Consider the following 57,671-nt stretch of genomic DNA (forward strand, 5'->3'; position numbering starts at 1 on the left):
ATTGAACCGATATTTTTAACAACTCCGGCAACTGATAATCCATCATAAACAGTTTTGTAGTTTAAACCGAAGTCAACTGCGTAACCGTTTGCTTCATCAACGAATATTCCTTCGTAAATATATTTTGCAGTGACACCAAAACTCAACTCATCTAAAATGTTAAAACCGGTTGAAAGACTTGCAAAGAAAAAATTTGCATTAAATTTTGATAATGGCTCACCGGGTATTTGTCTTACCTCAATATCATTAACAGTCGAAACATTTAATCCTATTGCTAAAGGTATTCCCGCAATATCGGATCGTACACCAAGCACCTCACTTCTTACATCCTGGATCCATTCATTATGCATAAAAAGTATTTCATTGCCTGTTTGATTTGCAAGTCTGGCAGGATTATAAAACAGCGAAGTCACATCATTTGATACTGATGCACCTGCATCACCCATTGCAATATTTCTTGCACCAAATCCGAACTTCAAAAATGATAATCCGCTTTTACCCGCGGTCTGTGCTTGTGATTCTGCAATCAGTGATACGAGTATCAATAATGCTGCAAATTTTATATAAGTAATTTTCATTTTCTGATTAAAATATTTCATTAAAAATTTATATTGATTCCAACTACATGTCTGTCAGATGATGAATACTGTTCAACCATAAAGGCATAATCAATTCCGAAAGTCATATCACCAAACATTTTATAATATGAAAATCCAAGCGATGGTTTCATTGGTACATCTGCATTTGAAATATTAAACTGATCAACACCGCCTCGCAAATAAAATTGTTCATAAACATTATACTCAAGTCCTGCACGAAGAATATTTGACTCGGCATTACTGTTTTGAAATTCAACTGCAGCAAGCAATCCTTGTTCAGAATTCCTGTAACTTATACCAAACTTTCTGAGGTTAGGAAATTTATCTTCGGTGTTTCTTCCTTCCTGACCAAAAATCGGTGATGTATCCCATTTATATTTTGAATTAATATCACAGATAACAACCGCAAAATTAAAATATTCATTTATTTTATAGAGCATTCCTAAATCAAGTCCAAACCCTGATGAACTTACTTCTTCATACAGTTTGTAATAAAAAATTTTTACTGCAATACCTAGCGCAAATCTTTCAGAAAACCTGTTCGAGAGTCCGACAAAAAACTGATTTTCTGAAGTTGACAGCTCTTCGGTTTTGAATCCCTGGTTATCCCTGCCATCAATATTACTCACTCCGGAATTAATTACACCGAGACTTATCCCGGCACTTGATCTTGGCTTTCTTGGAATTTGAAGAGAATCCTTCGCAGAAAAAAAATCGAATCTTCTTGTAAAATTTAAAAAGTTTAAAGACCTGTCTAAAGATAAAAACGTATATGAAGTTTGAACCGAGTTATTTTCCTGGAATGATGAAACAGCAGGATTATAATATGATACAAGATTCCCTTCAGTCACTGCTGACATCGCATTTCCCATCCCTATTCCACGGGCGCCGAACCCCATTCTGCTGAATGCGCCGGGCATCGAACTGATCTTGCTGAACTGAGGTTGTGCAATCACAATCTGGGATACAAGAAAAACTAAAATCAGAAAGTACTTCTTCAAATAAACCTCTTACTGTAATACAAGTATTTTTCCGTAAACCGGTTCGTCTGAACCGACTTCCACTCTGTAAAAATAAACACCGTTGGGTACAAAATTTCCGGATGCATCTTTTCCATCCCAGAAATCAATTACGCCTTCATCGGCACTTTGCAATCCGTCGACTGCGTGGATGTTATTTCCTCTTTCAGCGTTCTGTATAACCGTTGAAACATAATTCATCCCGAAGTCAAATACTCTTATTGTTACGTTATCTCTCTTACCACCTGTACTGTATTTTATTTTCAATTGTTCGAGTCTTGGAGTAAATGGATTCGGATAAGCATAAGTCTCATTCTTTGAAGACAACTTTTGCGACGCAAAAAATATTTTCCAGTCACCCGACCACATACCGGAAGTCTCTTCGAGTTTCGCAAGTCCGTCATCACTTCCAAGCCAGATTGAATTTCCTTCTGAAGCGGCTGAATAAAATATAGTTGTGTTTAAAGACAGATTTGAGTTTGCGTCAATAATGGTTCCGGGTAATATCCAGCTGCTGCCATTATCAGGCGAACGCAATGCGCCATTATCGGTAACTGTAATAACATCATTACCTTTAAATCCAAAATTATGCGGACGTTCACCATCAAGGTAAGTCAGCCAATCCTCACCGCCATTTGTACTTGAGCTTACTCCGTAAAATTCCGTCGTACCTTCAGCACGCCAGGTAGCACCCCAAACCGTTGAGGTGGAATCGCTATAACCTAATGCAACAATAAAATTTCCGCTGATTGGATTTAACTGATTCAGCCGGTTAAATTTTTGCCAGCTTATACCATTATCGGTTGATTTATTGATTCCGCCGGCAGAGCCTACGTATAAAGTTGTGCTGTCCGAAGAGATCACGGAGAATAACCTGTGGTTCAGATTATTATCAGGACCGAATGCACCTGCAACAGCTTGTAATGCAAATCTTACTGTATCAGTTGGTGAAAGAGAATTTTTAGCATCTGAAGGAAGAAGTACTCTTTCCCAGGTTTGACCATTGTTTGTGCTCTTTCTAAGTCCGCCTGCAAATGAAGAAATCCATACAGTACCGGGAGTGAATGCAATATCATACGTAAGATTTTGAACTGTTACTGTCACAGGCAATGCTCTTACTTTAGGAAGATTTACACCATCGTTAATTCCATAAATAAGAAGTGAATCACCCGGTGCGTCAACAGGTTGGGGAATACTTATCCAGGTTTGTCCAAGATCGGTTGTATATCTGAGTCCCTGTCCTCCTGGTAAGGTTGAACCTCCTGTTACTTCAACAGACTTTGCGGTTGCGGCCCAGAATGAACCATCATACTTATTATATCCTATTGCCGAAATGCTTACGTCACCGAATGCTGCTGAGCCATAAAAATTTTTCCAGGTGATTCCTCTGTCAGTTGAAAGACTCACTCCCCTGCTAGTTCCTAACCAGACTGTGTCCCCGACAGTGATGATATCACTTATACTATTACTTGAAGGAGTTTCATCTGTTAGTTTGTATGATTTATTTTCATCCTGAAGATAATAAGAATTTGGTTTGAACTGTCCGAATACAACAGCCGTGGAAAAAATGGTCAGTGAAAGAACTAATAATTTAAATTTCATTTAACTACAAGAAAGTGGATCAATCTGTTGCTTAGTTTATTGCTTTTGTCACGTGCTTCAAATTCAAACCGCCACGAACCGAGTTGTGCAGTATTTGAAAAAGAATTCCTGTAAGAATATCTGCCATCCCCTGCTGTTTCATCTCCCCACACAGCAAGGTCACCATCATCATGCATAATAAATTTATTATCCGGATTAATTTCTACCTGACTACCATCAGGTCTGAAAAGTTCAAAATATACTATTTCAACATCATTCAAGCCGTTAGAATCCGAAGTAAAAACACTAAAGACAAAAGACTGATTTCTATTTACCGAATCAGGAATCTGAAGATTAGACAATAGCGGAGCTATTTTACTTTTCCCGTTATCGTATGTGAATGTTTGAACTGCAGCAAGTGAAGTTTCATTATTATTATCCACAATAAAATACTTAATGCTGTATCTGCCGTTGGGATAATTAATACTCAGAACAAAATTGTTAGAGAAGATAAAATCGCCGGCGGTTGTATCTCCGTTTGAAATATTTCCATTATCTAATAAGGAGATTGCTGACGCATTTAATTTTTTATCTTCAGAAGAATAAACATCACAGTACATATTGCTGAATGATGATGATGAATCAATCTTAATGAATAATGTTATTGTGGAATCTGTATCCGTATAATCAAACTTGTCGAATGAGCTTGTTTGAATAATCCTGTACGTCATATTCTGCGGCTGAATGCTTCCATCAAAATCTTTTTCACAGCCGAAAAACAAAACCGGTAAAAGTATTAATAAGTATTTTTTCATATTCAAATTTGAATTACTCACATTCATTCAACAAGGTAAAAAATTATATACCCAAACTTAAGATAAATGGACTTGGAGAAAAAGAAATAATTAGTATAAAATAGCTTATGTAGCCAAGAATTTTCCTTCCGGTATTTAATTCAGTATCGTCATATATCGGTGGGTGTTGAATTTTAATAAAGTAATAAAGTATCATCCCCCAAATAAGCCATCCAATCCAACCTATTTGCAAGTCTATTTTAAAAGCTAATTCAAATGCTCCAAGTAAACCAAGTAAAATCAAAATTATAAATGACACCGATGCTATAGCATCATGTTTTTTCTGTCCGAACATTGTATAGCCGATGTGTCCGCCATCAAGTTGTCCAACCGGGATCATATTCATTGCGGTTACGAACATACCAAAGTATCCTGCACATAAATAAGGAGAATGATATACTTCGCTCATTGGAGGAAAGAACTCAGATGGTCCAACAAATAAACCTTTTAGTGTCTCAAATAGTATTGTGCTTCCAAAACTAAGTTGACCAGCACTGTTCCTGAATTCGTCAGAGTAATAGTTTGGATGGATTTCGAGGATATGCTCAAAACCAGGTACGTTATTAAACCCGATGATTAGGACTATTAATGTTGCAATGAACCCAGCCAGAGGTCCTGCAACTCCAATATCGAACATAGCCTTGTTTGTCCGAATAGGTGATTTCGTTTTTATAACAGCTCCCATCGTACCAAAGTTCAAAAAAAAAGGAATTGGTGGAAGTGGAACATAAAATGGAAGTGTTGCTTTTACTTTATGATGTCTTGCCGCAAAGTAATGACCGAATTCATGACAAGTAATAATGAACATAATCGAAATCGAATAAGGAAGCCCTTCCCATAAGTATGAAATATCATAGGGACCACTTCGACCAGTGACCCAAAACGCACCAGCTAAAGTTGAAGTTAAAAAGGTTAGAATAAACAATCCTATATGCAGAAGATAACGTTCATTATCTTTTTTTTGAACCGTGACTAAAGGCGGACTTTCAAATTGTTCGTAATAATCTGTCATTTTATAAATCGAAGTTAAATCCTATTGATGAATATTTTTCACTCAAGTCAAACAACTCACCGTGAATACTTTTGCCTGAGAAATATGAAACAATAATACTGAAGCCTTTTGAATCATAGTTCCCGAATTTTATTCCCGCTGCGATTATATGATTCGCAATATGTTTTTCTATTTTGGAAATTTTAAAATCATAAGCGATAAATGGATTTATTTTTTCAGAGTTGAATAAACATGGGTAGTAATCAAATCCTAATTGATAAATTCCCTTCCCTATTTCTTCAGGAATAACATGAAACAAATAAGAGACTCCCGCATAAACTCTTAATCTTTCCCACGAATAAAAAGGGAAAAATTCTACAAACTCTTTACTGAATACAAATGGTTTTCGGTTCTCACGCCACTGCTGCTGGCTTTCATCATACATACCATCAACAAGATGCGCACTTATATGGCTCAACCGGAAACGGAATCCGTACGTCCTGTTTCCATTAATTATTTTGTAACCGGCGTTAAGTCCGAAAAGGTAATCAACTGTCTCAACAGGAAATTTAAAATCATTCTGACTTCTTAATCTTGTATATGTAAAAACATCAGCGCCGATAGAAATTACTTTGTCATTTTCTATGATGTGTAATATGTCGGTTGAAGTTCCGATATCAAGCTGAACCTTATCAATGTCAGGCATAAAATGAAACCCGGCTTTAGGTTCAATAAAATTTGCTTTGAATGGTTGAATGTTAAAATCTTTCGGGAACCATACCTGCCTGCTTTGCGGAAATATGTTTGCACAAAAAATTATGCTAAGAAATGATAAAAGAACAACCCGCATTAATTTGAATCCGAATTCTGAAAAAGTTTTTTCTTTATTTTCTGTTTGATGAGTTTGTTATACCCGTACTTAAATTTGCTTGTAAGACTTGCAAATCCATATAGGTTAGTTGGAAAAGCAAATGAAGGTTCAAAGTAACAATTAACCGTGCAGCCCTGGCAAAAATCAAATCGACCTTCATTCTTTATAAAATATTTTATGCGCTCTGAATTTCTAATTTCTTTCAAAGGTTTATCGATTTTTATTTTTTCATTTGAAAAATGATAACAAGGAAGAATTATTTCATTGTAAGGCGATATCACTATCACACGCGAAACAGCTTTACAACTCGGATCGTTTATGTCATTGCCGCCATCTTTTCTTAGCTTAAGAAACGCCTTGTTAAGATAGATATCCATTTTGCCGTCAATATATTCTTCTACATAATTGATAGCTTCGTCATTCAAACCGGGATTTCCGAAATATGAAAAAACGGGATTGACTAACAGAACAAGATCATTCTGTTTTGCTATCTCATGCATTCGCGGAAGTTTTTTGTAAGTATCATTCGTAACTGTAAATAGTATATCCGGAAATTCTCCGATTGATTTTGCGATCCTAATACTCTCAAAAACATGGTTGTAACAATTCACACCGCGGATTTTATTATGTTCTTCCTCATCGGGAGAATCAAGAGAAAAGTGAAGAAGATTAATTTTCCCCGCAAGTTTATCAGCAAACTTAGGATACAACAAAGCGTTTGATGTTATACTTGTCTGCATCTTAAAACTTTTAGCGTACTCAGCCATTAAGTGAATATCTTTATGAAGAAGCGGCTCTCCTCCTGTAAGATCAATAAACCTTACACCAAGCTCGGCTAATTGTTTTACATTTGATTTAAAGTCTTCAAGTTGAGCGAACGGAGTTCCTTTAAAATTAGTGTGATCACCAAAGTGGCAGAATTCACAAAACGCATTGCAACGGTATGTTAAATAGTAGTTACAGAGGAGAAGCATTAATATTCCCTGTTTTTCCAGACAACTTTTCTGTCAAATAAAAGTATGAAGGGCAAAGCAATAACATAAAGCGTAAAATAAATTTCGAAGCTTAAAAAATATTTCAGGTTTTTCTTTATCCCCAGTTTTTCATGAACAGGAAAGAGAAGAAAAAAATCTGTCGCCAGTTTGAAGGCGGACAAATATAACCATACCCCTGAGAAAAATAAAGGTGTAAGTATAATACCGATGTTAGCCGCAAATCCCGATGCCATCACAAAGTAACCGCGTAACGGGACATCTATTCCTCCAACAGCCCAGCGTTTTTTTTGTCTGAATAATTCTTTAAACGTTGAACATGCTTTTGATGTAACCATTCCGTTTACATCAACTGGATAAGTGATCTTATATTTTTTTAGTCTTGAGATTGCCAGCAATAAATTCGAATCTTCCGTAACACTGAATGGGAGAGATTCATATCCACCGACATCCTCATAAGCTTTTTTTCTGTACGACATATTATTACCGATGCAGCTTATCGGGTAACCAAGATTTATGGTTCCTGATGCGACTAACAAAAGATAAATAAAATCGAGTGCCTGCATTCCTGAAAACTGGTTGACTGCGTCCTGGTTTGTGAATCCGCAGACAACACCAACATCCTTTGTATAGTATGATGCAATTGTCTTAACCCAATTTGGATTTACTTCGCAGTCGGCATCGGTTGTTAAAATAATTTCACCTGATGAAATCTTAATAGCATTTGCAAGCGCGTTTGTTTTCCCTTTCAGTTCACCGATAGTTTCCTGAGTTTCAATTTTCTTAAACCTGTTTTTACCGGATATGAATTCGTCAATGATCTCACCTGTTTTGTCAGTTGACCGGTCATTAACAATTATTATTTCAAGTTTATTTTCAGGATAGATAAGAGTATCAAGAGATATTAAACAACGAAGAATGTTTAGTTCTTCATTCCTTGCAGCAACTATAACTGTCGCTGTTGGAAGTTCATCGCCAGTAAGCTGCTTAAATTTTTTAGAAGCCCCTATTATGAATAAGACTGACTGAATAAAATAAATACAGATGAAAACAAAAAATATCAGTTCAAACATTCTTCTGTATCTCCAAAAGCTAATCCACGGTTATTCACTTCATCAGCTATGAATAATATACTGTCGCGGATTATATCTTTTGATTTGTTGCTGTCGTGCAGAACGATGATTGAATCAGATTTAAGAAATCTATGAACTGAATTATTCACAAGGCTAAGATTGTATTGAAAATCATACGTGAGAAGCGACCACATAACATTTTTCATTTTCACTTCTTTCATTAAAGAAGAAGTGTTAAGCCGGAACTTACCATGCGGCGGACGAAAATATTTTATTTGATAACTGAGTTTATCTACAACAACATTGTTCATACTTTTAATTTCTGTTAGCACATCTTCCTGCCTTATCTTAGAAATTATCTTATGATTAAATGTATGGTTCCCGATTGAATGACCAGCAGATAGAATATCTTTTGCAAGTGAGGTGTATTTATCAACATTGTTCCCTACGCAAAAGAACAATCCCTTGATATTCATTTGTTCAAGTGTTGTTAAAATTATTTCAGTTGAGTTTGGATTTGGTCCGTCATCAAAAGTTAAAAGTACTTTGTCGTTTTTAGTATTCCAGATAAAATCTGGGAATAACATTTTCACAATTGACGGCGGGTTATAATATGGTTTAATCAATATCAGCCTTTAATAACACCGATTGGTTTTATGCGAGCAACTTTTTTTGTTATACCTTCGTTGTGTATAACATCAACAACATCAGATACATCTTTATATGCGTCAGACATTTCCTCTGCGATTGTTGACCAGCCTTTTGCCTGGATGGTCACACCTCTTTGTTTCAGTTCTTCAACAAGATTTTTTCCTTTCGCATTCATCATAGCTTTTTTTCTGCTTAGATTTCTTCCGGCACCGTGACATGAACTTCCGAAAGTTTCCATCATTGCTTTTTCAGTACCAACAGCAACATACGAATATCTTCCCATATCACCCGGAATTAAAACAGGCTGACCGATTGATCTGTATTTTACAGGTATCATTTCACTGCCCGGTGCAAATGCCCTCGTAGCACCTTTACGATGAACACAAACTTTTTTCTTTTCTCCATTAATGATATGATCTTCAACTTTTGCAATGTTGTGACAAACATCATAAACAAGATTCCAGTCAAGTTCAGATTCGGACATTTTAAAAGTATCCTGGAAACATTTTTTTGCGATGAACATTATCACCTGCCTGTTGTTCCATGCAAAGTTTGCTGCTGCCTGCATAGCTGATAAATAATTTTTTCCTTCACTTGAATTTAAAGGAGCACAGGCGAGTTGTTTGTCAGGTAGTTTAATTCCGAAATCTTTATTCGCTTTTAAAAGAATTTTCAGATAGTCATCACAAACCTGGTAACCGAATCCGCGTGAGCCTGTGTGAATCTGAACCACAATTTGTCCGGGAAACATTCCCATCACATCCGCTGCGTTAGCATCATAGATTTCTTCAACAACATCAACTTCGAGAAAGTGATTACCGGAACCAAGCGTTCCAACCTGGTCAAAGCCACGTTCAAACGCACGTTCGCTGACAACATCTGAATCAGCATGTTTTAAGAATCCCTGTTCTTCAGTGTGTTCAATATCCTCACTTCTTCCTAATCCGTTTTCTATTGACCATGCTACACCCTGTGTCATTAATCTTTTCAGATCTGTCTTAGCCAACTTTTTTATCGCGCCGCTTGCGCCAACCCCAGTAGGAACCCTGTTAAAAAGATTTTTTATCAGTGAATCAATCCTGGGCTGAACAAAATCAATATGAAGTGATGTTGTTGCCAACCTTACGCCGCAATTAATATCATAACCAACACCACCGGGAGAAATCACACCATCATGAAAATCAGTAGCAGCAACACCACCGATAGGAAATCCATATCCCCAATGTATGTCAGGCATCGCGAGGCTGAACTTTTGAATTCCCGGAAGATGCGCGACATTTTGTACCTGCTTAAGTGCGTCTTCATTTTTCATATCCCGTTCTAACATTCGCTCAGAGATATAAATCCTGCCGGGGACTTTCATATTCTCATCCTGAGGGATTTCCCACAGGTTTTTTGTTATACGTTTTAGTTCTATTCCGTTGATGATCATTTAAATATCAAAAATAATTCTTGTCTTAAATTGTCCGTTCAATTTTTCTATTTCCATCTGATGATATGTGACTGCTTTTACTTCTGCTTTAAGTTTAATATCTGAAAGGTTGAATGTGCTTCCGATGATATTTGCTGCAAGGTAAAACTCATCATCCATTTCGGATATTTTTATTTCTTCAATGTTTGTCATCAGACAGTATTTTTTTTGGAATAAAAAATTCAATTCACTAATGAAAGTAACCAATAATGTCTCAATAGAAAATGAAGTTAGTTCTATTTTCATTGAACCCGATTCAGGTAAATCAACTAACTCACAAACTACTTCCTTCCAGGCAGAAGCTGATAAAGTGAAAAGTTCCTCCAGAGATGAAGTTGCAATATCAACCGCAATATCTGCAGTATGATCAACAAAAGTATAACCCGAAGTCAAATTGTTTCCGTTATTTTATTATGTAATTTAACACTCAATTTTTTCAAATTCATTAAACAGGATTTATAAGTTTTGACTGATCATAAAAAATCATAACGATCAGTTCAATCAGCGTACCATTGAATTATGCATAACTTATCAGAACATCAAAAAGGATTTATCGCTGTCTTTATAACCGCAATATTGTGGAGTTCAGGCGGTTTATTTATCAAACTTATTTCGCTTGATGCGATGGAACTTTCTTTCTTCAGATGTTTAATTGCAGCGATTGTTTTTGCTTTGCTGTTCGGGAAAAAATTGCTTGTTGTAAACAGGTTCACATTTGTTAATGCGGGCTTCTATGCTATTGTACTTACGACATTTGTTATAGCGACAAAAACCACAACTGCGGCAAATGCAATATTTCTTCAATCAACGGCTCCGATTTATGTTCTGATCTTTGAACCCCTCATTAATAAAACTTCTTACGAACGTATAAACATTATTACAGTAGCAGTATGTTTTATCGGGATGATATTTTTCTTTCTCGGTGAAATATCGCCAGGACATCTTGAGGGAAATCTTGTCGCGCTTTTATCAGGAGTGATGTTCGCTGCTTTATTTTTAGGACTTCGAAAGAACGGGAAAGAATATCAACAGAGTTCAATTTTTTACGGCAATATAATTGTAACGCTTATTTGTATTCCATTTATACTTGATTTAAAACCACTTTCATTCAATGATGTATGGATGGTATCTTTTCTTGGAGTTTTTCAGATAGCATTTGCTTACGCGTTTTTCAGCTACGGTTTGAAAAGAATAATTGCCGTTGAAGCCTCAATAATCGGTATGCTTGAACCGGTGCTGAATCCTATCTGGGTTTTTATTGGTTACGGTGAATCGCCAAGCGGCTGGGCGATTGTTGGCGGGGTTATAATTATCAGTGCAATAGTGGTTAAAACTTTAGTCGGTAGTTCCGGATTTTTGAAGAGGAAGTTTAAATTCTGATAGAACGATATTTTATTAACTTGCCTTTAAGCGATATTGAAGTAGACTATTTTAAAGACTATATTTAGGTCAAAGAAAAATCGGAGATATTATGAAATACAGTGAGGCAGTCAAGCCTATAAGTTATTTAAAAAGCCACGCATCCGAGGTAGTTAGAGATGTTTCAGAAAACCAGAAAACTATGATCATTACTCATAATGGTGAGGCAAAAGTTGTATTGCAGGACATTAAAATTTATGAGCAAATGCAAGAAGCTATTTCGCTTTTAAAGATTCTTGCATTAAGTAGTAAAGACCTTCAGAACAAAAACTATAAAACGATAGGCAGTAGTTTTAAAGATCTAAAGAAAAGGATAAACACTTTCAAGCTGGAACAAAGTGAATTACAGAGTTAATCTCCTTAAGAATGCTGAAGATGATCTTTTTGAGATTTACAAGTATGTTTTTTTTAACGACTCTGAGGAGAATGCTGAAAACCTGTTTGCCAAACTTTATAAAAAATGTTCACAGCTAAGAGAGCATCCAAACCGTGGTTATGTTCCACCTGAACTCGTCTTGTTGGAAATAAATGAGTTCCTAGAAATTCATTACAAATCATATAGAATAATTTATCAGATAATAAAAAATGAAGTGTTCGTACATTGTGTCCTTGACGGAAGGCGAGATATACAAAAAATTTTACAGGAGAGATTGCTTAGATAGTTTTTTATTCAACTGCTATGGCGATAGTCTATAAATCTTCCAAACACTTTCCTTAACTTCATAACATATCCTGTCATGAAGCCTGTTCTCTCTTCCCTGCCAGAATTCGAAATAATCGGGAATAACTTTGTAACCTCCCCAGTTTGGCGAGAGCGGAATGTTTCCATCAGAAAATTTTTGTTTATAGAATTCAAATTTTTCTTCAAGATATTTTCGGTCAACAATCTTACTGCTTTGTGCCGATGCCCACGCTCCAATCCTGCTGTCAAGAGGTCTGCTTTCAAAATATTTTTTTGATTCCTCTTCAGAAACTTTTATAACACTTCCATTAATTCTTACTTGTCGTTCTAATTCCTTCCACAAAAATAAAAGTGATACGTTTGGATTTACCATTATGTCTTTTGCTTTTTTGCTTTCATAATTTGTGAAGAAAGTAAATCCGGTTTTATCAAATCCCTTTAACAGTACTGTTCTTGCAGTTGGTTTAGAGTCAGATGAAACAGTTGCCAAAATCATTGCGTTCGCTTCTAAAATTTCTGAACTGACTGCTTCATTAAACCAAAGCTCGAATTGAATAAAAGGGTCCGGGTTTACTGTGGATTCATCCAGTTCTTTTAAAGAATAATTTCTTCTCATTGCAGCAAGCTCAGAATTATTTTTCATAATTAATTTTTTCCAGGCAAAATAGTTCAGGGTTTAAGCAGTGTCTAATTTCACTTTAAGATTAAAATTACAAATAGTCATTCTGTCCGCCGCGGCGGATTATTTCAGAATCTCTTCAATTTAACAGATCCCGAAACAAGTTCGGGATGACTGATTGTGAAATTAAGACACCACTCAGGTTTAATCGGAATATCATTTTTATTGATTGATCTTATCGTCATCTTATTATGAATTTTTTAATTTCTTTTATAATTTAAGCAATAATTTTCAAAACCTTAATCCCCCGGAATCAATGAAAGCTAGTGATTTGACTAAAAAACAAAAAGAAGATTTGGAAAAGTTCGGCGCTAATACGTGGTTCGTTGAATATCTTTATGAACAATACCAGGATAAACCTAATCAGGTTCCTGAACAATGGCAGAATTTTTTTGGCAATGTAAGCGGTAAATCAAAAGATAACGGCAATACGGAAAGACCTTCACAAACAATAACTCAACCGCAGAATTTAAACTTGCCGGTACCCGAAGCTAACGATGATTTCCAGGTTATAGCCGGAAGCACAGCACGCATTCTTGATAATATGACGAACAGCTTATCTATTCCTGTTGCTACTTCACAACGGACTATTGCTGTAAAGCTTCTCGAAGAAAACAGGATACTCATTAACCAGTTTTTAAAAAAGAAAAACCAGGGAAAAGTTTCCTTTACTCATATTATTAGCTGGGCGATTTTAAAAGCGATTACTCTTAACGCGGCAATGAACAATGCTTTCAGTTTTGTAAATGGAAAACCGGGAGTTATAAAACGTAAAGCAGTCAACCTGGGACTTGCCATTGATATTGAAAAGAAAGACGGATCGCGTTCTCTTATTGTCCCTAACATTAAAAATGCGAATGAAAAATCATTTAAAGAGTTCTGGAATATTTATGAAGACCTTGTAACACGTTCGCGTAAAGGTTTAATAGATCCAAATGAATTTTTAGGAACCACAATTACTCTGACAAACCCCGGAACAATAGGAACTGTTGCTTCAATACCAAGACTGATGATTGGTCAGGGAGCTATAATTGCAACCGGGGCAATTCAGTATTCCGCCGAGTACCAGGCAATGTCGCCTTCAACAATTTCAACTCTTGGCGTAAGTAAGGTGATGACGATCACAAGCACTTATGATCACCGCATTATTCAGGGTGCTGAGTCGGGTTTCTTCTTGAAAGAAATTAATGATCTGCTTTTAGGTGAAAAGAATTTTTATGAAGAAATTTTTGAATCACTTAACATTCCGTCAAAACCGCATACATGGAAAACAGATTATCAACCGGGAGTGTTTGAAAATTCCGGCAACACGGAAGAAATTGAAAAACAATCAAAAGTTCTTCAGTTAATTAATCTTTATAGAGTCCGCGGACACTTACTCGCAAACCTTGATCCGCTTAGTGAAAAAATTCATTACCATGCTGAACTTGATCCATCGACATTCAAACTTACAATCTGGGATCTTGACAGGTATTTCATAACGGGTGGTTTCAGCGGATTAAAAACAGCAACCTTAAGAGAGATACTCGACATACTGCAAAAAACTTATTGTGATAAAATCGGTGTTGAGTATATGCACATCCAGAACCCCGCAGAAAAATTCTGGCTGCAAAGTAAAATGGAACCTGTTAAAAATACTCCATCGTTTGATGTTCAATTAAAAAAGAGAATACTCAACAAACTTATTAAAGCAGAATCTTTTGAACATTTCATACACAACAGGTTTATAGGACATAAAAGATTTTCACTTGAAGGCTCAGAAACAATAATTCCTGTTCTCGACTTTTTATTGAACGAAGCGAGCGAACATGACATTCATGAAGTTGTCCTCGGAATGGCTCACAGGGGTCGTTTGAATGTGCTTGCAAATATTATCGGCAAATCTTATGACTCTATTTTTTCAGAGTTTGAAGATATCCGCGATCCTGATTCAATTGAAGGTTCCGGTGATGTTAAATATCATCTCGGAGCTACCGGCAGATATAAAACCATCAACGGTAATATGATAACGATTTCCGTTGCATCAAACCCGAGTCACCTTGAATGGGTTAACCCTGTTGTTGAAGGAGTTGTTCGCGCGAAACAAACAAGACTCGGGGACAAAGAACGTAAAAAAATTATGCCTCTTTTAATTCATGGTGATGCAGCATTCGCAGGACAAGGTGTAGTTGCTGAGACATTAAACCTTTCCCAGTTGAAAGGATACAGAACCGGCGGAACAGTTCACATCATTATTAATAATCAAATAGGATTTACTACAACACCGGAAGATGCGCGCTCATCAGTTTATGCAACAGATGTTGCAAAGATGATTCAGGCTCCGATCTTCCATGTTAATGGTGATGATCCTGAAGCTTCACTCTGGGTTACAAAACTTGCATTTGAGTATCGACAGATATTTAAGAAGGATGTTGTTATCGATCTGTTCGGCTACAGACGTCACGGTCATAATGAAGGCGATGAACCGGGCTTTACTCAACCGCTTCTTTATGAAAAAATAAAAAATCATGCTTCTGTTAGACAGATTTATTCTGATTCATTACTGAAGCAGAACGTGCTTACTGCTGATGAAATTAATAAGATGAATGAGGAAGTTAATAATCTTTTGAGTGACGCTTTCGATAAAATAAAAAGAAAGAGTGCTTCGTTTAATGCCGATGTTCCTCTTGCAGTATCAAAAGAAAAGATGGCTTCGGTCAAGCCTGAGAATAGAACTAATATCGATGAGCAAACTTTAAATACTGTAGTTGACGGTATAACACAATTGCCTGCAGAATTCAAAGGTCATCCAAAACTTTCAAAGTTCCTCGAAAAACGAAAAGCACTTCTGTCAGGAAAAGATGATGCTGACTGGGCATTTGCTGAATCAATCGCTTTCGGAAGTTTATTGCTTGAAGGTACTCCTGTCAGATTAAGCGGTCAGGACAGTGTTCGCGGAACATTCTCTCAAAGGCATCTTGCATTCACCGATATTTCAACGGGTGATGAATATATGCCATTGAATTTCCTTTCAAACAAACAAGCAACAATTGAAGCCCTTGATAGTTTTCTTTCTGAAGCAGCAGTTCTTGGCTTTGAGTACGGCTACAGTATTGCTGATCCTTTAGCGCTGGTTTTATGGGAAGCTCAGTTCGGTGATTTTGCAAACGGCGCGCAGATAATAATTGATAATTTCATCGTAGCGTCTTATGAAAAATGGAAACTTCCCAACAGTGTTGTTATGCTGCTTCCACATGGGTTTGAAGGACAGGGACCGGAACATTCAAGTGCGAGGTTAGAAAGATTTTTAATTCTATGTGCCGAGAACAATATGCAGGTTTGTAATCTTACAACACCAGCACAGTATTTTCATGTTTTGAGAAGACAGATTAAAAATGCAATGCAAAAACCTCTTGTGATAATGGCACCGAAAAGTACACTTCGTTTGCCTGAAGCAAAATCTCCTAAAGAAGAATTCTTATCAGGAAAGTTTCATGAACTGATCGATGACAATTCAATTAAGGATAAAGATTCGATTAAGAGAGTTATACTTACAACTGGAAAAGTTTATTACGATCTTATCAAATACAGAAAGTCAAAAGGAATCTCTGACACAGCAATTGTAAGAGTTGAACAGATCTACCCGTATCATCATGACAAAATGAAAAATATTTTGTCATCATATAAAAATTCAGATAAAGTAGTTTGGGTTCAGGAAGAACCAAAAAATATGGGAGCCTGGACTTTTCTTTCAAATAGAATAATTGAAGATATGCTGCCTTCGCAAAGACTTAGTTATTCAGGACGACCGGAAAGTGCGAGCCCTGCTGTTGGGTCAGCAAAAATTTCCAATCAGCAACAATTGGAACTTGTTGAGAAATCATTTCAATAAATCCGGTTGCTAAACAATGCTTGCTTATTTAAGTTTGTGTTGTACAAGTTCATACATTTAATGCGAGCGTAACTCAGTTGGTAGAGTGTCAGCTTCCCAAGCTGAATGTCGCGGGTTCGAACCCCGTCGCTCGCTCTCAATTCCACAATCAAGCCTGTCTGGCATAGGAAATGAAACGATTATAAATGAGGATTGTAGAATTCGTTTTTTCCTTTATGAAATCGTTCGTCTCGTTTAAAAATAATACAGATGGGGTACTACTGATTTATCCCGGCAAACCGGAAATAATTTTCGTCAATAAATTATAAGAAAAACGCATTCGTTTTAGTGTAGTCACAGAATTACGGCTTGTCTCATAATTTTTAATAATCTCATAATAGTGAGTAATTCATATGCATAACAGACTGCTTCTGTTTATCTGCCAACTGATACTGATTTTTACGGTTGTCCCAAATAATGCTGAGTGCCAGTTTAATGATTACAAAAGAAAATTCGGGATACAGATAAACGGATTAGTTCCAAATACTGAATTTGATGGTGACAAGGCACCTAAAGGATCTACCTATGAGCCTTCATTTATGGGAAGATTTTTTATGAGGTTTGAAATTTCCAGAACATTTCTTGAAGCAGAAGTTGGTATTGGATACGGCAAACTCAACGGGTACGATCTTGATCCTGACTTACATTTGTGGACCACCAACTTACTTCCAATAGATGTAAGGCTGATTGCCAGTCCCCTGAAAATTAAATACATAGACATTGCAGTATTTGCCGGAGGAGGAATTCTCAACTGGACAGTAAAACATAAACCATTATCGGTGAGCCCAAAGGTTTCAAGAATCAGTGGATGGACCGGGTATGTTCCATTTGGTGTTTTATTCGGGATCAGACTTTCTGAAAATCAGATAATAGAATTTTCGGGTGCTTACAATCATACGTTCAGTGATGATATTAATTTTTATAACAACATTGATGCGTACACTGATGCAACAAGTAATGACGGCTTTGTTCAGGGAGGAGTAAGTATAATTTTTGTGAGTGGAGCCGGAATGGGTGACAACGATAAAGACGGGCTTACAAACCGGGAAGAAAAAGAAATAGGAACTGATCCCGAAACTGCTGATACAGACCGCGACGGATTAAATGACGGTGATGAAGTAAAAAAATATTTGTCAAATCCTTTAAGTGATGATACCGACGGTGATGGTATAAAAGACGGAGATGAAGTAAATCAGTTTTTTACAGACCCGAATAAACCTGATACCGATAATGACGGCTTGAGTGATTTTGAAGAAGTATCAAAACAAAAAACTGACCCCGTTATGAATGATACAGATAAAGATGGTTTAACTGATGGTGATGAAATAAAAACATTTCATTCAAACCCATTGATGATAGATTCAGATGAAGATAAATTAAACGACAGTCTTGAAGTGATGGTTTATAAAACAAATCCTACAAATCCGGATACTGATGGTGATGGTCTTCTTGACTTCGATGAAATAATGATTCACAAAACCAATCCTTTAGATGGTGATTCAGACGGAGATTCAGTTAATGATTTTGATGAGATCAATACTCATAAAACAAATCCTATGAATTCAGATTCTGATAATGGGTCTGTTGGCGACTATGCTGAGATCAAGAGAGGAACTGATCCGAACGATGCAGATGATGATGTAATAAAAATTAATGTCCCTATTGTTCTGGATGGAATAACATTCGCGAAACAACGAGCGGATATAACTCCGGAATCAGCAGCAACACTTCAGTTCGCGTTAAGAACATTAATTATCTATCCTGAAATATCTGTTTTGATAGGCGGACATACTGACAATGTCGGCTCAGAAGTCGCAAACCAGATACTATCTCAGAAAAGAGCTGAAGCTGTAAAGGCGTGGTTGGTATTATACGGTATAAGTCCTGAAAGAATTACAGCGGTAGGATTCGGAGAAAGTAATCCGATAGTTCCCAACAACTCAGAAGAAAATAAAAAAATTAATAGAAGAGTTGAGTTTGTAAGAATCAAATAAAAAATTCTCAGGAATTTTATTTTACATCGTTGGAATATTAATTTTTTTGTCGGATATTTGACCGTCAAATTTGACATAGTTCTTATATAAAATGATTTCGGGGGCTTAGCTCAGTTGGTTCAGAGCATCTGCCTTACAAGCAGAGGGTCGGAGGTTCGACTCCTTCAGCCCCCACACAAGCCGTACCTGCGGCTTTTTTTTTGAAACAACATCAATATTTTTTTATTTATCCGGTTTTGAAATGAGAACGATTTATTTACGAAAAGAGGACAACCTTATCACGCGCAAGGTACTTCTGGATATGGCTTATCTTGTCTCTCATAAAAAAATCAGACTTCCCAAATATCAACTTGAAGAAGGTTTGTATTTGCTTTACCTCCCGGATGTAAAAGAAAAATCCCGTATAGAAAAATATTTTCTTACCAGGGATAAAATCTTTTCCGAAGACAATTATCATTATTACTTCAAATTTCCTTTTAAAGCTGACCAGGTAACGGAGACAGCATACTAGCTCTTATTTTGACTCTGAATATCAGCCGATAAATAATTAAACTAATATTGCCTGACAATTCTTTTTAATATTAAGTTTTTTTATATTTTAAGTGTTAGTTGCCCGATTATTCGATATAATTTTTACAGATCTTTTGTTCGCTTAGATTACTGCAGTTTCAATTACATATTCATTCATTTATAGAGGAGACTACGTTATGAAAAAAAGCCGACTATTGATTTCTGTTGTAGTTGTTGCCTTAGTGTGCATACTAACTATACCGGTAAACGCACAGTTCAACGATTACAAAACAAAGTTCGGTGTTCAGTTTAACGGATTACTTCCTGATACAGAATTCGACAAATCAGAAGCTCCGGATGATTCAAAATATGAATTCTCATACCTTGGCAGACTTTTCCTTCGCTTCGAAATAGCAAAAGCTCTTGAGGCTGAAGTTGGTGCCGGATATGGTTCTTTAGCTGGTCAGGATTTTCTTTTACAGAAATGGGAAACAACAATTTTACCTGTTGACTTCCGATTTGTCCTCAGTCCTTTTAACTGGACCGGCGCTGATCTTTTTGCCTATGCAGGTTTTGGCGCGTTGATGTTTGATACCAAAACTCAAACAACAGTACCATCACCAAAAGAATCAAAAGCTGATGGATGGTCAGCATATATCCCCGCAGGTCTTGGTCTTGATTTCAAACTTTCTGAATCAGTACTGCTTGAAATCAGTGGTGGTTACAATTATACCTTCAGTGATGACATCAACTATTACAATAATATTGATGCTTACGATGAAGGTACCGTTAATGACGGTTACTACAACCTAGGTTTAGGTTTGGTATTCGTTGGCGGAACAGGATTAAGTGATGATGATATGGACGGTTTAACAACAAGAGAAGAAAAAGAATTGGGAACTGATCCTATGAATCCTGATACAGATGGCGATGGTTTGAAAGACGGCGAAGAAGTTAATAAGTACATGACCAATCCTCTGAATAAAGATACAGACGGTGATGGTCTTACTGACGGTGACGAAGTGATGAAACACAAAACCGATCCGAATAAAGCTGATACTGATGGTGACGGCTTGAAGGACGGCGAAGAAGTAACCAAGTATATGACCAATCCATTGAAAGTTGATACAGACGGTGAAGGATTATACGATGGTGACGAAGTGATGAAACACAAAACCGATCCGTTAAAAGCTGATACCGACGGTGATGGTTTGAATGATAACGACGAAATGAAAATTCACAAAACCGATCCGTTGAATCCGGATTCCGACGGTGATGGTTTGAGTGACGGTGAAGAAATCAATATGCACAGCACTAACCCGCTGAATGTTGATACCGACGGTGGTACTGTTAATGATTTCGTTGAAGTTCAGAGAGGTACAAATCCACGTGATCCTGAAGATGACGTTGTTAAGATCAATGTACCAATCGTACTTGAAGGCATTACATTCGCTACAGGTAAAGCTGACATTACTCCTGAGTCAGAAAACACTTTACGTAAAGCTCTTAAAACGATGACAACTTATCCTGAAATTACCGTTGAAATAGGCGGTCATACAGATAATGTCGGCAGCGACAAGAGCAATCAGAAACTTTCAGAAGCAAGGGCTAATTCAGTACGTGACTGGTTAGTAAGACAGGGTGTTGCTCCTGAAAGAATTACAGCAGTTGGTTATGGCGAAGCTAAACCAATCGCTCCAAATGATACTCCGGAAAACAAACAGAAGAACAGAAGAATTGAATTCCGCAGAGTCAAGTAATTCAATCTGATATATGTATTCAATGCCCCTCTTCGAGGGGCATTTTTTTTATCTTCGAAAATTCTGCTGCCAAGCCTAAATATTCGCCAAAAACTTTCGATTAATAATCTGTAACAGGGGCTTATAATGATGATTATTGAAAAAGAAATTAGATTTAAAGATATAAACGATATTTATACTGCCGAAAAATGGATCAATGATAAAATCTTTGATCTCGGATTGTGGCAGGAAGATTTAGCCGGCTGGCTAAGAAATAAAATTGTCAAGTGGACATCTGAATCAGTGAAATTAAAAAAATCACTTAATTTGTCTAATGAACAGATTGATAAGCTGATCTCATATAATTTTTTAATTCCCGCCGCAAGAAAACTTTATAATTCATCCAAGTGGACCTCCGGCAAGCGTGAGGTTTCTATGCTTATTTGTGATATGGATGATGTGTTTACAAATTTCCTTACAGATGAAATAGAGGATGAGTTCAGCAGCGGCTATGAAATAAGAGTTGATGTTGTTACTCATGCTGAGGAGATGTTAACGCTTTCCAAAAGATATGATTATGACATATTTTTTATCGGAATAAACAATACGCAGTTTTACCGCTTCCCTGAATTAAAAACTTCACCTCGTAAAAGAATGATGAAGACTCTTAAATTAATTGAACATATCAAATCAACTTATAACAAACCTGTTATCTCATTTATAACTGAGTCTCTTAACTCCCCTTTTATTCAAAGAAAAAGTAAGACGGCTGGAGTTAGTTTCTATTTCACAAAACCTTTTAACAGCACTCAGCTTGTAACAATAATTGAGCAGTCGCTTGCAAGTGTTGGTGTTGCTGATAGCGTCTGATTGCTTGTAACTCCTCACAATATCTTTACAGAATTTTATTCAAAATAAATCCGGGAACTTTATAACCTCCCTTCCGTATAAGATTTAGTTAATCAATTCTTTTTAACTGACTATTAACGGGAGGCACATATGTTAGTCCATAAAACAAAAAAGGCAGATCTTAAGGGCAAGTACCGACTTTATATGGAACTTTCAGTTGTAATTGTCCTAGTAATGCTGATAGCTGCGTTCAAATTCATCCGCATAAAACCGTTGAGTTAATTAAAAAAGACAATACAGACGGACCAATAGATATTCTTCTTACACCTCAAACTCAGCAAAACCAGTTACCACCGCAAATAAACAGACCTACGGTACCTGTTATCAGTACTGATAGTGAGCCTGAGGATATTGTCTTCGAAGAAACAGTACCCGATTATAATGAACAAATTGGTAATCCTCCGGACAGACAGATGACACATCGTGTTGTTGAAGAGGAAGATGAATATGTGTTTTTTTGGAGTGAGGAATTACCCGAACCAATCGGTGGTATGGTTGAACTCCAAAAGAAAGTTCATTACACCGAGTTTGCCAGAAAGGTTGGAATTGAAGGAAGGGTTATCATCGAGGCTGTTATTGGTAAAGATGGAATTGTGAAAGAAGCAAAAGTAGCAGTCGGACTTATTGAGGACCTCGATCAGATTTCACTTGAAGCTGTAAGAACAACTTTATTTAAACCAGGACTGCAGAGAGGTAAACCTGTAAATGTCAGGATCAATATCCCGATAGCTTTTAAACTTCGATAGATTTAAAATAAAAAAGGCTGCCGGCTATTTCCGGCAGCCTCTTTTAATAACTTCTAACTTACTTCATCAACATCATTTTCTTAACTGAACTAAATTTTTCTGTTCTCAGTTCGTATATGTATAAACCACTTGCCAGGTTACTTGCATTCCATTCAAATTCATACTGACCTGCTTCGAGTTTTGAATTAACAAGCTCAGTTATTCTCTGACCCAAAGCATTGTATATGGTTACTGTTACGTTCGATACATCTTCAGGCAATGAGAACCGAATAACTGTACTTGGGTTGAATGGGTTCGGATAGTTTTGCTCTAACGCATAAACATCGGGAACTGTAACTTCTGTTTGCAGAATTTCCGAGTATGCTAACGATCCATCATAATCAACTTGTTTTAACCTGTACTGGTAGGAGCCGACTTCAACCTTTTTATCAGTAAATGAATATTTGGTTGAACCGGTATATGTTCCTTTGCCTTCAACAAACCCAAGCGATGTATAGCCTTCCCCATTATTTCGCTCGACATAAAATCCGCGGTTGTTAACTTCACTTGAGGTTACCCAGGCAAGATTAACATCTCTGCCGATTAACTTTAATGTAAATGAATTTAATTCTACAGGAACAATAACCGGTACTCCGTCAAATTCGTCAGCACCAAGATCCGGTGCAAAGGCGCCTCCGTTCACAGAACCAGCAGGGCCCGGTCTTACATCACCATCAAAGTCTGTTGTAACGCCGGGAATAACAGCGCCTGCTGATTCAAGAAGAGTAGGCGTCATTCCGGCGTTAATATGAAGATCGGTTGAACTGACAAACATCGGATTAGCATTGACAGAAATTGTATCCTGCCCGATTGCTATTTTCCAATCATTAAAGGAGGCAATATCCGAACCGAAGAATCCAAATGTATTCCCTGTATTCCAATAAGCATTATTATCAAGATGAGTAAATGTCGTTGAGTTAGGTGAATGAATTAAATAATTTTTTGGATCCATACCGGTTCTTGTATTGAGGAAGATATTATTTCTAATATCTGCACCTGTAGTTGCTGTTGATATGTAAAGGCATGACGATACCATTCCGGCAGAAGGATTTGCAATTGTTCCTGTCATACTAACAGAGTTATAATAAATCTTATAATTGTTTCCGCCTACGATTCTTATTCCTACAAGATACATGGAAACATTTCCGTAGGTATTCAGGTTATAGATCATATTATTATCTATCTGGTTATCTGAACATCCTGTTGCTGATGCGAAATAAATTCCCACCGAATTGAATCCTGAAGTTCCGGGCTGATCAATTGAGTGCACTTTATTCTTACTTACAATTGCATTTGATACATTGGAACCGAAATAAATACCCCACTTGCTAACATCGTAAACAATATTATATACTTCATTAAAAGTCACTTGCGGTGCTGCTGCTGCCTGGATATTAATTCCATATTCGGTGATATATTCTGCTGAGTTGTTCGAACCAACTGAATTGCCTGTTACAACCAAATTGTTTAGCAGGTTGGATGAAGTTCCTCTTACAAAAATTCCAACTCTTGCAGAAGACACAATATTATTTTGTAAAATCAGATTATGATTATCTGCACCGCCGCTGCTTGAAGTAGTAAGTGTAGTAGCGCCGACAAATATTCCGAATACATTTGAAAGAGAATTTGTTCCTGCTTTGATATTACAATTTCTGATTGTTACATCAGTGGCTCCGGCACCGGCACCAAGACTTACAACATGTATGCAAGTCGTATTTGCCGCAGCATTTGTATTCTGGAAAGTAAGGAAATTGCCGTTCCCGCTGAACCTTCCGTCTATCACAACCCTGTCAGCACCGTTGATGGTGATAAGTCCGGGCAATGATGATGAACCAGATAACGTTCTCATCACAGCAGAAGAAGGTTGAATAGTCAATGTATAATTTCCTGTTCCCTGCTCAACCCATTGATTCAACGCGACTGCGCCGGGTTCATTTATATCACTGATAATTTGAGCATTAACATTGCCGGTAAGAATATTTTCATTTACTGCTGTAAAAAATCCATTTGATCCGGTCAGGCTTGTGAAATCACCGCCGCTGCCTATCGTCACAGTTCCATTCAATAAATAGATAAGCCTATATTCATTTATTGTACCGGTAAGCGGGAATGCTGCCGCTGTCAAATTAACTGAAGTAGGTGTTACTGCAAAAGTTCCTTCTGAAATTCCAACATTAGCCGGGTTTGCAAGATCCTGAGCAACAACAAAGTATTGTATTGTATCCCCGCTTTGTACTCCGGTCCCGCCAAATAAAAGTGAGTAGTCAATCGTAAAATCAAACGGAGATGAAGTACCCGAAGTTTGTGTGTACTTCCATCCGTTGGTTGAAGATGTATTATCAACAACTGTATTATTATCTGATGCACGCTTGTAGTAAATACGCGGCGATGTTCCACTCGTAGTGTTGATACCACTTCCATCAGTAATCACAACACCTGTTAACACTCTGTTCGTTAGTAATGTTGTATGAACGAGCGGAGTGTAACTTATAAAAGGCGGAGTTATATCTGAACCAATCCCATTAAACTCATCTGCTCCAACATCCGGTGTTAAAGCATTTCTTACCTCATTGTCGATATCATTTGTCACTATAACCGGTGTACTTACAGGCGTACCTGTTCCTTCTGTTTGAGTAGGCAGATCTGTCCGTACATGAAGATTATAAGGCGCAGTTGAGTTATTTACAAACGGAACATTTTCAGTGAACGAATTTGTTTCCCTCGGTGCGACTCTTGTTTTAAAGTCGCCGATTGTTTCGTCATAATTTGTACCATCATAAAAAATCACATTGCTCACACCCGGGGTTCCGGCATAAAATGAATTATTATTTGAAACAGTTGAATAGTTACTAAGATTTACGTTAGCGGCACTTCTTCTGAATGCACTTGTTTTTCCGGTACCGTTTGCGGTTGACAAGTTGACAACAATATTATTTCTCATATCAAGAGTACTGCTTGTTGAAGTCGAACTGTTGGTATGATAGATGCCGCTTGTACCAAAGTTGCCGCCTCCGGCAAACGCAGTAAGAAAAACTGTATTATAATAAACACCGATATTGGAATTAGCAGTAGTGCTTGTGATTCCGATTCCTCTGATTGCATCGGCAGATGTACAGTTCGGAGATTTTAGATCTGAAATAAAATTATTATAGATATAAGCACTGGTTGGTCCCGTTGCAACTGCTATTCCTGCAACAGTAAGTGTAGTAGATGAACTGGTTGACCTGATGTCATAAATTTTATTTCCATAAATACTAGCATTATCATTTGTTACATAAACTCCGTAAATAACACCGCCGCAGGAGTTATTGTAAATTTCATTGTTGTAAATATGATTATTAGCACCACCTGAACTATTAATTCCGTAAACAGTTCCTGCAGCTCTTGAATTATTTCTTATTGTGTTACCATAAATATTTGCATTCGCGGGACTGGATAACTGATAAATCAACCACCAACTGTTCCCTGAAGCGTTAGGTTGGGTACAGTTCTCAATTGTATTATCATAAATGTTAACAGTATTATCTACACCAGAACTTCCAATCGAATTTGTTAAAGCATACATGATTGCAGAAGTTCCACCCGAAGTAAGTGTTATGCTATTCCTGAAAATATCAAGATTTGCATTTGTTGCTGAGCCGGTTGAAATACCATAAAGAGATCCTGTGTGTGAAAGACTGCCGCCATTCAAAGAGTTGTTTGCAATCTTAAGATTGTTCTGATATTGTGCATATATACCCCGGCTGGTTGAACTGCTTCCTCCGTAATTTGTGATAACATTTCCGGTTGAAGAATTTCCAATTTCATTGAATTGATCGTAGTAAGCCGCAAGTGTTGAACCATTAAGGCTTATACCAACATGAACATTGCCGACTGAATTTCCATAAAAGCTGCAATAGCTCATTGCATCCAGTGTATCAGTCAATGTTAACCCGCTGGTTGATGTTGCTGTATGATTACCCGAATAAATACCGACAGAAGTTGTATGTGCCTGGTTGAGTGTAATATTCGAATTCCTAATTACTACAAACCGGCATCCATCAAAAGGTGCTGCAGCATTTTTTTTGACTAATGCATAACCCCACTCCATCCATGTTGTTGCATCCGTATTACCAGCATTCTCCTGAACGTCGATTCCACTGAATGTTATATAATCACCTCCGGCAATTTTTATTATACCATCTGCATTGCCTGTTCCATTTAATGCTGCAGTAATTAGTGGATTAACACCAACACCGGATTTCTGGAAGGTGATTTGATCAGTTGATGTTCCGTTAGCTAATAATGTTCCTGCAGTCGGGGTTGTGAATGTTTCTGTGTGTCCTGCCGCAACATTAAAAACAACTCCGCCTGCACCAACACCATTTGTGTTCAATGCTGATATAGCTGATTCAATTGTTGCGTAATCACCCGGTATGGTTTTAGTACCGGTAATAGGTTGAGAAAATAAAAACGAACTACCCAATGTGAAAACTAAAAACATTGTCAAGATACCGCACTCAAGTAACCTGGTTTTCATAAAGTTCTCCTTACGTTTTGGTATTAAGTTATTTACTTGTACCGACTGTTCTTTCCTGTAATGTTGTTATTAAAATTCTGGATATCAAAATTTATTTCGATTAAATCACACTGTACAAATAAACTATTTAAAGAATTCAGAAAAGATTTGGATTGACAGAGAGAGTGGTTAGTATCAACCGGTATAATATCAAAGTCTTTTTGCGGATTTTTATTCAGAAAAAAATGAATCAAAATATTCCCCGATAAAAATGACCAACTGAAAAAATTTTTTGTTATTACACAAAATCAAAAACCGTTGATAAAAATTATTTGAAAAGAATGTTCACAATTAATTTTTAGCCGGATCGGATTCTTCAATCCCACAGAAAATAATTCTGTCAGATTGATAAAAAACACGAAGTAATATTATGCCATACATTGCTTAAAGTCAAAGCTTTTAAAAAGTTAAAGGCGGTTGTTTGGACCGCCTTTAATAATAGAACGAAATAAATATACTTACTTCAACAACATCATCTTTTTCACTGAACTGAATTTTTCCGTTCTCAATTCATAGATGTACAATCCGCTGGCAACATCATTTGCATTCCAGCGATACTCATACTGTCCTGCTTCGAGTTTACTGTTTATCAGTTCTGTTACTTTCTGTCCGAGGGCATTGTAAATAGTAAGCGTCACATTTGATACATCTTCAGGCAGTGAGAACCTGATTAATGTACTCGGATTAAACGGGTTTGGATAGTTTTGATCCAGTGCGTATACGTCCGGTATTATATTCTCTGATACATTCAGCTTGCTTACCTGGCTGTTGCTGATTAAGTATTCTTCACCGTCCTTCATTCTTGTATTTACTATCCTGCCTGTTTCATCCTGCAGTTTTATGCTGACATTTTCTATCCTGACTGTAACAGGGTAAACCATTGAGTTCATTTCTATGGTCCGACTGTTTGTCCTGATATTTTCTGCCATTCTCTGACTGCTGTATCTGACATCAAATGCACCTGCTGGTGGCATTGGCGGCATCTGGTAATGATCAAGATTAACTTCACCATTTACTGTGTACAATGTGAAGTGTTTGCCTGTCGCATCAGTCACAATGATCTTACCCCAACTGCTTCTATCATCCTGTTTGGCAATTGTACCGCTGCCATCGATTACGGTTGGGACATTGATCACACCGGGTCCTCCATTAATTAATACCCAGTAACCATAACCAGGTTCTAAGTTGGTTGGATTATAGTAAGAGCCATTCCATCCGTAGATTGTGTTTGTCACTATAATTCCGGGAGGTGTTGTAGTTAAACCCGCGACAGGAATATTTGATTCATAACCACCAATCATATTCCATCCGTTTATTACAGGTATTGGATCGTGAGCTACAATCTGGATTCCGCCTGAAGGCCATTCCTCTCCGGTATTATATGTCTGATCGCCGGTATGCAGCATCCAGTATCCTTCGCTCGGATCAGCGAGTGTCACAACTGTATAAGAACCATTCCACTTGTAAACGTCTGCTAACGGATTTCTGTTTATCCACCAGGTGTTTACATTCTGGTTAACAGGATGCAAGCCTGGTATTGATGTCATGTTCCAGCCGTTAGTTACATTTACTGAAAGCTGGAAAGTAGATGATGCTGCAGGAACACCGTCAAACTCATCTGCACCAAGATCAGGCGCGGTAGCACCTCCGTTTACTGATCCTAATGGTCCGGGACGAACATCACCATCAAAGTCAAAATTAAGACCTGAGATTATTGTTCCGCCGGATTCAAGCAGTGTGGCAGTTGTGCCCATATTCAAATGCAGATCTCCGTTACCAACACTTGTGTATGTAACGGTTTCACCTGATATACTTTCTGAATCACCTCCGCTAATAGTTTTCCAGCTATCAAAAGTCTGATCTGTGTCTATCCAGTTACCTACCGTTGAAGCTGAGGAACTATTCAGTACGTTATAATCTGACGCATTCGCAATCCAGCCATCAGCATAAAAGAAGTTAGCTATTGAATAATGCTTACCGGTTCCGCCGGTTCTTTGATTATCAAAGATATTATTCTTCATACTGATTGTGGTTATTGCTGAGTCAGTTGCATTATAACCTCTCCTGAATGCGAATGTGTTTAACCCGTCAGCACTTGCTGTTCCTGAAAGACTGACAGTATTATTATGAACATTAATTGTATTAGTTATAAATCCGATCACATTTAGTATACCGATATAAGATACTCCGTTTGTCTGTCCATCACCTAATGAGATCATATTGTTTATGATAGCATTACCACTTCCTGTATATCTAAAATACAGTCCCGCAGCAATTGGTGGTGTATCCTGGTTGGTACCGGTCGATAAATTAGTGATGTTATAAATTTTATTAGCGTTTATTACACCATCAAAATTTGTACAGAACATACCTGCAGATGCGGTGGCAACAGCAGTGTTATTATCCGCAGAGATGTTGTAGATAGTATTTCCTGAAACAATCGGATGAACTCCTACATAACCTTCCTGGTAAATATAGATACCAACCGCAGCCTGAGAACCAGCTGCTATTCCTGTACCTGTACTCTGAGTGGAAAGATTATGTATTGTATTGTTAAGATAACTTGCGTTACAGTTAACAATATCCTGGATAATACCGCGTACTCTTACTGCGGTTCCGGTTCCGGAAGCATTCAGGTTAGCAATCCTGTTACCGGAAACGGTGAAAGAGTTTGTATGATTAGTTGCATCAACACGGATGCCCGTTGTTGTTGAACTGCCTGCAACAAGTATACTGTTTGCGCTAAGTGAATCACCAACAATATTATTTGAAATACTAAGACTTCCGCCTGTAGCATTAATACCTGTAAACGAATGTGAACCGGTACCCTGCAGATTAATATTTCTTATCACATTGCTGGATACAGAGGAACTTATAATTGAATCAACACTAACTGTCATTCCAGAGAATGACGAGGAAGATGTAACTACTAAAGGAGTTCCTCCGGCATTCATTGCTGAACCGCCGATAAAGTTTCCGGTTATTGAATTGGATACTGAACCAATTCCCGGTGTAAGGTTTATCGGGGTTAAAGCAGAAGCCGCACTTATACTGCAATAGAAATGGTTATTGCTGATCGTCCAGTTACTACCGCTTCCCGTAGCTCCCCGCACACCGGATGCAGTAAAGTTTGCAAATTCATTTCCTGTAACAGTTGTTGAATCATTTGGTAATGCAGTAGCTCCGGATGAATAAATATAGTTTGCACTCCTTGTACCTGCATTATCAAGAAACTGATTATTTAAGAAACTGTTGCCTGTATTTCCTTTTGCGGCAGTCGTGCTTAAGAGAACAACCGCACCGCTTGTAGAACTGGTATTCTGCGTATTAAATACTGAATTCTTTACAACATTGTAGGATGCATCATTCTCCATCCTGAAGACAGGTATTGATGAACTACTATTTGCAAATGTCATATTACGTGTTGTTCCCGAAGTCTGGTTCGATCCATCAAACACAAAATACTTCGCACCATCTAAATGAAACATTGCTGTTACCGGCGATGCTGCATTGATAACAGTTGTAACACTTGTCGATGGTTTTATTGTTATTGTATTTATCGCACTGGAACCGACCACGTTACCTAAAACAATCGGATATGTTTCAGTGTAAGAGGCATCTGTAAGCAGAAGTCTTACCGGACCAGATACGCCGCGCTCATTAACGTCTGCAATTGCAGCAGAGATTGAGGGATACAGACCTTCAATAACACCGTCTGCTTGTCTTTCGTCATAAGACTTCCACTCAAACACAACTCCGTTTTCAACAAGAACAGTATATTCCTGATCGATTTCTTTTTCAACGTAGTTCGTAACTATCTGAGTTTCTGATTCCTCTTTGATTTCATTGGAAACATCTTTCCCCTGGTTTGATACGATAACTGTCAATTCATCATTCTGTTTAAATGAAGTCTTCAGTTTCATATCATTGTTTGTCTGCAATGAAGATTTTCCATCCAATAAAGTTTTGTTCAATTCAGATTTGTTTTTCTGAACTTCCACATCAACAGGAACTTGTATTGTAACTTTCCTGGTCCTGGTTTCCAATTTCAGATTACGATTATTTAGTCTGTTGAACTCACCTATGCCAACCGTATAATCACCGGACATAGGCGCACCGACAATTTTATATGCATATGGAAAATCAGGTGCCGATGTAACGCTTGCTACAGTTGTTGCGGCGAACCCTAACGAAGGATTTGCACTTACCTGCGGTGTGGTAAACAAATCCTGTGCAGTAACAAAGTATTGCACAGTATCGTTCATTGTCACCGTTCCGCCGAAAATTTTTGAATAATCAACAGTGAAACTAAATGGTGAAACTGTTTGTGCAGTTTCAGTCCACTTCCATCCGTTGTCGCCACTTGTATTTCCGCCAAAGACATCAGCGTCAGTCGATTTTTTATAATATATCCTTGGTTTAAAAGTTGTTACGTTTACACCTGAGAAATCATTTATTGTAACATCTGTTAATATTCTGTTTGAAGTCGAAGTTGTATTTACAAATGCAGCATAAATTATTTCAGGACCAACAGCATCAGCACCGTTTTCATAAGCGCCAATTGATGGATTTGTGACATCTCTAATAACACCTGAGAAGTCAATTGTAACTCCTGCAATCGGGGTTCCGGCATCAAGCACAGGAGAACCTATCTGAGGTACAAGATTCGAATTAGAATTAAATGCAGGATTGGTATCTATTGAATTTAAATCCTGACCTGTAGCTGTTCGCCATGCAGCTAATGTGAGTATATCAGCAGCAAAATAGCCGAAGATGCCATTGGCTCCGCTAACATAGTTGTTGTTATAATTACTTGTTCCGAGTGTTGTTCCGGCTGCAACATATTCAGAATAACTCTTTACACCATTTGGATTTATTCCCGTTATACTGTTTGAGAAAATGTTATCTCTTATATCAATTCCGGTAACAGTACTGGAAGTTATGATTAAAGCCGCAGATATATCTGCAGTCGTACTTGTAGTTCCGGTCAGCGCACCAAAAAGATTTACGGAGTTGTAATATACTTTATGATTTGCACCGCCTGTAATTCTGATACCGAACGCATTGAAAGTGGTACTCGTTCCATCACCATCCACGATCAGATCATAAATCAGGTTATTAACTATTTGAATTCCGCTTGTGCCTGTTCCGGAAGAAATATTAATTCCATATGCGCCATAAGCACTGGTAGTCAATGAACGTAAACCATAGATTTTATTTCTGCTTACCATTGCATCGGTTACGTTGGTACCCATATCTATACCAGCAATACTGACTGATGTTGCAATCTGCATATTAAATATTTCGTTCTGTGATACAACAGGTGCTGTAGCATTTGTAATATCAATTCCTCTGAATGTAACTACATCATCAAAAACATTCGAGCCTATGAGGTTGTTAGAGATATTTAAACCTGTGAGCAATCCTGTTGAAGCAACACCGCGTGTAAAGATTGCATAATAAGATTTAATAATATTGTTATTGATAATATTCAGATCGTTATTGCCTGCGCCTGTACCTGAAGTAGAAATGGTTGTGCCTGAAGCGATTATTCCGAAAGTTGATGTGACTGAATTACTTCCGGCGGAAATATTACAATTCTTTATTGTATTATTTTCAGCGCCTGCACCGGTTCCAAGGCTTGATACCCAAACAGCAGCAGAGCTTGTAGATGTACTATTATTTGTTATTGTCAGACTCCTGTCTGTTCCTCCGCTGTTCGAACCATCGATGATTATATAGTCAGCGCCATTCAGTTTTATTATTGATGCCGCTGTTCCGACCACGCTTGTTGTAACTGATGCAGCCGGTTTAATCGTAATTGTATTTACGGCACTGGCACCTGTAACCTGGTTAATAGTCACGGGGAATGTTTCTCCTGTGCTGTAGTTTGCGTCCGTCAAATTGAATGTTACCGCACCACTTACACCATTGGTATTTAGCGCTACAACAGCGTTTGTTAGTGAAGTAAATACATGTGAAGTACCAACATTATAATTACCCGACAACACACCAAGTATTGAACGATTACCTGCGGGGTTAGTTACTGTTGGAGTATATGGAGTTGTACTTAATGTAATACTATTACACTGTGCATCAACTGTGTTGCCGCCTGTTGGATTTGCCGGTAAATCAAATGTCAGCCAGAAATAATTTGTGCCTTCAACAAGAGCCTGGCTTCCTGTTACTGAAAACGAAGCAGTAGGTACTGCCAAAGTAGTTCCAAATTGAACCGCAGTTGCAAATACAGGACTTGTACCTGAGTACCATACTTTTGCATTTGTTATATCTGCAAGATTTGTTGTACCGGTAGTTGTTATACTAAGACTCTCTAATATTAAAGGATCATTTGCTCCTGTTGTTACAACCTGTATCCCGATAATTTCATTGTTTGTACTTCCATTTAACAAATAACCAGTATTAGTCTGAGTAACGGTACTTGATGCATAAACCATCGGAACAGATGGAACACCATCAAATTCATCAACACCGATATCAGGTGCCGTTGCGCCGCCGTTTACAGAACCAACCGGTCCCGGTCTGGCATCATTATCAAAATCAGTATTTATACCGGCGATTGTTGCACCGCCTGATTCAAGTACTGTCGGCGTTAAACCTGAATTTATATGTAAGTTCAGATTACCAGTGAAAAGCGGATTTGCATTATATGAACTGGCATCCTGTCCGCTTGCAAATTTCCATCCTGTTAAAGTTGGAATATCTACACTCAGGAATCCAAGTACTCCGTTCGAACCGCTTACAAAGTAGTCGTTATTATTTATTGTGCCGAAGGTAACGCCTGTGACAGCGTAAATAGAATATACCTTGCTATTAACAGCACCTGTCATACTGTTTGCAAAAATATTATTACGTATATCCAGTCCCGTAACAGTATTGGAAGTTATTTCAATGGCAGCACTTATATTATTCGTGTCCGGTTCAGAGAACGCACCGAACATATTAATACTATTGAAATAAACTTTATGTCCCGTGCCGCCTGTAATGCGAATACCAAAAGGATTAAAAGTAGTGCTGTTACCGTCACCATAAGTTCTTAATCCGGCAATTGAATTATTTGCAATTGTAATTCCGGATGTTCCGGTGCCGGAAGAAATAAAAATACCATATGCACCGTAACCACCTGTATTATTCGTTTCAAGAGTATGAATATAATTTTTGGATAGTGTTGCATCTGTAACATTTGTTCCGAGTTCTATTCCAGCAATAGATCCGGTTGCCGTCATAAAAAAGTTAAAGATGGTGTTGTTGCTTACATTAGGTGACGATGCATTTGTAATATCAACACCTCTGAATAAAACATAGTCGTCAACATTGGAAGAACCAATTGTATTTTGAGTTATGTTCAATCCATCAGTAAGACCTGATGTTGTTCCTCTTGAATATACCGCACGGTATGATTTAATAACTTCATTATTCTGAACTGTAAGATTGTCATTATCACTGCCGGTTCCGGTTGTAGAAATAGTAGCACCACCGCTGTAAATACCAAATGTCGATGTTACTGTGTTTGAACCGGATTTAACAATACAATTCTTTATCGTATTGTTTGATGCGCCGGCACCGTCACCGAGACTTGATATCCAGAACACAGCCGTATTAGTTCCGGTGGATGTATTCTCAATGGTAAGGTTTCTGCTTGATGTTCCTGAATTTGAACCATCAAATGTGATGTAGTCAGCGCCATTCAGTTTAAATATAGATGAAGCTGAAATACCTGATACCGTTGCTGTTACACCAGTGTTAGGTTTGATGGTAAATGGATTTACAGCACTCGGCAGATATTCATTCGCAATATCAATAGTTATCGGGAATGTTTCAGTTGGATATGTAGCATCAACTAAAAGGAAATTAGTCGCTGCACTTATACCGCGCACATTCAGATCCTGTACCGCCGCAGTTATTGTTGCATAAAGTCCTTCTATGCCATCAGGAAAATTCAATTGAGGATATTCGGATCTTTTTACATATAAATCACCAGTGTACTCTACCCCATTCTGCATAGGTTTCCAGGTTATCTCTTCAACTTCCATAAGTTGGAAGAATCCAGTTGGTTCGACCGGAATTTCACTTTTCAATTCTGCTTCAGAAAGCGGATTTTCAAACCACACTTGCTTCATTACTTTGTGTGTTACTTTTTCAAATGAAATATTCTTTCCGGTTAAACTATTGAAGAGATTTAATCCGACTGTGTAATCACCAGCCAGCGGAGATGATACAATAGTATAAGAGTATGGTGTAGTCGGCGGAGTTGATGCTGCTGGCGGATTTGTTGTGAATCCTCCCGCTCCTGCAGATGGCAATGCAGTCACATTACCCGGAACATCCTGCGCAACAACATAGTAACTCACTACATCACCTAAAACTACTCCCGCTCCAAAGTTATAAGTGTAGTCACTACCTGAAACGGATACTGGTGTTGCGGCCGTCCATGAACCGGCATTTATTCTCCAGTACAAGATCGGCCATCCTGGCGCAGTAGTGGGCACTCCACTTGCATCTGTTATGTTAACAACCAATGACCTGTTTGTAAGGGAACCTGTATTTGCTAAAGAAGTGTATGAGATTGTTGGAGGAGTAAAATCAGCTCCAATCCCTGAAAACTCATCAGCCCCAACATCAGGGGTAACAGCATTTCTTGTGATACCGTCAAAGTCATCTGTAACTGCTATAGGTGTTGTGACCGGAGTTCCTCCTGATTCTGTTTGTGTTGCGATCAAAGTACTCAGATGAAGATTGTATGGAGCAACTGCTGAATTAATAAAAGGAGGATTTTCGGTAAATGAACTTGTTTCCCTGGGTGTCACCCTGTTTTTAAAATCGCCCAAATTCTGATCTGAATTTGTTCCATCATAAAATATAAGATTGCTGGCACCGGGCGTTCCCGCGTAAAAGTCATTATTGTTCGATGTTTCAGAATAATTATTCAGACTTGTTGCCGAACTTCTTCTGAAAGCTACTGTTAAACCTGTACCGGATGGTGTCGAATTATTTACAATAATATTATTCCTCATATCAAGCGATGCCGTAGTTGTGGTTGCGCTTAACGTGTGGTATATACCGGATGTTCCAAAGTTTGCCCCTCCGGAAGCATTTAAGAATATCGTATTAAAGTATAAACCGATTGTAGATGTAGAAGTTGAGCTTGTAATACTTATTCCTCTTATTGCTTCAATACTTGTGGAGTTTGGTGCTTTTAAATCCGAAATAAAATTATTATATGCATAGACTGTTCCGGAGCTAATCTGAATACCAACAGTTCTTGCAGTAGTAGTAACTGTTGATGCGTTAGAAAGATTATAAATACTGTTTTTATAGATCCTCACATTCGCTCCCAAAAGTTGTGAGATTCCATAAACTGTTCCTGATTGAGCACTCAGATTATAGATATCATTATCATAGATTTCCTTTACAGCAGCAGCTACGGTATTAGTATGAATGCCATAAAGTATTGATGATGTACCTGTATTAGTTCCAGCTACTGATAAATCATAAATATTATTATTGAAGATATACTCTTCAGTAGGAGAAGAAATATTATAATAGCCGTATAAAATGCAGCTGGATGTACCTGAAGATGCAGTAAAAGAATTATTAAAAATATTATTACTACTGTAAGTAATTATACTTGTAGCAGCACGGGTACAGTACAACGTACCTGATGCACCCGTCTTCTGGTTACCGTTTACAGTGTTGTTGTTCATATTAAGAGTAGTAGGAGAACCTGCTTCTATACATGTAAAAAGTCCGGTTCCCGCCTGCACATTATTACTTACAGTATTGCTGTTAAGATTGACGATGGCCGCAGAACCCGTTGCTACTATTGCATCAAAGGTTCCGGTGGTTGCTGTAGTGTATGAACAATTAGTTACGATATTGTTATTAAAATTGAGCGTGTTCCCTGCTGCAGTACTTCCGGAACTACTGCTTATAGCAGCTAAACTGGAAGTAGTTGCAATACTTGTGACGGTTACCGTATTATTTATCACATTAAGGTTTGAAGAAGTCGCTGTTGATGTAAAAATTCCGTAGCCTGTCGATGTAAATCCTGAACCACCTCCTGCCGTATTATTTATTGTATTATAACCCACACTAAGGTTGTTATGGTATATCATATAAACAGCATAGGACGTTGTATTACTTCCGCCGCCGTAATTCTGTATTATGTTACCAGCACCATTTTGCCCGATAGTAAAATTCTGATCATAAAAATCAAATGGAGTTGTGTGAACGTAGCCGCGCAACACAATACCTGCATGAACATCCTGAATAGTATTACCTGTTAAAGTAACATTTTCATGCCTTCCGCCTGTTGACGTAAGCACTATTCCTGTTGATGAATTTAATGGTGAGCCTTCGACAAGATTTGAGGAATAAATGCCTATAACAAAAGCACTCGTTCCTTTGGTTAAATCAACTGTTGCATTTTTGATGGTCACAAACTTACAACCATCAACATCGCTTCCCCTCCGGAGGAAATAACCATATTCGATACCCTGATCGTTCGCTGCCACATCAATACCATCAAACGTTACATAATCGGAACCCTGGATTATTATCACAGCATCACCCTGAGCGGCAAAAGTACTGGTTGCTCTCGTACCGGCATCAGTCCTGGTAATTTTAGGATTAAGTCCGCCGCCATTTTTCTGAAAAACTATCGGATCAGAAGAAGTTCCTGTTGCGGTTAAAATGAGCGAGTCGGAAATAGTTTCAGTATGACCGGCAGCAACATTAAATGTAATGCCACCGGAAGGAACAGGGTTCGAGTTTAAAAAAGTAATTGCAGCTTGTATTGTTGCATAATCCCCCGGGATATTATAGGGTTGTCCGAAAAGATTACTGCTGAACACAGTTACAGCAATAAGAAGAAAGGCGCAGAAATACTTGTACAATGATTGTTGCATAGTACCCACCTCATAATATGAATTTTTTATTTAGTTATTTTAAGAACACAGCGAAACCGAACGAATGAACTTATGAGCAAACGAAAATTTGTTTTGTACTGCACAGCTTTCTGAACTTGAATTTGAGGACGTTCGTCTTTTACATTTGTTACCTCTCGAACAATAGTGATAATTTAAACTGGTGAGTTAAAAAAGATACCGGTATGCTTCCAACACATTTAATTCTGGTATGTTCGATGACCATAGTACAACTCATCCGATTGAAAATAAATAATGAATAAATTCAAAAATGCTCGGACACAATTTTATCTATCGGATCAGTTGACGTCCACTAATGCCTTAGTCCTAAAAATACCTTGGTCTTGATATAATTACAGGTCAATAAAAGTATAAAAAAACTTTTTCCCCATTTGATCATACTTCATGAAGAGCGAGACGACACGAATGGTTTAATTATAGTCTTTCGGCGGAAGAAAGTCAAAATAAATTTTTTAAATAATATGAGACAACAATAACTGAACTTCAAAATAAAATAATCAGAAAACGTTGCCACAATTCGGGGTTTGATAAAACTCAAAAGAAATTAAAGATAAATTGATGAATAGTTAAATAATTAGCGGGATGCTGAACAAATTTCTAAGAAATATTTCAGAACAACTTCAATACTCTGAAATATCTTTTTTTTGCTGAGAATCTAGAACTTGTCGATTCTCCACAGACACTTTTAATGCGTGAGTGTGCGGGATGAAGACTATTTATTTGAAAAAATATTTTGATAAAAACTGAACCACTTTTCAAAACTCTTTATAAACCTGATAGGGAGTTGCCCTGTAAATGTAAGCCGTAAGGAATTAGGTTACGATTTAATGAGAACTATGGAATTATTGTTTTAGAGTTTTTATTAATTCAACAGCGCGCTTTTGTACAAAGAGATAACGTTTATCCTGCTGCTCCTTTTCATAACGTATAAAGTCATTATAGTGATCCACTGCTTCTTTATACATCTTCAGAAAATCACAGCTTACTCCGCATAAATATAAAGCAGATGTGTTATCAGGTTCGATGGTCAAAATCTTTTTCATATACACCAATACTTTTGAATAATCTTCCATCTCATAATATATCTCACCGATGATATAAAGATAAGACGTGTTTGATGGTTCATGGATCAGAATATAGTTCAGATCTTTTATTGCATCAATATTCTGTTTCAATTCCAGGAAAACCGCGTACCTGCTTTTACATATTTTCAGAGTGTCACCTTCCCTGTATAGCGCTTCATCAAAATCATTCAGGGCATCCTCATATTTTTTTAATTTATATTTGACAATACCTCTGTTAGTAAATAGTATATCCTGATATCTGTCATTAAACGAATCATTAAATGATAAGCTTTCGTCTAAAACGCTGAGTGCAAGTTCATAGTTTTTTTCACTCATCAGTTGTGCAGCATAGTTATTGTATGCTGTCCGGATTCGCAGAATTTCTGTACTGAATAGTCCGAAGAGTTTTACCTTAGATAACATTTCATATGCTTTTTTATAATCCTGTTGCTTATCATAAATCAAACCTGCGCCCAGATAGCAATAGTCGGACTCAGGATTAAGTCGGAGAGCAGTAGTGTAATCAATCAGAGCGCTATCAAACATCAACTGTGAGGAAAACCAATCTCCGCGGCAGCTATAAAATAAATAGTTTGTGGAATCCTCGCTGATCAATTTGTCATAAACCAGTTTTGCTTTACCTGATTCCTGCAATCTGTTAAAGTTAAAAGCTTTCAGCATTTGAAATGGTGCATACTGGTCAAATATTCGTCTATATAAATCCAGTTCACTTTCTTTGAGCAGATGGTTGTCGTATGCATTAAACAATTCAAAATATTGCTTCAGATTTTTTTCTTTTATTTTGCCTGAATTAAAATCATCAAGAACCTGCTTCTGTAGCAGCAGATTATAAAGATAAATTTTGTCATTTATCAATTCATTAATGATCTGCTCACATTCCGTATATTTTCCATTGATAACCAGTTTATAAATACTGTCATATTTTTTTTGTTTAATTGAGATGGAATCCTCAATGGAAGTATTAAAGCCGAAAGGATGAATAAGACCGGGAAATAAAAGAAGAAATAATAATGAGGTTCTCAATTTCATACCCTGATAAATATATGTATTCAATTTATGAGAACGGTATGATTACGTCAAATACATTTTATAATTGTTATGACTTCCCCACTCCACCGAAAATCAATTAACTAACAAACATTAGTCATGTTTGATTATGTCATCCCAAATCTATTTAATTCTATATCACTTTTTTACTCATAACCTGCCTGCTGACAGGCAGCCTCATAATTCATAACCTGCCTTGCCGTCAGGCAGGCTCATAACTCATAATTAATATCTAACTACCCGTTGTTTTTGTATTCAATAATATCACCCGGCTGGCAGTCTAATGCTTTACAGATAGCTTCTAAGGTTGAGAGCCGGATAGCTTTTGCTTTTCCGTTTTTTAATATCGAAAGATTAGCCATTGTAATCCCGATCTTTTCTGAAAGTTCAGTAACGCTCATTTTTCTTTTTGCAAGCATTACATCAATATTTATTATGATTGACATACATGCTCCTTTATACTGTTAAATCATTCTCGGCTTTTAAATCTACGGCATTCTGCAGAAGTTTTTGAAAAACACCTGCGGCGGTTGTAACTACGGAGGTGATAAATATCGCAATCAGACCCAGCATAACAGCCCCTGTAATATCATCCTTGCCTCGCTCAAAAATAAACAGGTATCCTTCAGCCCCGATAATAAAAATGACAAGAGCAATCCCGCAGTATTTAATATTTCTTACAGCTTTAACAGAATGTTGTGAGAAAATTTTATTCTTATCAATGTAGCTTAAAAGTTTAATAGCCTGATAAAGCGCAAAGAAAAACGGAATTGACCCAATGTAAACATAAGCTAAGAACGGATCCTTAAAATAAATCTCAAAGACTGTCGCATTTACATTCCTTCCTTCGAGATGTGGTTCCCAAAGCATCAGCGCAAGAGTGAGAATTCCTATAAGACAAATAACGATCTTCAGGAATATTATTGAACCTTTTTTCATAAAGTGCCTTAATTTGTTTACGCCAAAGCTAATAAATTATTTATCGTTTGTCAATATATTTATATTGATATACACTATATTTTTACTGAAACACACTAAACTTTGCTTTATTACTATTATTCCAGCCCCCGCGGGTGATGGTTTCTTGTTTCATCATACAAAAAAAAATGCTGATGGATGTGCCATCAGCATAAAGATTTGTATTTCCGGGACCGACTTTTAATCTATAACAATGAGAAGATAAAGTACTTTATCATGTCAAAGAGATAATGAAACACCAAGTCTGATGAACCGGGCATCATAAAACCAGCCGTCACTTTCTATTGACCTGCTGCTAATTATAGAAGCTGAAATACTATTGGATGATACATTATTATTTTCTTCTTTTAGCCAGGTGATACCTCCATTAAGGTGAACTTCAGCAAACAAACTTATATTGTCAGCAATAAAGGCTTTAACCCCGCCAATCACCAGAACACCAGCATCATAATAAGTTTCATTATTTGAATTGGTAAAACCCGATGAAGTTCCTGTATCAGAAATGCGCTGTTCCTCGTATGATGATTTTCTAACCGAGTAACCCAATGAGGGACCACAACCTAAATATAGTTGTCCGAATGAAGTTGAAAATACCGGGACAATAATCTGTGGTGAGAACCCAACATAAAAATATTCATTGACTCTGTTTCCATCTATCTTGTTATTATCTATTGTTGTGCTGCCGTAAACTGATCTGCCTTCATCATCAATATCCGACTTGTTTGTAGAAATATCCAACTCTGCACGGAGATAAAATTTATCGCTCTTATAAAAATCATATGATAAAGCATATCCATTAATAAAATAAATATTGAATGTGTGAAGATCTTTCAATGATGAACTATCTCTTACCTGTGCGTTTAATATCCACGAATTAAATAGAAAAACGAATGAGCCGATCAGCATTACCTTGAATGTATTTTTCATTTCCATCTCCCTGAAGTTTATTTATAGTTTATTGTAATTAGAGTGCGGTAATCATTTATTAATAATTGGATATCGATTGAATTAGCTTTTCTCTTTTGATTTTAATTTTCCTTACCCCTACTGCCTATTGTCTGCTGCCTATTGCATATTGCCTACTGCCTATTGCATATTGCCTACTGCCTATTTCATATTGCCTTTCCTCTCTCCTCTTCTCCTGTCTTCATTCCTAAGTCACATTGTCCCCGCAAAAATTACTCCAGTATTTTCCGGAGAATATTATCAATAGGATCTTTGCTCTACTGATTTTGTATTTTATTTAAGACTTTAGTGCTGATAAAAAAATACAAACCATGCTGCGTGTTTGTTGTTCAGCAATTATTGAGTGAAGTGAAAAATTTTATTTTATTAGATGTGTGTGTCTCTGTATTGTATTTGGATATTTCTGTCACAGCTTGGGCCGTAACAGAAATGAAATCATGTTGTGCTCATCAGCGATCGGACATACTTCGACTCCATTGAAACTAAGTATCACATTTTGTTTTCCGGCATCAGGTATCCGGTATCCAGTATCAGGCATCTGGTATCTTGTACCCGTCTGCCGGCAGGCAAGGTCGGGCATCCATTCAATCATTCAATCTTTTAATCTTTAAATTTTTTAACATCCATTCCATATTCATCTGCTTTGTACATACTTCGGTGGCAGTGCCACTCAGTATGACACGTTGCTTCCCACGCCCGTACCTATGTGGTTTCCAGTATCCGGTATCAAGCCTCTTGTATCCAGCATCCATTTAATCTTTCACTCATCCAGATATTCCTCCGCGTATCTCTGCGCCTTCTCTGCGCTCTCTGCGGTTAAATCTTTTTTTCTGCCCTTCTAAAATCATCAATCAAAAATCGTTAATCATTATTCAGTGTTCATTATGATTCCTGCGGTTAAATCCTTTTCTTGTGTGTCATTCTAAAATCATTAATCCAATTTCCCATCAAGCCAGTGAATGATATTCAACAACAACTGAAGATTACACTTTGCCCGTGGTGTGTTCAGACCCACTCTCCGCTCATTCGAAACCTGTGCTGTAAACATTGCCGCTTCACCCCAGGTAATAATCCTTCCCTTACCGTATTTCTTAACCGCACCCTGCGACCAGCCCTCAACAGATATTTTAGGAGTGCTGTCATTAAAATTCCACGCTGTATCAGGCATTAACGAAATAAAATTGCTGTTGAAATTAAGAACTGAATAAGCGTCACCCGGTATTTGAAATGCCTGTCCCGTAAACGAAATTATTGAATCAACAGATTCAGAAACATTCCTGCCTGTGGTGATAATATTCTTTGCAAGAGTTTTATCCCTTAATGTAAAAAGATCAGGCGAGCCTAACTGGGTTGTGTCACCTGCAAAACCGTTATTCATTCTGAATCCAAACCTCTGAGCAAGCTCCATAGCAGCGCCGGGGAAAGGCATATGATCGGCTATTAAAAATAAACTTCCTCCGCTGCTGACCCATTCCGCTAACTGCTCAATTTCGTCGGGAGTAAAAGCTGAAGGTGTAGGCAGAGTCCAGTCGGAAATATTCCTCTCATTCAATGCATTTGCAATCACAAGGATCTTACACCCTGCTAATTCTTCCACCGTAAACTGAGTGCTGAATGGTTTTATAACATACCCGTCCTTTGCAAGTACATCCGCAAACGGTTTGTACCGCCCCTGCATAGTGTGAAAGTTATTGTGCGCTTCATCAATAAATATAGTTGGTCCTTCACCATAATTATATACCGGGTTATCAATCTTTGGAGTATAAGTTGAATCACCAAACTGTTGGGCAAGCACAAAGCTGCTGTAAAACAGTATACTAAACATAATGGTTACAGTGACAATGCCTGTGGATAGTCTCTTCATATTAAAATCTCCTTTGTTAACATTAGACTAAAAAACTCTTTCCCGGTTACTAAGTTTGAATATATTTAATGAACAATAGTCATTCAGGTTCTGAACGGACAGTCTTTGTCTTATATATCAAGATGCCTATAAATCATTTTTGTTTCTTACAGGGGGTCCCTGTAAACAATTATTTTCGTCATGCGGAGAATAATCCTTTCTTACTTTCCCTTTCAATATTTGGAAGTAGATAAGAGTAGCTTTGTTAAGCAATATATACTGTGCCCTCTGTTGGTGAGTAAAAATGAATAATTGTTAAGAAAGATGGTTGGACAAAACTCCGTGGATTAATTATGAAAAAAGTTATAGAAATATTTTCTGTCAAAATGCCTATATTTATAATTATTAAATGAAAAATTTCCTTTTAAATATTATTTATTCGAAAACGAGTTTGCCAATATCCCGAACATTAATTCTTTTATTTGTAATTGCTGTAATGCAATTGAATGTGATCGCACATAAAATCACGTTTGATGATCAGCAAAAGCATAGGGATTATATTTTTAATGTTCTGAATTCGCAAGAAACCGGAAATATAGCTATAACCCAAACTCAGACGAGTAAAGTAAACGAACTAATAAGGCTAAGATCACTTGAAATTATTGACTTTGATATTTGGGATGTAAATTTCAATTCTAATGAATATTTCAAAATACTTACCTCTCCCGAGTTTAGCGTAAATCCCATACTTATTGTCATCGGAAAAACAACACCAAGAAGCCCTCCGCAATTCTTTTCCATTTAACTATAAAATAAATAAACACTAAACTAAACAGGCTAACTATGCCTAATGTTAAGGAAAAGAATTATGACCCCGCATCAGGAAGAAGATAAAAAGAGTTTTTGGAAGGATTTATTCATTGGAATATTGTGGTTACTGCTTCCAGTTGGAATAATATACTTTCTATTATTTTAAAATGTACCTGGTTTAATTCAAGCAGGTTAGATTGCTAATGATAATTGACGATCGCTAAAGATTACCTGACAATCTAACCTTTTTTGTTCAATGTCCGTAGTAATTTGTATTTCAATAACTGCCTCAAAAACATCATTAGTCACACTTCACAATTCTACATTGTAAATATTTGCTTTATTTCATTCAGGTTATTTTTATTTACAAGTATCAAAACTGTGTCGCCTGCTTCTAATAATGTTCCTCCACTGGGAACAATACTTTTTTCATTTCGATAGATTAAAACAATTCTACTGTCTGAGGGAAAACCAAGATCGACTATCTGTTTACCTATAACTGTTGAATCATAACTGACAATAAAATCAATCAGATCGGTATCAAGTTTTTCATCGGGTGTAAATTCGAGAGGCAGTTGTTTTTTCTTTTCAAGAGGTGAAGCAAGTTTTAAAAATCTTGCAACCGGATTTATTGACCATCCCTGCAGTAATGCGGATGTTAAGACAATAAAGAATACAATGTTAAAAATAAGGTCTGAGTGTTCAACACCTGCAAGTAAAGGGAATGTCGCAAGTATAATAGGCACTGCCCCGCGTAAACCAACCCAGGAAATAAATAGTTTATCTTTCCAATTAAATTTGAATGGAATCATCGTTAAAAAAATACTTATTGGTCTTGCCACAAAAATTAAAACCAAACTGATTAATAATCCTGTTCCTATTACCTCCAGTATCTGAGATGGAAAAACCAGTAACCCAAGTGTAAGAAACATTGCAACCTGACTCAGAAAAGCCAGTCCTTCAAAGAATCTTGTAATTCCTTTTTTCTGAAGGATCTGACTGTTGCCGATTATAATTCCTGAAATATAAACAGCAAGGAATCCACTTCCGCCAATTACCGCTGTAGCTGCATAAGTAAATATGCAGAGCGCCAAAGCGAATACTATATATAGACTTTCATTAGAAAATTTTAAAGTGTTTATAGATAATGTAATTAGTTTACCGAAGGATAAACCAAATGCAGTTCCTATTCCGATCTGAAGGATAAAAAGTAATATCAGGTCAAACGCATTTTTATCCGGGGCTAATAAAAGTTCAATTGTTCCAATCGTCAGGAACACTGCCATCGGATCGTTACTGCCTGATTCAAGTTCAAGAAGTGGCTTTAGTGAACCCTTAAGTCCGACATTTCCGATTCGTAAAATTGAAAATACTGCGGATGCGTCAGTCGAAGAAACAATTGATCCTATAAGTAGACCAAAAAGGAATGTGGTATTGAAAAAGTAAGAAACAAAAAAAGCAACAATTAATGCAGTCAACAGCACGCCGACTGTTGCAAGCGACAACGCAGGCAACAAAATCTTTTTGGATGAAGACCAATTAGTATCAAGCCCACCTGCAAACAGAATAAATATCAATGCAATAATGCCAACAGATTGAGATAATGCGGCGTCATTAAAATATATTCCACCGAGACCTTCCGAACCGGCGAGTATACCCACACCTATAAAAAGTATAAGCATTGGTATACCAAAATTTGCAAATACTCTTACAGTGAGAATGCTTATGATGACTAAGATTGCCGTAATTAGAAGTATATAATCAATGCCAATCACTTATTCTCCGTTTGTTTTATTCTGTTAAGTCAAATGGAAATGCAATATAGAATTTTAATTTAAAATTACTATTGATTGCAAAAGTTAAGAAGAGTGAATGTGATTTTACTTTCAGTCAGTGGTACTTATGGCAGGCAATAGGGCTTCCATTTTTTAATTTGATATTTAATCATACAGGTTTATCTTCTTATTGTAATTCTGACCTTTCAACGCATAGCATGGCAAACGAACACTAAACAGAATTACTTGATCTCTCCAATCACCCGGAGTAAAATAACTCCGGGTATTTTTTTGTCTGAGAGTATTCTTGAGTACATTTTTTTTGTACTATAAATACTACAAGAAAATCGTAACCATACGAATAAACAATATTAAAAATCCATACGATAATTAATCGGTTCCAGGGGTTAGTTAGTGCGGCAGATAGGGTGAAATTAAAAGCCCGGTTTTTAGTAAGCCGGGTTTTTGTTTTAAACTGTATTAACAATTTGAGTTTAATTCCGATTATCAATAAACGACTGGAATTTTAATGGATTGGTACGCAATAAAATTTTATGATTTTGAAATTCAGAAAGAAATGGATAGTGATTTTATAATCAGTTTCAACAGAATGTACGATAATGCAGGAAGATTGGACGGGCTGACACTACACAGGGATAATCATTCCGAAAAGATTTACAAGTATTATTACTTAAGTATTCCGGAAAGTTTTCCTGTTGAACCAAAAAAGCTTTTTGAGAATTATAGAATCGCACGAACTTTTCCGCCTGATTTAATGATGCTTGAACAGGTTGCCGGTAAGCTGAATAACACAGAAGACTCTTATTAATTCAATATTATTTTCGATAATTAAGTCCTTACTAATTATTATATAATTAGTGCTGCTTACTAAACCCGGATCCTTCCCGTGTCCGGGTTTTTTTGTGGGCAAAATACTACAGCAGAATCACAATTTTTCTGATATATCGTTATCAAAATATTCCCGATTATTAATCAGATACTTTCATCAAACTGGAACTAAGAAAAGGGGTTTAGCAAACAGTTTTAATCATTAAGCGCAGGACAAAAATGATCTGGTATAAAGTAATACTAACTAACAACGAACTGATGCAGGGGTTCGGAAGACAACTCGAAACAGATTTCACTTTCCTATTTAACAATATGAGTCAACCGGAAGATATGAAGTTATACCGATCCTGGTTAGTTGGTGATCAGCATTTGTTTTATTATATGCAGATGCCTGACGGGTTTACTTATAATCTTGGTGAAGTATTCAATAAGTACAGGACAACAATAACAGTTGAACCACAAACAGAAGAACTTGTTTTAGTGATCGGGTTAGAAGAGGTAAGAGCGGTCGGTTAGTCTCCTAACTGAGCGACCAGTGAAAGAACCCGGGTAATGGATAGCACCCGGGTTTTTTATTACTCAATTATTATAGAAATTTTTCGATAATTGGCTACGATTAAAGATTCACTAACACTAATCATCCACACATAGTCGAAGATATTGGGAGGCAGGGAAAATTAAGAGCCCGGATTCACAGGGGAGCCGGGTTCTTTTATTTTAAAGTTACTCAGCTTGTATCAGTGAAAGTTTTTTTTGGTAAGGTTTAGATGATATTTCTTATTTAGGTATGAAAAAATTTCATTGTGCGCTTCATCAATAAAAATAGTCGGTCCTTCACCATAACCATATATCGGGTTATCAATCTTTGGAGTATAAGTTGAATCACCAAACTGTTGTGCGAGTAAAAGGCGGCTGTAAAACAGTATACTAAACATAATGGTTACAGTGGCAATGCCTGTAGATAGTCTCTTCATAATAAAATCTCCTTTGTTACCATTAGACTAAAAAAACTTTTACCCGGTTACTAAGTTTGAATATTTTTGTTGAACAATAATCAACTCAGGTTCTGATCGGATAGTTTATATCTTATATATATCAGGATGCTTTTAAATGATTTTTGTTTCTTATAGTGGGGTTCCTGAAAAGTATATTTTTTGTTAGGTGGAGGAGTAGGTTTCGAACAGTTTATATAGGGGGCATTTAGTGGGTGGGTCACCAACCATATAGTAATGTCATCTGCATCACAGTTTCAATTCCATTTTAAAGTCAATTGGTATTTGATAGACTTGGGAAATAGGAAATCATGTAACTTTTATGAGGTCTATAATTTGTATCAATGTTATATATAAATAACTTTAACCAATATTCCCATTTGATTTAATGCAACCAAATATTCTTCAATAAATTTTTTATCCAGGAATCTACGACCATCCTTAACAGTTATAAAAATTAATTTTTTAATCTTATTACTTGGTTTGAGTTTATTCCAAACAATTATTTTTACTATATCTTTATAAAATTCATTTGAAGCGTTGTTTCCTGATACTTTTAATTCATAGGCAGTCATTTCCTCTCTATCAATAATATCTATTCGCTCATTAAATTCAGGATGAACGCTTTCTTCGAATAGTATTCTGCTCGGATCCAAATTGTAACAGGCAGTACGCCATTCTTTAGTTATTTTTTGTGCATTGCGAGTGTGCTCGGATATAGTTCCCGATGTAACACGTAATTGAATTGCTGATTTGGCAGCATCTATAATATTTTCTTCCAAATTATTACCTCCGCCATTCTGACATTTTCACCCAAAAATTCTTGTCATTTTTTATTTTCCAGAATACCCATCCATTGATAGATTTACGACCTGTTACAACTTTTGCAACTGCCGTCACTGAATCATAAACTTTTCCTTTGTAACCTATTTTACCATCTAGTCGGATAGTTGCAAGATAATTTTTCCCTCTATGTGTGGCTTTTATGACTCGTCTTTTTTCAAAGAGTCTTGCAAGATTGCCACTTCCTGATTTTTTTTGTTTGAGCTTCATTTTCTGTAACCGATCAGCGAATTGTCCACCCAACAATTGCGCTAATTTGTTATCATTTTCTGCCTTAATTTTTTTGTGCATAGTAGAACGCAAACTTTGGGAACTGATGAACGTTCCACTCACTTTATTGCCAGGAGGTTTACTTATTCTCAACATTAATGATTCTAGCTCTTTCATATGCTCGTTATGAAATGTGAGATAAACACTGAATCTGTCCCAAACTCCCTTATGTCTATCTTTTAGATGTATCATCAATCTACCCATTAAATTAGCAGCGAGTCCGACGTAGTATAACTTTTGTTTTCTATATAATGCATATACCCCGGCTTTACTTTTGATCATTTCTTTAATCACATCAGGGTATTGTGCTAAAACTTCCCAAGAAATGTTTTCAAGGTGCTGAATAACAAGGTGTTTTTGTTTATTTCTTTTTTTCATTTCAACCTTCTAAAATAATTTTCAATCAGCTTATCTTTTTTTTCTTTTCTTTTCTCTTCTCTTTCTTTTCGTCGTTGTTCCTCGGCTTCTTTTTGTTTTCTTTTTTCTTCTTTCAGGCGTTCAGTTTCTTGTTTGTCTTCTTCTTCCTGTTCACATAAAATTTCTAGGTCAAATGGGTTACTCATTTAAGACTCCTTTCCTCCACTATTACAAAATAATATATCCATAGCTTCCCAGGATTTACCTTTACCCACAATTCTCAATTCAACTTTGTAAACAGTATTATCTATTTGTGTAATAGAAAATAAACCACTTTCTTTTATGGTCTCTGAAGATTCAATCCAACTATGTTTGTTCAATACATAAAAACTACCAATCAATTTCCAATCTGCACTTTCTATTTCTAAAGAGTCATCAGGTGGATTATACTTCATTACACGTATACCCGATGCTTCTTTATCTAAATCAACTTTTGATAAACCAATGTTTTTCACCTGGTAGTTCAACATTAAATGTGGAAATGAATTAATGATTTTAAGTTCTCCATTAATTTGTAATTCTATTCTTGGGTAGAATAGTCTGCCTTTTATATACTTATAGTAAGCCCATACCCCACCTGTTAGTATTGCTGATACAGTTACTATTTTACTTACTATGTCTAAAAAGTCAGCCATCCATATAGTCTGTTTTTTTGAAAATTATCACACCAACTGCCCTTTAAACGCTTTTTGCATTAAGCTTTGAAAAAGATTTTCCAGCTCCTGCTCTGATTGTTTTTGTTTTTCTTTTAATGCTTCTGTTTTGTTTACTATCTCTGCAAATTGTTGTTGGAGCTCGTAAGGAGGCAATAAAAGTTTAATTTTAATTAATCTAGTAAGCCCTAAATCATGATTTGCTATTCCGTGTGTGTAGAGTTGAGATTGTTGATAACAGTGATCAGAATTTAGTGCACTCTCAAGGTATCGTGGATGAATTATACTCTTAGGCCTGAGAACCGCGATATGAACCCAAACACAGAATGGCCATTCAAAATCAACTACCTTCGCATAACCTGTCGTACCACCTTTCGTTAGTAAAACATCCCCTTTCCTTGGCTTAAAATTCCTTGTTAAATAATTATAGTGTTCCTCTGAAACATATTTTATATCATCAAGTAGCAGCAAACCTGGACGTACATTACGTGTTGACAGAATAGGAATTCCATTATTAACGTAGTTTGGAGATACGTGAGGACCATCTCTAACTTCTGATATAACATCACCTATTGTTACAACTTTAAATCCATTCGGGTTCTTTACCGGGTCACCAAACATTTCTATAAATACTGATTGCAGAAATTCATCTGTAAGCTTGTTTGCTTCTTTGCGTTTTTGTTTTGCTTCATCTGCTTTCTCAAGTATCTCAGCAATTTGTTTTTGGATTGGGAGTGGTGGGAGAGGGATCTTATAGCTAGCAATATTATCATAACGAATATAATTTGTAGCAGAACCAAATTGTTTGTTCTCTTGAGATTTTTTCCATCTATCTCTTAAATGGAAGAAAACATATTTAACATCAGCAGAAAAATTATTGAGGACATAAGTTCTTTGATAAGCTTCAAACTTTCCATTGTAGTATAAAACTAATCCAACATTTGCTCCATTGCCGGGTAAAAGGATTGATTCTCCATCAAAAGAATGGCTTACACTTCTTAATGGTTCTGCTGCACAAGTAAAAAAAGGATAATCACCATTAACATCACCTTCATTTACATCTTTGTCTCCAGTTGTGATCTTACAAATCTCAGCTAAAGATTTAATGTGCCAACCATTGCTGTTCGTGTTCATCTCTTCAAATATTTCTTAATCTCAGAAATGTTTTCTGCTATATCAGCCTCATACTTCAAGACTTTCTCCATAATTACATCCGGTTTTTCATAAACAATTTCTTCATACTCAATAGGTTTGTAACGGGAGATGGAAAGATCGTACTTGTTTTCTCTTATATCTTTAACATCAACACAAATCCATTTCTTTTTGTCATGCTGAACTTGTTTCAGCATCTTCTTTGCTTCCTTAGATTCCGAAACAGATGCAGATCCCGAAACAAGTTCGGGATGACCTTCGGTCAGTTCAGGATGACGATCCTTCTCTTTCCACTTTGCTAAAATATCCGGTATATCATTCTTATCTGTTTTATTTCTTTTATCATCGAGTGTAAAACCATCTGCTTCCATATCGTAGAACCAGACATTATCTGTAATACCACCTTTCTGAAAAATAACAACGGCAGTAGAAACTCCTGCATACGGCTTAAACACTCCTGAAGGCATTGAGATTATTCCTTCAAGCTTGCAGTTATCAATAAGAATTTTGCGGATATCAATGTGCGTTTTGCTCGTTCCGAATAAAACTCCATCGGGCACAATAACCGCTGCTCTTCCTCCTGTTACAAGAAGGTCATAAATAAGCTCAACAAAAAGCAGCTCTGTTTTTTTCGTTTTTGTTTTGAATCTCTGATTAACATCGTTCTCGTCTATTGAACCCTTAAACGGAGGATTTGCAAGAACAATATTGTAAAGCTCTTTTTCATTATAAGATTTAGAAAGTGTATCTGTGTATTTGATATTCGGATTATCAATTCCGTGAAGCATCAGGTTCATTGCACCGATGCGTGTCATTGTGGAATCGAAGTCGTAACCGGTTAGTGCGTGAGTTTTAAGAAACTTAAAAAGTTTTTTATCTGTAATCTTATCGCCAATCAGGTGATGCGGCATTCCTTCTTCATCGTAATCGAGAACATCCTTGCTTGTATTCTGTTCGAGTATGTGCATATAAGCATTGAATAAAAATCCCGAAGTTCCGCAGGCAGGATCGCAAATCCTGTCACCTATTTTCGGATCAACAAGCTTTACCATCATCCTGATAATATGACGCGGGGTTCTGAACTGTCCATTGCGACCTGATTGAGAAATCCGGCTCAATAAGTATTCATATATATCGCCCTGAACATCAACATTCTGTTCACTTATTTGAAGGTCTTCAATAATATTAACTGCTTCCTGAAGGAGAGTTGCTTTCGGGATCTGAAAGTATGCATCTTGCATATGCTGTGTGAATGTACTCGTTTCCCCTCCTAAATTTCTTAGAAATTCAAACACGACATTGTGAACGTGTTTTAGCATCTGATCACCGGGTAAATGAGACCAATGCGACCATCGGCAATCTTCATTGCCTTTATATAACGACGTGAATTTTTCATTCCTTCTTTTAGCCATTGCAGCATTTGAGTTGTCATTATCCTCAAGACGTTTTAAGAAGATGAGGTAAGACATCTGCTCAATAGCTGTAAGTGGATTAGCAATTCCACCAGCAAAGAATTTAAGCCAGAGAGAATCTATTTTTTGTTTGAGTGTTGTGGAGTTGGTGAGCATAGATTATTAATATGAATTGAATTCCCAATTATTGACTATGAAAGAATATAGTTTACTCTCTCTGTCGTTCATTTGATTCAAACTGAAATCATTGAACTTAACTAGTTCTTGTTGACATTTGAAGATGGAATCTCTGTAGCAAGGATAATCGCTTTTAGCTTTAATTTTTCTGTCACCGTCTCTTTTTAGTATGAATTTCTTTTTGCCCATACTTGAATTCCAACTTGCTGAAGCTAAGGTTAAATTTCCAATAGTATTTAATTTTTCTTCCCAAATTTTCTGTTTCCGCAATTCTTTTGGTCTATCCTTAATGTCTAATTCTTCTGCAAGAATATGTTCCACCGAAAATTTTTCAGAAAGTATGTTTAGTAAAGACAAATCAATTGGTTCTCCTAGTGTATTCCTAAGGTGCAGCTCATAATGATATAAAATATACCTTATCTCTTTAGATGCATAATTCGAATAGAAATTTTTATGCTTTATAAATAATTCAAAATCCTCATCATCAACATATGCATCTGACAAGTTTATTATTTCATTAATTAACTCTGAAAAAGCAATTTCTTTCATATATAGCTGATAAGCTAATCTATATATTGTGTTAACTCCAGCATTACTCCTTCTATTCCCAATTAGATAAACTCTGAATATATATTTTTCCAAGCAATCAAAAATATTTATTAGTATATCTTTTTTATTATAGAATCTAAGCCACGATGATATAAGAAGTGGATAAAAATTCCCAAGCCAGCTTAATGCTGTAATTTTATTCAATATTTCAGCTAAGTCGTTTTTATCTTGAGATTCATATAAATCAACAAATAACTCCTTGAGAGCAAAGAATACTTTCTCTAGACCTTTCGAATAATCTAAAACTTTGGTTATTACTTCATTACGATTATTAATTACAAGATTTCTGAAATAATTTTTGATGTTTACTAAATAATTAAAACTTTCATCGTAATCACCTCTGATTTCTTTGTCCCATAAAACATAGTGATATCTAAGTATACTATCTTCGTCGAGTTTAATCTTATTTTTCTCTAAACTTTCAAGGCATCTGAAAATTCTTCCATATATTTCTTCAACTTCTTTGAGTGATTTTTCTGTTTTATTTATTTGTTCAAGAGCCTTGTTCAATTTTCTTCTGTTTTTTTGTAACGCTTCAATGTTTTCTTTTAATTTATAAGCATCCTCAGATGATAAATATATTGTGTACATTAAAAAACTTTTCACCTTCTCAAGGTCACTAAGCGGTTTGCCCCTGTCATTTACAGTTTCAAAAATCAGGACAGCCTCATCTCGTTTTTCAACCGGATATATTACTACTCTTGAATTATCAATTTTTTTAAGCATTGAATTAATTCCTACGATATCAAGTTGATCTAATTTTTCTTCAAAATATTTTCTTGCTTCTTTAATTCTTCTTTGAGAAGGTGTTATCGTCTCATCAGGATAATCCTCATATTTTATAATATAGTTTTGATAAAATATTGCATCCTCACCTAGTGGTTTTAGCTTTTCTAATTCATATTTTTTCAAATAAATATTCTCACGTTCATTAAGATCTGCCTCTAGCCTTCCCTTGGATTTTTCATCATAACCATTCTCCCTTATTTTTAATTTTAATTTTTGAATTGCTACTTTTATGAAGATGGAAGTAGTAATTGTGCGTTGTTGCCCATCAATAATTTCCCAGCGCTCAAACTCGTTAAACCCACTATCATCCTTTACTGTTCCATCAAGTCTCACTAAAATTGTTCCTAGGAAGTACTTTTTTGAATCTTCTAAATAAAAAATATCCTCCCAGAAATCTTTGAGTTGCTTTTCTTTTGTCCAAGCGTAGTTCCGTTGATATGTAGGTATTCTATATAATCTATTTGAATTAAAAAAATCATATAATGAATGTATTCCTTCTTTCATTCTATTTCTCCACTAATTGTTGAACTAAAGAAAAAAATTCTTAATCCTTTTTAATCATAACATTATTTGCTTCCTTACCCTTTTTGCCATCTACAAGAAAATATTTCACATTATCTCCAACTTTAGGATCTTTATATCTGCAATTCTTTACGTGAAAAAAATACTGTTGAGTATCAGTATCTTTAATAAAACCAAAGCCTCGATCGCTATTATATTTAACAATGATACCTTTTCTAAAGTTTTCATATTCCTCAAGAAGTTCATTCTCATCGATAACATTATTTTTCTTTATCGTTTCAATTTTTTGTAATGCTTCTGAATAATCAACTTTATATTGCTCCTTTCTTAAATGTTGCGCAATATTAAATTCTTGAAGAGCATTTTTATATTTTTTCAACTTTTCATAAACTAATCCAAGATGATAATGAGATTTGAATTCAGACTTTCCTTTTTTAAGAACAGCATATTTCAATTGCTGTTTGGCGTCTTCATATCTTTCCATTTTATATAGCAATCTACCATAATGCTGACAGATGTAATCGTCCATTTGATGAAAAGGGATTGATTTATAAATTTCAGCAGCCTCATTCAACTTTTCTAAATGACCAAGTGTTATAGCAATTTTATCTTTAACATAATTCTTCTTTAGCAATTCATCAGCTAATTGAAACTTTTCTAAGGCCTGCTCAAATTGTGTTTGTTCTAAAAATATCTTCCCACATTTATAAGGAATAAATCCATCCTCAGGTTCCAGTTTTGTTAATTTATCCGCGAGTTCAATAGCCTTACCATATTCTCCAATATCAAACAATAAATCAAATTTCAATCTAGTTATTGCTTTCTGTAGTATTAGATCAGTGCCCTTCCCATCTATAACGGAGTCAAATTCAGTAAATAATTCTGTTACATCGTTTAATTTATTTAAAGCAATAAGGCATTTTATTTTTTCATATTTCGCCCATTGAAAATTATTCCATTTCTCAATCGCAATATTCTGCTGTTCTAAAGCCTCATTATATTTTTCTAATTCAAATAAAACCTTTCCTAATCTATAATTATACTTACTTGTTTTGGGCTGATCTTTTATAAGTCTTTCATAAATTTCTTTTGCTTCTTTATATTTTTTTAATTTACAACATACTTCGGCGAATTTTTCCAAGAGCGTTAGATTATTCCCGTCCTCAGATAATTTACTCTTTAAGGATTTATATTCATTCTCAAGTTCTGTGAAATCTTCTTTCATTTCTTAATCTTCAAAAATTTCTTTCGTATTCTTGAAATGTAATTTTACAATCGAAGATAATTCATCTTTCCCCAATTTTGAAAGAAGCATTTTAGCAACTTTATTCGCATCAGGACCTGCACCCTTAGGAATAATAATTCCATATTTATCCGAGTATTCTCTAATTCTCCTAGCAAACCTATCTCGTGCCAAAATTGATGCAGTAGCAACAGCAATGTTTTTTTCTGCTTTTGGTTGCTGTATTAATTCTATTTTGCGTGCTTCTTTCATTTTAGGATTTCCTGCTATTTCTAATCTTATATATGATTCATCTCCAAATTGATCAGCAATAGCAGCTTCAAAATCAAATTGTTCTGCTAAATCTTGAATGACTCTTGCATGACACCAAGCTAGTACAGTATTTAAACCTTTTCCTTGTGCTTTCATTTTTTCAAAAAACTCATTGTATTTTAAAGGCGGTAATTCACATATAGCTATTCTTTCCTTAAAATCAGCGAATAAAATTTTTGTAATATCTATAATTTTTGTATCAGTTAAAATTTTGCTGTCTTTCACTCCAATTTTTATTAATTCTTTTTCAATTTCTTTATCAATTAGAAATGCTGCGGCAACTAAGGGTCCAAAATAATCTCCTTTACCAGATTCATCTGAACCTACCCATTTTGTGAATGGAACAATTACTAAATCTTTTTCAAGCTTTTGTACATCACTCAGAATGTTGTTCAATAATTCTTTTATTTCATCATCAACTTTACCTCCAAACACTATACTTAATCCTTTTTTCTCACTGTAGTATACATTTAATGTGAAATTATAATTTTTGTAACTGATAGAATACTGAGTGCCGTATTCTAAATCTTTAGTCCGTTTGAATAAAAATCCTGATTCTTCAATTAACCCCCATTTATTTTTTAATAGCTCATTAATTTGACCAATATTTGAAAATGTATTATCACCTTGTTCTACTACGACTTGTTTTTTTATCAGAGTGTTTGGATCAATTTTA

Annotated in this window: 43 protein-coding genes and 2 tRNA genes (2 of these 45 running past the window's edge); 14 read left to right on the plus strand and 31 right to left on the minus strand. The window is 36.3% G+C overall.

The window, feature by feature from the left end:
* The 11 genes in view from IPM56_10540 to IPM56_10590 are tightly spaced (at most 43 nt apart) and all read right to left on the minus strand, a layout consistent with a single transcriptional unit that may run on beyond the window.
* Positions 1–578: the 5' portion of a PorV/PorQ family protein gene (locus tag IPM56_10540; protein QQS34700.1), read on the minus strand. The gene continues 337 nt to the left of window position 1, outside the view; the window shows 578 of its 915 coding nt (coding positions 1–578); the start codon lies at positions 576–578; its stop codon lies off the left edge, out of view.
* 20 nt (positions 579–598) lie between these two features.
* Positions 599–1,600 (minus strand): hypothetical protein, encoded by a 1,002-nt coding sequence (locus tag IPM56_10545; GenBank protein QQS34701.1) that lies wholly within the window; start codon positions 1,598–1,600, stop codon positions 599–601.
* Positions 1,601–1,609: 9 nt separating this feature from the next.
* The gene (locus IPM56_10550) at positions 1,610–3,220 is read right to left on the minus strand and encodes a hypothetical protein (GenBank protein QQS34702.1); all 1,611 of its coding nucleotides are present in this window, start codon (positions 3,218–3,220) and stop codon (positions 1,610–1,612) included.
* Positions 3,217–4,014, minus strand: coding sequence for a hypothetical protein (locus tag IPM56_10555; GenBank protein ID QQS34703.1), 798 nt, complete (start codon positions 4,012–4,014; stop codon positions 3,217–3,219). Before IPM56_10555 ends, IPM56_10550 begins: the two co-directional genes overlap by 4 nt.
* A gap of 43 nt (positions 4,015–4,057) precedes the next feature.
* Complete coding sequence (locus tag IPM56_10560) at positions 4,058–5,065, minus strand: site-2 protease family protein (GenBank protein QQS34704.1); 1,008 nt, start codon at positions 5,063–5,065, stop codon at positions 4,058–4,060.
* A 1-nt stretch (position 5,066) separates the two neighbouring features.
* Positions 5,067–5,894, minus strand: a complete 828-nt coding sequence (locus tag IPM56_10565; protein ID QQS34705.1) for a DUF1207 domain-containing protein — start codon at positions 5,892–5,894, stop codon at positions 5,067–5,069.
* The gene (locus IPM56_10570; GenBank protein ID QQS34706.1) at positions 5,894–6,889 is read right to left on the minus strand and encodes a radical SAM protein; all 996 of its coding nucleotides are present in this window, start codon (positions 6,887–6,889) and stop codon (positions 5,894–5,896) included. The genes IPM56_10565 and IPM56_10570 overlap by 1 nt, the downstream gene beginning before the upstream one ends.
* Positions 6,889–7,980: a glycosyltransferase gene (locus IPM56_10575; protein QQS34707.1), complete on the minus strand. Its 1,092-nt coding sequence runs from the start codon at positions 7,978–7,980 to the stop codon at positions 6,889–6,891. The genes IPM56_10570 and IPM56_10575 overlap by 1 nt, the downstream gene beginning before the upstream one ends.
* On the minus strand, positions 7,968–8,573 hold the full coding sequence (locus tag IPM56_10580; GenBank protein QQS34708.1) for a polysaccharide deacetylase family protein: 606 nt from the start codon (positions 8,571–8,573) through the stop codon (positions 7,968–7,970). Before IPM56_10580 ends, IPM56_10575 begins: the two co-directional genes overlap by 13 nt.
* Before the next feature lie 35 nt (positions 8,574–8,608).
* Positions 8,609–10,063, minus strand: coding sequence for an RtcB family protein (locus IPM56_10585; GenBank protein ID QQS34709.1), 1,455 nt, complete (start codon positions 10,061–10,063; stop codon positions 8,609–8,611).
* Positions 10,064–10,495, minus strand: a complete 432-nt coding sequence (locus IPM56_10590) for an archease (GenBank protein QQS34710.1) — start codon at positions 10,493–10,495, stop codon at positions 10,064–10,066. It lies immediately after the preceding gene.
* A gap of 126 nt (positions 10,496–10,621) precedes the next feature.
* Here IPM56_10590 and IPM56_10595 point away from each other — a divergent pair, with 126 nt between their 5' ends.
* The 3 genes from IPM56_10595 (at position 10,622) to IPM56_10605 (ending at position 12,183) form a co-directional block, all read left to right on the plus strand.
* Positions 10,622–11,482: an EamA family transporter gene (locus IPM56_10595; protein QQS34711.1), complete on the plus strand. Its 861-nt coding sequence runs from the start codon at positions 10,622–10,624 to the stop codon at positions 11,480–11,482.
* Between the two features lie 91 nt (positions 11,483–11,573).
* Positions 11,574–11,876: a type II toxin-antitoxin system Phd/YefM family antitoxin gene (locus IPM56_10600; GenBank protein QQS34712.1), complete on the plus strand. Its 303-nt coding sequence runs from the start codon at positions 11,574–11,576 to the stop codon at positions 11,874–11,876.
* On the plus strand, positions 11,860–12,183 hold the full coding sequence (locus tag IPM56_10605; GenBank protein ID QQS34713.1) for a type II toxin-antitoxin system RelE/ParE family toxin: 324 nt from the start codon (positions 11,860–11,862) through the stop codon (positions 12,181–12,183). The genes IPM56_10600 and IPM56_10605 overlap by 17 nt, the downstream gene beginning before the upstream one ends.
* A gap of 15 nt (positions 12,184–12,198) precedes the next feature.
* On the opposite strand, the gene pdxH is transcribed toward IPM56_10605, so the two are convergent.
* A complete protein-coding gene (gene pdxH / locus IPM56_10610; protein ID QQS34714.1) occupies positions 12,199–12,846 on the minus strand; it encodes a pyridoxamine 5'-phosphate oxidase in 648 nt (215 codons plus the stop codon).
* A gap of 292 nt (positions 12,847–13,138) precedes the next feature.
* On the opposite strand from pdxH, the gene IPM56_10615 reads away from it, so the two are divergent.
* From IPM56_10615 to IPM56_10650, 8 genes are all read left to right on the plus strand, one after another.
* Positions 13,139–16,753: a multifunctional oxoglutarate decarboxylase/oxoglutarate dehydrogenase thiamine pyrophosphate-binding subunit/dihydrolipoyllysine-residue succinyltransferase subunit gene (locus IPM56_10615; protein QQS34715.1), complete on the plus strand. Its 3,615-nt coding sequence runs from the start codon at positions 13,139–13,141 to the stop codon at positions 16,751–16,753.
* Between the two features lie 62 nt (positions 16,754–16,815).
* Positions 16,816–16,888 (plus strand) — tRNA-Gly (locus IPM56_10620).
* Positions 16,889–17,145: 257 nt separating this feature from the next.
* On the plus strand, positions 17,146–18,786 hold the full coding sequence (locus tag IPM56_10625) for an OmpA family protein (protein ID QQS34716.1): 1,641 nt from the start codon (positions 17,146–17,148) through the stop codon (positions 18,784–18,786).
* A 99-nt stretch (positions 18,787–18,885) separates the two neighbouring features.
* A tRNA-Val gene (locus IPM56_10630) sits at positions 18,886–18,960 on the plus strand.
* A gap of 67 nt (positions 18,961–19,027) precedes the next feature.
* Entirely contained in the window at positions 19,028–19,297 is a 270-nt protein-coding gene (locus tag IPM56_10635) for a hypothetical protein (protein ID QQS34717.1), read from the plus strand.
* Between the two features lie 196 nt (positions 19,298–19,493).
* Positions 19,494–21,056, plus strand: a complete 1,563-nt coding sequence (locus tag IPM56_10640) for an OmpA family protein (protein QQS34718.1) — start codon at positions 19,494–19,496, stop codon at positions 21,054–21,056.
* Positions 21,057–21,182: 126 nt separating this feature from the next.
* Positions 21,183–21,905, plus strand: coding sequence for a hypothetical protein (locus tag IPM56_10645; GenBank protein ID QQS34719.1), 723 nt, complete (start codon positions 21,183–21,185; stop codon positions 21,903–21,905).
* A 452-nt stretch (positions 21,906–22,357) separates the two neighbouring features.
* Positions 22,358–22,690, plus strand: coding sequence for an energy transducer TonB (locus tag IPM56_10650; GenBank protein QQS34720.1), 333 nt, complete (start codon positions 22,358–22,360; stop codon positions 22,688–22,690).
* Between the two features lie 58 nt (positions 22,691–22,748).
* On the opposite strand, the gene IPM56_10655 is transcribed toward IPM56_10650, so the two are convergent.
* From IPM56_10655 to IPM56_10690, 8 genes are all read right to left on the minus strand, one after another.
* Positions 22,749–27,248, minus strand: a complete 4,500-nt coding sequence (locus tag IPM56_10655; GenBank protein QQS34721.1) for a T9SS type A sorting domain-containing protein — start codon at positions 27,246–27,248, stop codon at positions 22,749–22,751.
* 497 nt (positions 27,249–27,745) lie between these two features.
* Positions 27,746–38,212: a T9SS type A sorting domain-containing protein gene (locus tag IPM56_10660; protein QQS34722.1), complete on the minus strand. Its 10,467-nt coding sequence runs from the start codon at positions 38,210–38,212 to the stop codon at positions 27,746–27,748.
* Positions 38,213–39,093: 881 nt separating this feature from the next.
* Positions 39,094–40,359: a hypothetical protein gene (locus IPM56_10665; protein ID QQS34723.1), complete on the minus strand. Its 1,266-nt coding sequence runs from the start codon at positions 40,357–40,359 to the stop codon at positions 39,094–39,096.
* 260 nt (positions 40,360–40,619) lie between these two features.
* Positions 40,620–40,829 (minus strand): helix-turn-helix transcriptional regulator, encoded by a 210-nt coding sequence (locus IPM56_10670; GenBank protein QQS34724.1) that lies wholly within the window; start codon positions 40,827–40,829, stop codon positions 40,620–40,622.
* Positions 40,830–40,839: 10 nt separating this feature from the next.
* The gene (locus IPM56_10675) at positions 40,840–41,322 is read right to left on the minus strand and encodes a DUF2975 domain-containing protein (GenBank protein ID QQS34725.1); all 483 of its coding nucleotides are present in this window, start codon (positions 41,320–41,322) and stop codon (positions 40,840–40,842) included.
* A 258-nt stretch (positions 41,323–41,580) separates the two neighbouring features.
* On the minus strand, positions 41,581–42,288 hold the full coding sequence (locus IPM56_10680) for a hypothetical protein (GenBank protein ID QQS34726.1): 708 nt from the start codon (positions 42,286–42,288) through the stop codon (positions 41,581–41,583).
* A gap of 445 nt (positions 42,289–42,733) precedes the next feature.
* Positions 42,734–42,919, minus strand: coding sequence for a hypothetical protein (locus IPM56_10685; GenBank protein QQS34727.1), 186 nt, complete (start codon positions 42,917–42,919; stop codon positions 42,734–42,736).
* Positions 42,920–43,258: 339 nt separating this feature from the next.
* Entirely contained in the window at positions 43,259–44,191 is a 933-nt protein-coding gene (locus tag IPM56_10690; GenBank protein ID QQS34728.1) for a DUF4350 domain-containing protein, read from the minus strand.
* 430 nt (positions 44,192–44,621) lie between these two features.
* Here IPM56_10690 and IPM56_10695 point away from each other — a divergent pair, with 430 nt between their 5' ends.
* On the plus strand, positions 44,622–44,975 hold the full coding sequence (locus tag IPM56_10695; protein QQS34729.1) for a hypothetical protein: 354 nt from the start codon (positions 44,622–44,624) through the stop codon (positions 44,973–44,975).
* A 325-nt stretch (positions 44,976–45,300) separates the two neighbouring features.
* Here the strand turns inward: IPM56_10695 and IPM56_10700 are convergent, their stop codons facing one another.
* Positions 45,301–46,755, minus strand: a complete 1,455-nt coding sequence (locus IPM56_10700) for a potassium/proton antiporter (protein QQS34730.1) — start codon at positions 46,753–46,755, stop codon at positions 45,301–45,303.
* Between the two features lie 529 nt (positions 46,756–47,284).
* Here IPM56_10700 and IPM56_10705 point away from each other — a divergent pair.
* Together IPM56_10705 and IPM56_10710 are read left to right on the plus strand one after the other, a co-directional pair.
* Positions 47,285–47,584 (plus strand): hypothetical protein, encoded by a 300-nt coding sequence (locus tag IPM56_10705; GenBank protein ID QQS34731.1) that lies wholly within the window; start codon positions 47,285–47,287, stop codon positions 47,582–47,584.
* Positions 47,585–47,823: 239 nt separating this feature from the next.
* Positions 47,824–48,120, plus strand: a complete 297-nt coding sequence (locus tag IPM56_10710) for a hypothetical protein (protein QQS34732.1) — start codon at positions 47,824–47,826, stop codon at positions 48,118–48,120.
* A 221-nt stretch (positions 48,121–48,341) separates the two neighbouring features.
* Here the strand turns inward: IPM56_10710 and IPM56_10715 are convergent, their stop codons facing one another.
* The 10 genes from IPM56_10715 to rnhC form a co-directional block, all read right to left on the minus strand.
* On the minus strand, positions 48,342–48,578 hold the full coding sequence (locus IPM56_10715; protein ID QQS34733.1) for a hypothetical protein: 237 nt from the start codon (positions 48,576–48,578) through the stop codon (positions 48,342–48,344).
* Positions 48,579–48,943: 365 nt separating this feature from the next.
* Positions 48,944–49,378 carry a hypothetical protein gene (locus tag IPM56_10720; GenBank protein ID QQS34734.1) on the minus strand — a complete coding sequence of 145 codons (435 nt, stop codon included), beginning with the start codon at positions 49,376–49,378 and terminating at the stop codon, positions 48,944–48,946.
* A gap of 4 nt (positions 49,379–49,382) precedes the next feature.
* Positions 49,383–50,087: a DUF2924 domain-containing protein gene (locus IPM56_10725; protein ID QQS34735.1), complete on the minus strand. Its 705-nt coding sequence runs from the start codon at positions 50,085–50,087 to the stop codon at positions 49,383–49,385.
* Complete coding sequence (locus tag IPM56_10730; GenBank protein ID QQS34736.1) at positions 50,084–50,272, minus strand: hypothetical protein; 189 nt, start codon at positions 50,270–50,272, stop codon at positions 50,084–50,086. Before IPM56_10730 ends, IPM56_10725 begins: the two co-directional genes overlap by 4 nt.
* Positions 50,273–50,761 (minus strand): hypothetical protein, encoded by a 489-nt coding sequence (locus tag IPM56_10735; GenBank protein QQS34737.1) that lies wholly within the window; start codon positions 50,759–50,761, stop codon positions 50,273–50,275. It abuts the gene before it with no gap.
* A 27-nt stretch (positions 50,762–50,788) separates the two neighbouring features.
* The gene (locus IPM56_10740) at positions 50,789–51,913 is read right to left on the minus strand and encodes a restriction endonuclease subunit S (protein ID QQS34738.1); all 1,125 of its coding nucleotides are present in this window, start codon (positions 51,911–51,913) and stop codon (positions 50,789–50,791) included.
* A complete protein-coding gene (locus IPM56_10745) occupies positions 51,910–53,499 on the minus strand; it encodes an SAM-dependent DNA methyltransferase (protein QQS34739.1) in 1,590 nt (529 codons plus the stop codon). Before IPM56_10745 ends, IPM56_10740 begins: the two co-directional genes overlap by 4 nt.
* Positions 53,500–53,505: 6 nt before the next feature.
* A complete protein-coding gene (locus IPM56_10750; GenBank protein QQS34740.1) occupies positions 53,506–55,422 on the minus strand; it encodes a DUF262 domain-containing protein in 1,917 nt (638 codons plus the stop codon).
* A gap of 40 nt (positions 55,423–55,462) precedes the next feature.
* Positions 55,463–56,665, minus strand: a complete 1,203-nt coding sequence (locus IPM56_10755) for a tetratricopeptide repeat protein (protein ID QQS34741.1) — start codon at positions 56,663–56,665, stop codon at positions 55,463–55,465.
* A gap of 3 nt (positions 56,666–56,668) precedes the next feature.
* Positions 56,669–57,671: the end of a ribonuclease HIII gene (gene rnhC / locus IPM56_10760; GenBank protein QQS34742.1), read on the minus strand. 1,091 nt of this gene lie beyond the right edge of the window; only the last 1,003 of its 2,094 coding nucleotides appear in the window; the start codon falls outside the window, past its right edge; the stop codon is at positions 56,669–56,671.

The sequence above is a fragment of the Ignavibacteriales bacterium genome (genome assembly GCA_016700155.1).
In the GTDB taxonomy this organism is placed as follows: domain Bacteria; phylum Bacteroidota; class Ignavibacteria; order Ignavibacteriales; family Ignavibacteriaceae.

Excerpts from the sequence above, each read along its gene's own strand:
- IPM56_10550 (QQS34702.1), bottom strand. The coding sequence starts at position 3,220 with ATGAAATTTAAATTATTAGTTCTTTCACTGACCATTTTTTCCACGGCT.
- IPM56_10555 (QQS34703.1), bottom strand. The coding sequence starts at position 4,014 with ATGAAAAAATACTTATTAATACTTTTACCGGTTTTGTTTTTCGGCTGT.
- IPM56_10560 (QQS34704.1), bottom strand. The coding sequence starts at position 5,065 with ATGACAGATTATTACGAACAATTTGAAAGTCCGCCTTTAGTCACGGTT.
- IPM56_10565 (QQS34705.1), bottom strand. The coding sequence starts at position 5,894 with ATGCGGGTTGTTCTTTTATCATTTCTTAGCATAATTTTTTGTGCAAAC.
- IPM56_10570 (QQS34706.1), bottom strand. The coding sequence starts at position 6,889 with ATGCTTCTCCTCTGTAACTACTATTTAACATACCGTTGCAATGCGTTT.
- IPM56_10575 (QQS34707.1), bottom strand. The coding sequence starts at position 7,980 with ATGTTTGAACTGATATTTTTTGTTTTCATCTGTATTTATTTTATTCAG.
- IPM56_10585 (QQS34709.1), bottom strand. The coding sequence starts at position 10,063 with ATGATCATCAACGGAATAGAACTAAAACGTATAACAAAAAACCTGTGG.
- IPM56_10595 (QQS34711.1), top strand. The coding sequence starts at position 10,622 with ATGCATAACTTATCAGAACATCAAAAAGGATTTATCGCTGTCTTTATA.
- IPM56_10600 (QQS34712.1), top strand. The coding sequence starts at position 11,574 with ATGAAATACAGTGAGGCAGTCAAGCCTATAAGTTATTTAAAAAGCCAC.
- pdxH (QQS34714.1), bottom strand. The coding sequence starts at position 12,846 with ATGAAAAATAATTCTGAGCTTGCTGCAATGAGAAGAAATTATTCTTTA.
- IPM56_10615 (QQS34715.1), top strand. The coding sequence starts at position 13,139 with ATGAAAGCTAGTGATTTGACTAAAAAACAAAAAGAAGATTTGGAAAAG.
- IPM56_10625 (QQS34716.1), top strand. The coding sequence starts at position 17,146 with ATGCATAACAGACTGCTTCTGTTTATCTGCCAACTGATACTGATTTTT.
- IPM56_10635 (QQS34717.1), top strand. The coding sequence starts at position 19,028 with ATGAGAACGATTTATTTACGAAAAGAGGACAACCTTATCACGCGCAAG.
- IPM56_10640 (QQS34718.1), top strand. The coding sequence starts at position 19,494 with ATGAAAAAAAGCCGACTATTGATTTCTGTTGTAGTTGTTGCCTTAGTG.
- IPM56_10645 (QQS34719.1), top strand. The coding sequence starts at position 21,183 with ATGATGATTATTGAAAAAGAAATTAGATTTAAAGATATAAACGATATT.
- IPM56_10650 (QQS34720.1), top strand. The coding sequence starts at position 22,358 with ATGACACATCGTGTTGTTGAAGAGGAAGATGAATATGTGTTTTTTTGG.
- IPM56_10655 (QQS34721.1), bottom strand. The coding sequence starts at position 27,248 with ATGAAAACCAGGTTACTTGAGTGCGGTATCTTGACAATGTTTTTAGTT.
- IPM56_10660 (QQS34722.1), bottom strand. The coding sequence starts at position 38,212 with ATGCAACAATCATTGTACAAGTATTTCTGCGCCTTTCTTCTTATTGCT.
- IPM56_10670 (QQS34724.1), bottom strand. The coding sequence starts at position 40,829 with ATGTCAATCATAATAAATATTGATGTAATGCTTGCAAAAAGAAAAATG.
- IPM56_10675 (QQS34725.1), bottom strand. The coding sequence starts at position 41,322 with ATGAAAAAAGGTTCAATAATATTCCTGAAGATCGTTATTTGTCTTATA.
- IPM56_10680 (QQS34726.1), bottom strand. The coding sequence starts at position 42,288 with ATGAAAAATACATTCAAGGTAATGCTGATCGGCTCATTCGTTTTTCTA.
- IPM56_10685 (QQS34727.1), bottom strand. The coding sequence starts at position 42,919 with ATGATTGAATGGATGCCCGACCTTGCCTGCCGGCAGACGGGTACAAGA.
- IPM56_10690 (QQS34728.1), bottom strand. The coding sequence starts at position 44,191 with ATGAAGAGACTATCCACAGGCATTGTCACTGTAACCATTATGTTTAGT.
- IPM56_10705 (QQS34731.1), top strand. The coding sequence starts at position 47,285 with ATGGATTGGTACGCAATAAAATTTTATGATTTTGAAATTCAGAAAGAA.
- IPM56_10710 (QQS34732.1), top strand. The coding sequence starts at position 47,824 with ATGATCTGGTATAAAGTAATACTAACTAACAACGAACTGATGCAGGGG.
- IPM56_10715 (QQS34733.1), bottom strand. The coding sequence starts at position 48,578 with ATGAAGAGACTATCTACAGGCATTGCCACTGTAACCATTATGTTTAGT.
- IPM56_10725 (QQS34735.1), bottom strand. The coding sequence starts at position 50,087 with ATGAAAAAAAGAAATAAACAAAAACACCTTGTTATTCAGCACCTTGAA.
- IPM56_10730 (QQS34736.1), bottom strand. The coding sequence starts at position 50,272 with ATGAGTAACCCATTTGACCTAGAAATTTTATGTGAACAGGAAGAAGAA.
- IPM56_10735 (QQS34737.1), bottom strand. The coding sequence starts at position 50,761 with ATGGCTGACTTTTTAGACATAGTAAGTAAAATAGTAACTGTATCAGCA.
- IPM56_10740 (QQS34738.1), bottom strand. The coding sequence starts at position 51,913 with ATGAACACGAACAGCAATGGTTGGCACATTAAATCTTTAGCTGAGATT.
- IPM56_10745 (QQS34739.1), bottom strand. The coding sequence starts at position 53,499 with ATGCTCACCAACTCCACAACACTCAAACAAAAAATAGATTCTCTCTGG.
- IPM56_10750 (QQS34740.1), bottom strand. The coding sequence starts at position 55,422 with ATGAAAGAAGGAATACATTCATTATATGATTTTTTTAATTCAAATAGA.
- IPM56_10755 (QQS34741.1), bottom strand. The coding sequence starts at position 56,665 with ATGAAAGAAGATTTCACAGAACTTGAGAATGAATATAAATCCTTAAAG.